The sequence below is a fragment of the Micromonospora sp. M61 genome (genome assembly GCF_018070245.1).
Classification (GTDB): domain Bacteria; phylum Actinomycetota; class Actinomycetes; order Mycobacteriales; family Micromonosporaceae; genus Micromonospora; species Micromonospora zamorensis.
This window is the reverse complement of sequence record NZ_JAGPYA010000017.1, coordinates 1-56973: the sequence shown is the minus strand read 5'-3', so window position 1 is coordinate 56973 and position 56973 is coordinate 1. Positions and strand designations below refer to the sequence as shown.

General features: G+C 72.3%; 52 protein-coding genes (1 of these 52 only partly in view). 33 read left to right on the top strand and 19 right to left on the bottom strand.

Going from position 1 to position 56973, the window contains the following annotated elements; all coding sequences use genetic code 11:
• Positions 1-597: the 3' portion of an MDR family MFS transporter gene (locus tag KBX34_RS12415; protein ID WP_088950018.1), read on the top strand. It extends 993 nt beyond the left edge of the window; 597 of the gene's 1590 nt are visible here — the last part of the coding sequence; its start codon lies beyond the left edge, outside the window; the stop codon is at positions 595-597.
• 76 nt (positions 598-673) lie between these two features.
• On the opposite strand, the gene KBX34_RS12410 is transcribed toward KBX34_RS12415, so the two are convergent.
• Positions 674-2512: a tetratricopeptide repeat protein gene (locus KBX34_RS12410; RefSeq protein WP_210925060.1), complete on the bottom strand. Its 1839-nt coding sequence runs from the start codon at positions 2510-2512 to the stop codon at positions 674-676.
• Positions 2513-2701: 189 nt separating this feature from the next.
• Here KBX34_RS12410 and KBX34_RS12405 point away from each other — a divergent pair, with 189 nt between their 5' ends.
• On the top strand, positions 2702-3733 hold the full coding sequence (locus tag KBX34_RS12405) for an SIS domain-containing protein (RefSeq protein WP_088950016.1): 1032 nt from the start codon (positions 2702-2704) through the stop codon (positions 3731-3733).
• Between the two features lie 25 nt (positions 3734-3758).
• The gene (locus tag KBX34_RS12400) at positions 3759-5351 is read left to right on the top strand and encodes a PAS domain-containing sensor histidine kinase (RefSeq protein WP_210794455.1); all 1593 of its coding nucleotides are present in this window, start codon (positions 3759-3761) and stop codon (positions 5349-5351) included.
• Positions 5352-5496: 145 nt separating this feature from the next.
• Here KBX34_RS12400 and KBX34_RS12395 read toward each other — a convergent pair whose 3' ends face one another.
• Positions 5497-7002 carry a glycosyltransferase family 39 protein gene (locus KBX34_RS12395; protein WP_210925058.1) on the bottom strand — a complete coding sequence of 502 codons (1506 nt, stop codon included), beginning with the start codon at positions 7000-7002 and terminating at the stop codon, positions 5497-5499.
• A 384-nt stretch (positions 7003-7386) separates the two neighbouring features.
• On the opposite strand from KBX34_RS12395, the gene KBX34_RS12390 reads away from it, so the two are divergent.
• The 4 genes from KBX34_RS12390 to KBX34_RS12375 are packed head-to-tail and all read left to right on the top strand — an operon-like array spanning position 7387 to position 10809.
• A complete protein-coding gene (locus KBX34_RS12390) occupies positions 7387-9099 on the top strand; it encodes a nitrite/sulfite reductase (RefSeq protein WP_210925056.1) in 1713 nt (570 codons plus the stop codon).
• Positions 9096-9257 carry a hypothetical protein gene (locus tag KBX34_RS12385; protein ID WP_172862104.1) on the top strand — a complete coding sequence of 54 codons (162 nt, stop codon included), beginning with the start codon at positions 9096-9098 and terminating at the stop codon, positions 9255-9257. Before KBX34_RS12390 ends, KBX34_RS12385 begins: the two co-directional genes overlap by 4 nt.
• Positions 9254-10015, top strand: coding sequence for a phosphoadenylyl-sulfate reductase (locus tag KBX34_RS12380; RefSeq protein ID WP_088950013.1), 762 nt, complete (start codon positions 9254-9256; stop codon positions 10013-10015). Before KBX34_RS12385 ends, KBX34_RS12380 begins: the two co-directional genes overlap by 4 nt.
• Entirely contained in the window at positions 9997-10809 is an 813-nt protein-coding gene (locus KBX34_RS12375; RefSeq protein WP_374223677.1) for a sirohydrochlorin chelatase, read from the top strand. Before KBX34_RS12380 ends, KBX34_RS12375 begins: the two co-directional genes overlap by 19 nt.
• An 85-nt stretch (positions 10810-10894) precedes the next feature.
• On the opposite strand, the gene KBX34_RS12370 is transcribed toward KBX34_RS12375, so the two are convergent.
• Both KBX34_RS12370 and KBX34_RS12365 read right to left on the bottom strand, forming a co-directional pair.
• A complete protein-coding gene (locus KBX34_RS12370) occupies positions 10895-11152 on the bottom strand; it encodes a WhiB family transcriptional regulator (protein WP_088950012.1) in 258 nt (85 codons plus the stop codon).
• A 448-nt stretch (positions 11153-11600) separates the two neighbouring features.
• Positions 11601-12551, bottom strand: coding sequence for a diacylglycerol kinase family protein (locus KBX34_RS12365; RefSeq protein WP_088950011.1), 951 nt, complete (start codon positions 12549-12551; stop codon positions 11601-11603).
• 43 nt (positions 12552-12594) lie between these two features.
• On the opposite strand from KBX34_RS12365, the gene KBX34_RS12360 reads away from it, so the two are divergent.
• Positions 12595-12984 carry a hypothetical protein gene (locus KBX34_RS12360; protein WP_088950010.1) on the top strand — a complete coding sequence of 130 codons (390 nt, stop codon included), beginning with the start codon at positions 12595-12597 and terminating at the stop codon, positions 12982-12984.
• Positions 12985-13032: 48 nt separating this feature from the next.
• Here the strand turns inward: KBX34_RS12360 and KBX34_RS12355 are convergent, their stop codons facing one another.
• From KBX34_RS12355 to sodN, 3 genes are read right to left on the bottom strand one after another with little or no spacing between them, the layout of a single operon-like run.
• Positions 13033-13440, bottom strand: a complete 408-nt coding sequence (locus KBX34_RS12355) for an ATP-binding protein (RefSeq protein WP_099848352.1) — start codon at positions 13438-13440, stop codon at positions 13033-13035.
• A gap of 32 nt (positions 13441-13472) precedes the next feature.
• Positions 13473-13994 (bottom strand): GNAT family N-acetyltransferase, encoded by a 522-nt coding sequence (locus KBX34_RS12350; RefSeq protein WP_088950008.1) that lies wholly within the window; start codon positions 13992-13994, stop codon positions 13473-13475.
• Positions 13991-14395, bottom strand: coding sequence for a superoxide dismutase, Ni (gene sodN, locus KBX34_RS12345; RefSeq protein WP_099848348.1), 405 nt, complete (start codon positions 14393-14395; stop codon positions 13991-13993). The genes KBX34_RS12350 and sodN overlap by 4 nt, the downstream gene beginning before the upstream one ends.
• A gap of 69 nt (positions 14396-14464) precedes the next feature.
• Between sodN and KBX34_RS12340 the strand changes: the two genes are divergently transcribed.
• From KBX34_RS12340 to KBX34_RS12330, 3 genes are all read left to right on the top strand, one after another.
• On the top strand, positions 14465-14830 hold the full coding sequence (locus KBX34_RS12340; protein WP_172862103.1) for a S24/S26 family peptidase: 366 nt from the start codon (positions 14465-14467) through the stop codon (positions 14828-14830).
• Between the two features lie 143 nt (positions 14831-14973).
• Entirely contained in the window at positions 14974-16152 is a 1179-nt protein-coding gene (locus tag KBX34_RS12335; protein ID WP_141911006.1) for an NADP-dependent malic enzyme, read from the top strand.
• Between the two features lie 285 nt (positions 16153-16437).
• Entirely contained in the window at positions 16438-17400 is a 963-nt protein-coding gene (locus tag KBX34_RS12330; protein WP_088950004.1) for a zinc-binding dehydrogenase, read from the top strand.
• A gap of 110 nt (positions 17401-17510) precedes the next feature.
• On the opposite strand, the gene KBX34_RS12325 is transcribed toward KBX34_RS12330, so the two are convergent.
• On the bottom strand, positions 17511-18479 hold the full coding sequence (locus KBX34_RS12325; protein ID WP_210794440.1) for a dienelactone hydrolase family protein: 969 nt from the start codon (positions 18477-18479) through the stop codon (positions 17511-17513).
• Positions 18480-18576: 97 nt separating this feature from the next.
• Positions 18577-19626: an aldo/keto reductase gene (locus KBX34_RS12320; protein WP_210925054.1), complete on the bottom strand. Its 1050-nt coding sequence runs from the start codon at positions 19624-19626 to the stop codon at positions 18577-18579.
• A 90-nt stretch (positions 19627-19716) separates the two neighbouring features.
• Here KBX34_RS12320 and KBX34_RS12315 point away from each other — a divergent pair, with 90 nt between their 5' ends.
• Positions 19717-20109, top strand: a complete 393-nt coding sequence (locus KBX34_RS12315; RefSeq protein ID WP_088950001.1) for a MerR family transcriptional regulator — start codon at positions 19717-19719, stop codon at positions 20107-20109.
• A 12-nt stretch (positions 20110-20121) separates the two neighbouring features.
• Here KBX34_RS12315 and KBX34_RS12310 read toward each other — a convergent pair whose 3' ends face one another.
• Complete coding sequence (locus KBX34_RS12310; RefSeq protein WP_210925052.1) at positions 20122-21015, bottom strand: alpha/beta hydrolase; 894 nt, start codon at positions 21013-21015, stop codon at positions 20122-20124.
• Positions 21016-21172: 157 nt separating this feature from the next.
• On the opposite strand from KBX34_RS12310, the gene KBX34_RS12305 reads away from it, so the two are divergent.
• Complete coding sequence (locus tag KBX34_RS12305; RefSeq protein ID WP_179780819.1) at positions 21173-21346, top strand: hypothetical protein; 174 nt, start codon at positions 21173-21175, stop codon at positions 21344-21346.
• A 2-nt stretch (positions 21347-21348) separates the two neighbouring features.
• Positions 21349-21966, top strand: coding sequence for a hypothetical protein (locus KBX34_RS12300; protein ID WP_210925050.1), 618 nt, complete (start codon positions 21349-21351; stop codon positions 21964-21966).
• Between the two features lie 7 nt (positions 21967-21973).
• On the opposite strand, the gene KBX34_RS12295 is transcribed toward KBX34_RS12300, so the two are convergent.
• The 3 genes from KBX34_RS12295 to KBX34_RS12285 all read right to left on the bottom strand — a co-directional run bounded on the left by KBX34_RS12295 (position 21974) and on the right by KBX34_RS12285 (position 25924).
• Entirely contained in the window at positions 21974-23089 is a 1116-nt protein-coding gene (locus tag KBX34_RS12295; RefSeq protein WP_099848331.1) for an acetate/propionate family kinase, read from the bottom strand.
• Positions 23086-25155, bottom strand: coding sequence for a phosphate acetyltransferase (gene pta, locus KBX34_RS12290; RefSeq protein ID WP_088949997.1), 2070 nt, complete (start codon positions 25153-25155; stop codon positions 23086-23088). Before pta ends, KBX34_RS12295 begins: the two co-directional genes overlap by 4 nt.
• Before the next feature lie 76 nt (positions 25156-25231).
• Positions 25232-25924, bottom strand: a complete 693-nt coding sequence (locus KBX34_RS12285) for a TetR/AcrR family transcriptional regulator (protein WP_099848328.1) — start codon at positions 25922-25924, stop codon at positions 25232-25234.
• 102 nt (positions 25925-26026) lie between these two features.
• Between KBX34_RS12285 and KBX34_RS12280 the strand changes: the two genes are divergently transcribed.
• The 3 genes from KBX34_RS12280 to KBX34_RS12270 all read left to right on the top strand — a co-directional run bounded on the left by KBX34_RS12280 (position 26027) and on the right by KBX34_RS12270 (position 30092).
• Positions 26027-27145 (top strand): NAD(P)/FAD-dependent oxidoreductase, encoded by a 1119-nt coding sequence (locus KBX34_RS12280; RefSeq protein WP_210794428.1) that lies wholly within the window; start codon positions 26027-26029, stop codon positions 27143-27145.
• A gap of 126 nt (positions 27146-27271) precedes the next feature.
• Positions 27272-27937, top strand: coding sequence for a hypothetical protein (locus KBX34_RS12275; protein WP_210794426.1), 666 nt, complete (start codon positions 27272-27274; stop codon positions 27935-27937).
• Positions 27930-30092, top strand: coding sequence for a bifunctional polysaccharide deacetylase/glycosyltransferase family 2 protein (locus KBX34_RS12270; protein WP_210794424.1), 2163 nt, complete (start codon positions 27930-27932; stop codon positions 30090-30092). Before KBX34_RS12275 ends, KBX34_RS12270 begins: the two co-directional genes overlap by 8 nt.
• A gap of 94 nt (positions 30093-30186) precedes the next feature.
• Here KBX34_RS12270 and KBX34_RS12265 read toward each other — a convergent pair whose 3' ends face one another.
• From KBX34_RS12265 to KBX34_RS12245, 5 genes are all read right to left on the bottom strand, one after another.
• Positions 30187-30366 carry a DUF6104 family protein gene (locus KBX34_RS12265; RefSeq protein WP_088949992.1) on the bottom strand — a complete coding sequence of 60 codons (180 nt, stop codon included), beginning with the start codon at positions 30364-30366 and terminating at the stop codon, positions 30187-30189.
• A gap of 114 nt (positions 30367-30480) precedes the next feature.
• The gene (locus KBX34_RS12260; protein WP_210794422.1) at positions 30481-34239 is read right to left on the bottom strand and encodes a multifunctional oxoglutarate decarboxylase/oxoglutarate dehydrogenase thiamine pyrophosphate-binding subunit/dihydrolipoyllysine-residue succinyltransferase subunit; all 3759 of its coding nucleotides are present in this window, start codon (positions 34237-34239) and stop codon (positions 30481-30483) included.
• A 287-nt stretch (positions 34240-34526) separates the two neighbouring features.
• The gene (locus tag KBX34_RS12255; protein ID WP_099848316.1) at positions 34527-35339 is read right to left on the bottom strand and encodes an ABC transporter permease; all 813 of its coding nucleotides are present in this window, start codon (positions 35337-35339) and stop codon (positions 34527-34529) included.
• Entirely contained in the window at positions 35336-36271 is a 936-nt protein-coding gene (locus KBX34_RS12250; protein WP_210794420.1) for an ABC transporter ATP-binding protein, read from the bottom strand. The genes KBX34_RS12255 and KBX34_RS12250 overlap by 4 nt, the downstream gene beginning before the upstream one ends.
• Before the next feature lie 142 nt (positions 36272-36413).
• Complete coding sequence (locus KBX34_RS12245; RefSeq protein ID WP_210794411.1) at positions 36414-37061, bottom strand: hypothetical protein; 648 nt, start codon at positions 37059-37061, stop codon at positions 36414-36416.
• A gap of 158 nt (positions 37062-37219) precedes the next feature.
• Between KBX34_RS12245 and KBX34_RS12240 the strand changes: the two genes are divergently transcribed.
• From KBX34_RS12240 to KBX34_RS12200, 9 genes are all read left to right on the top strand, one after another.
• Positions 37220-38014, top strand: a complete 795-nt coding sequence (locus KBX34_RS12240) for a GNAT family N-acetyltransferase (protein WP_210794410.1) — start codon at positions 37220-37222, stop codon at positions 38012-38014.
• Positions 38011-38949: a 1-acyl-sn-glycerol-3-phosphate acyltransferase gene (locus KBX34_RS12235; protein ID WP_210925048.1), complete on the top strand. Its 939-nt coding sequence runs from the start codon at positions 38011-38013 to the stop codon at positions 38947-38949. The genes KBX34_RS12240 and KBX34_RS12235 overlap by 4 nt, the downstream gene beginning before the upstream one ends.
• Before the next feature lie 140 nt (positions 38950-39089).
• On the top strand, positions 39090-39914 hold the full coding sequence (locus KBX34_RS12230; protein ID WP_210925046.1) for a DUF4097 family beta strand repeat-containing protein: 825 nt from the start codon (positions 39090-39092) through the stop codon (positions 39912-39914).
• The gene (locus KBX34_RS12225; protein WP_088949982.1) at positions 39911-40522 is read left to right on the top strand and encodes a PadR family transcriptional regulator; all 612 of its coding nucleotides are present in this window, start codon (positions 39911-39913) and stop codon (positions 40520-40522) included. Before KBX34_RS12230 ends, KBX34_RS12225 begins: the two co-directional genes overlap by 4 nt.
• 86 nt (positions 40523-40608) lie before the next feature.
• Positions 40609-41310, top strand: a complete 702-nt coding sequence (locus KBX34_RS12220; RefSeq protein ID WP_030336721.1) for a response regulator transcription factor — start codon at positions 40609-40611, stop codon at positions 41308-41310.
• A complete protein-coding gene (locus tag KBX34_RS12215) occupies positions 41307-42869 on the top strand; it encodes a HAMP domain-containing sensor histidine kinase (protein ID WP_210794407.1) in 1563 nt (520 codons plus the stop codon). Before KBX34_RS12220 ends, KBX34_RS12215 begins: the two co-directional genes overlap by 4 nt.
• A 62-nt stretch (positions 42870-42931) precedes the next feature.
• Positions 42932-44494: a trypsin-like peptidase domain-containing protein gene (locus KBX34_RS12210; protein WP_210925045.1), complete on the top strand. Its 1563-nt coding sequence runs from the start codon at positions 42932-42934 to the stop codon at positions 44492-44494.
• 182 nt (positions 44495-44676) lie between these two features.
• The gene (locus KBX34_RS12205) at positions 44677-45348 is read left to right on the top strand and encodes a BON domain-containing protein (protein ID WP_210925043.1); all 672 of its coding nucleotides are present in this window, start codon (positions 44677-44679) and stop codon (positions 45346-45348) included.
• Positions 45349-45505: 157 nt separating this feature from the next.
• On the top strand, positions 45506-46561 hold the full coding sequence (locus KBX34_RS12200; RefSeq protein ID WP_247671742.1) for a glycosyltransferase family 4 protein: 1056 nt from the start codon (positions 45506-45508) through the stop codon (positions 46559-46561).
• Positions 46562-46588: 27 nt separating this feature from the next.
• On the opposite strand, the gene KBX34_RS12195 is transcribed toward KBX34_RS12200, so the two are convergent.
• Positions 46589-48013 carry a serine/threonine-protein kinase gene (locus KBX34_RS12195; protein ID WP_307871381.1) on the bottom strand — a complete coding sequence of 475 codons (1425 nt, stop codon included), beginning with the start codon at positions 48011-48013 and terminating at the stop codon, positions 46589-46591.
• Positions 48014-48179: 166 nt separating this feature from the next.
• Between KBX34_RS12195 and KBX34_RS12190 the strand changes: the two genes are divergently transcribed.
• The 7 genes from KBX34_RS12190 to KBX34_RS12160 all read left to right on the top strand — a co-directional run bounded on the left by KBX34_RS12190 (position 48180) and on the right by KBX34_RS12160 (position 56727).
• Positions 48180-49013, top strand: coding sequence for a patatin-like phospholipase family protein (locus tag KBX34_RS12190; protein WP_088949977.1), 834 nt, complete (start codon positions 48180-48182; stop codon positions 49011-49013).
• Positions 49013-50029 carry a 1-acyl-sn-glycerol-3-phosphate acyltransferase gene (locus KBX34_RS12185; protein ID WP_210794402.1) on the top strand — a complete coding sequence of 339 codons (1017 nt, stop codon included), beginning with the start codon at positions 49013-49015 and terminating at the stop codon, positions 50027-50029. The genes KBX34_RS12190 and KBX34_RS12185 overlap by 1 nt, the downstream gene beginning before the upstream one ends.
• 9 nt (positions 50030-50038) lie before the next feature.
• Entirely contained in the window at positions 50039-50359 is a 321-nt protein-coding gene (gene cutA / locus KBX34_RS12180) for a divalent-cation tolerance protein CutA (protein ID WP_179780796.1), read from the top strand.
• Positions 50360-50407: 48 nt separating this feature from the next.
• The gene (locus KBX34_RS12175) at positions 50408-53902 is read left to right on the top strand and encodes an SCO7613 C-terminal domain-containing membrane protein (RefSeq protein ID WP_210925037.1); all 3495 of its coding nucleotides are present in this window, start codon (positions 50408-50410) and stop codon (positions 53900-53902) included.
• Between the two features lie 136 nt (positions 53903-54038).
• Entirely contained in the window at positions 54039-55091 is a 1053-nt protein-coding gene (locus tag KBX34_RS12170) for an acyl-CoA desaturase (RefSeq protein WP_210794400.1), read from the top strand.
• 191 nt (positions 55092-55282) lie between these two features.
• The gene (locus KBX34_RS12165; RefSeq protein ID WP_099848292.1) at positions 55283-55576 is read left to right on the top strand and encodes a 4a-hydroxytetrahydrobiopterin dehydratase; all 294 of its coding nucleotides are present in this window, start codon (positions 55283-55285) and stop codon (positions 55574-55576) included.
• Positions 55573-56727 (top strand): FHA domain-containing protein, encoded by a 1155-nt coding sequence (locus KBX34_RS12160; RefSeq protein WP_088949971.1) that lies wholly within the window; start codon positions 55573-55575, stop codon positions 56725-56727. Before KBX34_RS12165 ends, KBX34_RS12160 begins: the two co-directional genes overlap by 4 nt.
• Positions 56728-56973: the final 246 nt, after the last annotated feature.

Below are 56973 nucleotides of genomic sequence, written 5' to 3'. Positions count from 1 at the left end.
GTCATCGGGCGGGCGATCACCCGCAACGGCAGGTACCGGGCGTACCCGATCATCGGTGGTGTCGTTATGACAGCGGGCATGGCGCTGCTGTCCATGCTCGACACCGACACCAGCAAGCTGATGTCCTCGCTGTACATGGTCGTGCTCGGCGTCGGCATGGGCTTCCTCATGCAGACGTCCATGCTGATCGCGCAGAACAGCGTGGAGCAGAAGGACCTTGGCGCGGCCAGTGGCGCGGCGACCTTCTTCCGGTCGATCGGCGGCTCGTTCGGCATCTCGTTGTTTGGCGCGATCTTCGCCAACCGGCTGGCCAGCTCCGAGGGCGGCCGGGCCTTCGGCGGCGAGTCCGGCGGCTCGGGAATGGATCTGGAGAAGCTCAAGGACCTGCCCGCCCAGGCCCGTGACATGGTGCTCGGCGGCCTCTCCGACGCGATCTCGCACGTCTTTCTCTGGGCGGTGCTGTTCACCATCGTGATCCCGGTGCTCGCCTGGTTCATCAAGGAGATCCCGCTGCGGACCGCCAACGAGGCGCCGCCGCAGGCCACTCCGGAGGAGGAGGCCGAGGTCGCTCTCGGCAAGGCGGCCCCGGTCGCCTGATCCCGACATCCTCACCGCGCGCCGCGTCGTCCCGTCCGGGCCGGCGCGGCGCGCGCCTTTTCCCGCGACCGTGCGCCTAGCGGGTGCGTGCGCCGCGCAGTAGTTGCCAGAGGCGGCGTAGCGGGTTGCGGGGGCGGGGGACCTGGGGGGAGAGCGGGCCGAGCAGTTCGCCGGCCAGTGCCGCGGTGGCGGGGTCCAGATCCGGGGCGGCAAGTGCCAGGTGGGCCAGCGAGGCGGCGATCGGGACCGGTCGGGTCCGTGCCACGGCGGCCGCGTCGGCGAGGCGCTCCGCCACCACCCGCGCCACGTCCGACCGCACCGAGGGATCCACCCAGGCCGCGGTGACCAGGGCGAACAGCGCCGCCTCGGTGACCCAGTCCTCGACACCCCAGATCAGGTCGAGCAGCACGCGGCGGCGGGTCGAGCCCTCCCACGGCTCGTCGGTGCGGTGGTGCAGCAGCCCCAGGCAGGCCCACACCTGCACACCACGGACCCAGACCGACGGGTCGTGGGCGGCCAGCAGCCGACCCACCGCGTTGGCCGGTGCGGCCGGCGGGTGCACCAGCAGGCCGAGCAGGTCGGTCACGTCGAGGCCGGCCAGGCCCACCGCGGCGTCGTACGCCGCCGGTGGGTGCGGCCACGCCGGGTGTGCGACCTGCCCGATCCGTTCGACCGCCGTCGCCGAGGGCACCGGCAGCGCGGGCGTGGGCAGGTCGTTCGCATAGCGCCACAACCGTTGGGCGGACGCCCGCCGGGGCTCGCGCGGGTCCGGCTCCAGCGCGCCCCCGACGACCTCGATCCGCAGGCCGGGCGCTGTGGACGTCGCCGTCCGGACGGCGCTCGGCGGGGCGGCGGCGGGCAGGCGTACGGCGCTGCCGAGACCGTTGTCGTCGTCGGCCACCGCCTGGCGCATCGCGTCGACCAGTGGACCGCCGGCCGGAGTCAGTTGGCCGAGCCAGGGCCGCGCGCGGCAGCACTGGGCCAGGTCGCCGTGCTCGTGGCTGTCGTCGGGGTGGTCGCGGACGAAGTCCGCGAGCGCGACCAGGTGGGCCAGGTCGCCGTCGCGCAGGTGCCGCAGGCGGTGTGCGGTGTGCACCGCGCAGTCGAACGACGGGTCGCGCGCGAGCGCCCGCTCGGTCCACTCCAGTGCCTCGTCGAGGCGGCCGATGTCGGCCAGGGTGCCGGCGATGTCCGCGTAGATCGCCAGGTCGTCGGGGTCCAGCTCGACGGCCCGACCGAGGGCCGCGAGGCCTTCGCGGGTCCGGCCCGCGCTGCGGTACGCGTACCCGAGCCAGACCTCGCCCATCTTCGAGGGTTGTGCGCGTACGCCTCGGGTGGCCCAGCGGACGGCGAGGGCGACTTCGCCGAGACGCCGGGCCAGCGCGGACGCCGCGCCCAGCAGCAGACCGTGCTCGGGGTGCACGGTGACCGCGTTGCGGGCCAGCGTGAGGTACGGCGTCAGGGCGCCCCGGCCGACCCGGGGCACCGGGTCGGACAGCGCCGCGCAGACCTGCATGAGGACGCGGGCGATGTGGTCCGGGTCCAGCCGTTCGACCAGCTCGGGCGCGGTGACCCAGGGGACGCCGGCCCACTGGGTGCCGGGTGAGTACGCGGTCGCCGCGGCCAGCAGCTCCAGCCCTTCGGCGGGGCGGCCGGCGGTAGCGAGCAGGTGGGCGCGGGCGACGACCGCCCCCACGAAGGTGTGGTGGTTGATCGGGAAGAGGTCGAGGCCGCCACCGCTCGCCGCGGCGAGTCGGGTCAGCGTCTCGTGCACCTCCGGCAGGGTGGGTGCTCGCGCCAGCGCGCCGGCGAGGTGCCCCGCGGCGTGGTGCAGGTCGCCCTCGTCGAGTGCCAGCCGGGCGAGCGCCAGCTCCTCCGTCGCGGAGAGTGCGGGATCGTCCGTTCCCTCGGGCACGTCGTCCTCTCGTCGCTGGGCCAGGCGGATGCAGCGCTCCCAGCGTAGTTGATATTGAGATCAACTGGTGATCACCTGCGCAGTCCTGCTCGTTCGATTGCTGAGATACGGTTAAAAGTGCAAGACTGAGCAAGAATCGCGCGGCAACCGCGCAGGGGAGGGGTTTTCGTGACTCGTGCAGGGGCCGGCATGGCCGCCGACATCGATGAGCAGCCAGCTGGCTACGCCCGCCTGCTCTCGACCGCCAACGCCGCCGAGATCGCCCGGGTGGCGGCGATCATCGCCGAACGCCGCCCGCGGCACGTCGTCTTCACCGCCCGGGGCACCTCGGACCACGCGGCCCTCTACGGGGCGTACCTCACCGAGATCCGTCTCGGCCTGCCCGCCGGGCTCGCCTCGCCCAGCGCGGTCACCCTGTTCGGGGCCCGCCCCGACCTGTCCGACGCGCTGGTCGTCGGGGTCAGCCAGAGCGGCGGTTCGCCCGACCTCGCCGAGGTGCTGCGCGCCGCCCGCGCCTCCGGGGCACTGACCCTCGCGGTGACCAACGCCCCCGACTCGCCGCTGGTCGAGGTCGCCGAGCTGAGCGTCGACATCGCCGCCGGGCACGAGCGGGCGGTCGCCGCCACCAAGACGTACACCGCCGAACTGCTCGCTCTGCTGATGCTCGTGGAGGGGATCCGGGCCGGTGACGGCGTGCTCCCGACGGCCGAGCGGGAGGCGCTCGACGCGCTGCCCGAGCTGGCCGCCCGCACCCTGGCCGACGACACCCCGGCCCGGCTCGCGCCCCGCTACCGCTTCGCCCGGCAACTGGTCACCACCGGGCGGGGGTACGCCTACCCGACCGCCCGGGAGGCGGCGCTGAAGCTGATGGAGACGTCGTACCTGCCGGCGCTCGCCTTCTCCGGCGCCGACCTGCTGCACGGCCCACTCGCGATGACCGACCCGGAGGTCCCGGTGCTCGCGGTCGTCGGTTCCGGTCCGGGTGGACGGTCGATGGGCGAGGTGCTGCCCCGTCTCGGCGAACGCCGCGCCGACGTCGTGGTGGTCGGCTCCGCCGAGGTGCCGGGCGCCACCCGGCTGGCCGTTCCCGAGGTCGACGAGCGGTACGCCCCACTGCTGGACATCCTGCCGTTGCAGCGGTTGGCGCTGGCCCTGGCACTGACCCGAGGTGAGGACCCGGACGCGCCGCGCGGGTTGAAGAAGGTCACCGCGACGATGTGAGGCGCGGCGTGGCACCCTGGTCACCGTGTCCACGCTGCGCGACCTCGCCGAGGAGCACACCCACCTCCGTCCGGCCGACATCGACCACCTCCACCGGATCGCCGGCGACTGGCAGCTGCTCTCCGATCTGTCCTTCGCTGACCTGCTGCTCTGGGTGCCGGTCGACGCCGACGGCACGTTCCTCTGCGTCGCCCAGGTCCGGCCGACCACCGCCCCCACGGCCTACCAGGACGACCAGGTGGGGCGCATCGTCGGCGGGCCGGAGGTGGCCCACCTGGGCGTCGCGTACTCCCAGGGCCGGATCTGGCGGGAGGGCGACCCGGTCTGGTACGGCGACGTGCCGGCCCGGCACGAGGCGATCCCGGTCCGGCTGCGGACCGCCGAGGGGGAGGCCGGTGAGGTGATCGCCGTGGTGGGGCGGGACACCAACCTCTCCACCGCGCGCACCCCCAGCCAGTTGGAACTCAACTACCTGACCACCGCCGACGACCTGGCGCAGATGATCGCGGACGGCACCTTCCCGCCGCCCCGGCATCCGGGCGAGACCACCTCCGCGCCCCGGGTCGGCGACGGCCTGGTCCGGCTCGACGCCGGCGGCAAGGTCACCTACGCCAGCCCGAACGCCCAGTCCGCGTACCGCCGACTGGGCTACGCCTCCCACCTGGTGGGAGAGGACCTGGCCGCGCTGCACCGCCGGCTGGCCGGTGACCCGCTGGACGGCACCGAGGCCTCGAACGGCATCCTGGCCGCGCTGCGCGGTGAGGCGCCACCCCGACGGGAGATCGACGCCCGCGGTGCCACGATGCTCACCCGAGCACTGCCGCTGATGCCCGCCGGCGTGCCGATCGGCGCGCTGGTGCTCGTGCGGGACATCACCGAGGTCCGTCGCCGGGACCGAGCCCTGATCACCAAGGACGCCACCATCCGGGAGATCCACCACCGGGTGAAGAACAACCTCCAGACCGTCGCCGCGCTGCTGCGGCTGCAGGCCCGCCGGGTGTCCATGCCGGAGGCCCGGGTCGCGCTGGAGGAGTCGGTCCGGCGGGTCGCGTCCATCGCCCTGGTGCACGAGACGCTCTCCATGTCCAGCGACGAGGCGGTCGAGTTCGACGGCATCGTCGACCGGGTGGCCAGCGCGGCGACGGAGGTCGCGGCGACCGAGGTGAGCGTCGGCATGCGACGGCGGGGCAGCTTCGGCGTGCTGCCGGCGGAGATCGCCACCTCGCTGGTGATGGTCCTCAACGAGTTGCTGCTCAACGCCGTCGAGCACGGCTTTCCGCCGGCCGACGAGGCAGAGGAGCCTCCCGTACCTGCCGCCTCGGGCATGGTGCCGGTCGCCGCTCCCGAGGTCGACCCGTCGCTGCGACCCGAGGTGGTCGTCTCGGCGCACCGGTTCCGCAAGATGCTGCACGTCTCGGTGGCCGACAACGGGCGCGGGCTGCCGCCGGGCTTCGACGCGGAGCGCGCCAGCCGGCTCGGCCTCCAGATCGTCCGGGCCCTGGTCACCGGCGAGCTGCGCGGCACCATCGAGCTGCGGGCCGGCGCCAACGGCGGCACCGAGGCCGTGCTGGTCGTCCCGCTGGCCCGCAACACCCACGACGGCCGCTCACAGGCCTGACCGCCGGCCTCCCGTCGGGCGGTCCCGCGCCGGGGACCGGATATCAGGGTGAGCGTGATGCCTCTGAGTCATCAAGATGACTCACCGGCATCACGCTCATCGAGGTGGGCGGGCCCGGCCGCCGGCCTGCCCAGGGGTGGTCCGGTCAGCGGTCGGGGCGGCTGGTCAGCAGGGCGACGGTCAGGCCGGGGCGCGGCCAGACCTGGGTGACGGTGAACTGCGCGCGGAGCGCGTCGCCCTTGGCGCCCGGCACGGCTGCCAGCGGCTCGGCGTGCCGACCGGCGACGACCAACCACACCCTGGAGGTGCCGGCCAGACACTGCGCCGGTCGCGGGCACTCGGCTGCCCACAGGTCGCCTCGGCGGACCTCGTCCTCGGTGACCAGCACGTCGCGTGGCGGGTCGCCGAGGTGGTACTCGATGCCGAGATCGAGGAAGAGCCAGCTCTGCCGGGGCGAGTAGACCACCGCGTCGCCCGGCCGTTGACCCTCGCCGATCACCCGCGCCGCGCCCGCGTAGTCCACCGGCGCGCTGCGCGGCCACTCGTGGGTCCGTCGCAGCGCGGCCTGGTCGGGCAGGCCGAGCAGCCCGGCCAGCACCACCACGACGAGCGCGGCCGGAGCGGCCACGGCGGCCAGCGCCGCGCCCGCCAGCAGGCACGCGAAGGGCACCACGAAGACCAGGTACCGGGGCACCCACAGGGGTACGACAGTGCCGGCGGCGAAGAGCAGCAGCACGGGCAGCAGCACCGCGCTCACCGGCAGCAGGGCGCGCCGCCCGAGTCGGGCCGCACCCAGCGCCGCGACCCCGACCAGCAGTCCACCGACCACACTGCTCTGGGTGACGCCGCCGGGCAGCGCGGTGAGGTCGTCCAGTTGGGCCAGGTGGACCCAGTTCAACTGCCGGGACTGCTGGGTCCGGGCCTTGACCAGCAGCGGGCCGGCCAGCAGCGCGACCGGCACCACGGCGACCAGCCACCGCCACACCCGTCGGTCGCGTTCGGCGTCGAGGTGCGCCGGGGTGGCGACCCCGGCCGCGGCCGGGCCGCGCCACCAGGCGATGAGGACGACCAGCGCGTGCGCGGCGAGCAGCGTGAGCGCGATCAGGTGGATGAGCCCGAGAGCGACCACCGCGGCGGCGTAGCCGGCCCACCGCGCCCAGCTCGGCCGGCGCAGGGCGGTCACCAGCAGCACTGTGGCGAGCACCGCGAGCATGGTGGCCAGCGCGTACGGGCGGGCCTCCTGACCGTAGCGGGAGGTGCCGGGGAGCACCGCGAACAGCAGACCGGCGAAGAGACCGGAACGACGGTCGACGAGCCGCGCGCCGAGCACGGCGAGCAACCCCGCGGCCACGGTCATCGCCAGCACGGCCGGCGCGCGCAGGGCGATCGTGGAGTCACCGAAGACTGCGGTCCAACCGTGCATCAGCAGGTAGTACGGCCCGGTGGCGGCGTCGATGGTGCCGGCCAGCCGGGCCAGGTCGGCGGGCGACCGGGTGGCCGCGCTCCAGGTCGCCAGCTCGTCGCGCCAGAGCTGGGCGGAGCCCAGTCCGGTCAGCGTCACCGCCAGGGTCAGCAGCGCCGGGACGAGCCAGACCGGCAGGCGGCGCAGGCGCTCCCACGCCGTCCCGGTCGACTCGGACAATCCGCCCACGGTCCGAGCCTGCCACGGCCATGCCGTTCGTGGGTGTCAGCCGGCCGCAGGCGGTGGACACCAGGTGGGCGTGACGTCGTTCGGTCGGACAGCCCTCGGCCCGTGATGTGGGATCCAGCACGCGGACATTGGCCGGCCCCCATGGGGTGTGGCAGCATGAGCCCCATGACCGCCGCAGTCGTCCGCCGCTTCGTGGCTCGTCGCCACGTCGATTACGGCCGCGTGCGCAGCGCGATCTGTCCGGCCTACTGACGACGCCCGACCAATCCGTCTCGGGCGCGCTCCGCGCCGGCTGTCTCAGACACCGTTGTCCCGCCCGCTTCGCCGGGTCGGCCGCCGCGCCCCGCGTGCCCCGAGGCACAGCAGACAACGGAGGACGCCGCGATGGCGGTCAGCAGCACGCCGGCCCGATCCGAGGACCCGACGACCCGCCCGGCCCGGGCGCCGCGCCGGCCCCGGGGTGAGGGTCAATGGGCGCTCGGCCACCGCGAGCCCCTCAACCCCAACGAGCGGATCAAGAAGGACGACGACCCGCTCAACGTCCGGGCCCGGATCGAAACCATCTACGCGCACCGCGGCTTCGCCTCCATCGACCCGCAGGATCTGCGCGGCCGGTTCCGCTGGTGGGGCCTCTACACCCAGCGCAAGGCGGGCATCGACGGCGGGCGCACCGCCGTGCTGGAGCCGCACGAGCTGGAGGACGAGTTCTTCATGCTCCGGGTCCGCATCGACGGCGGCCAGCTCAGCCTGGCCCAGCTGCGGGTGATCGCGGAAATCTCCCGGGAGTTCGCGCGGGACACCGCCGACATCACCGACCGGCAGAACATCCAGTACCACTGGATCCGCGTCGAGGACATGCCGGAGATCTGGCGCCGGCTGGAGTCGGTCGGCCTGCAGACCACCGAGGCGTGCGGCGACTGCCCGCGGATCGTGCTGGGCAGCCCGGTCGCCGGGGTCGCCCGCGACGAGCTGCTCGACCCGACCCCGGCGGTCGACGAGATCGTCGCCCGGTACGTCGGCGACAAGCAGTTCTCCAACCTGCCCCGCAAGTTCAAGACGTCGATCTCCTGGCTGGTCGACACCCCGTACGAGTCGAACGACATCGCCTTCCTCGGTGTCGACCACCCCGAGCACGGCCCCGGCTTCGACGTCTGGGTCGGCGGTGGTCTCTCCACCAACCCGATGCTCGCCCAGCGGCTCGGCGTCTGGGTGCCGATGGCCGAGATTCCGGACGTGTGGGCCGGTGTGGTGGGGATCTTCCGCGACTACGGCTACCGCCGGCTGCGCAACCGGGCCCGGCTGAAGTTCCTGGTGGCCGACTGGGGCGTGGAGCGGTTCCGCGAGGTCCTGGAGAAGGACTACCTCGGTCGCACGTTGCTCGACGGTCCGGCGCCGACCCTGCCGTCGAAGCCGATCGACCACGTGGGCGTGCACGAGCAGGCCGACGGGCGGCACTACGTGGGCGCCGCACCGGTGGTCGGGCGGGTCTCCGGCACGCAGCTCGCCCAACTGGCCGACGTGGTGGAGGCGCACGGCAGCGACCGGGTGCGGCTCACCCCGTACCAGAAGCTGCTGGTGCTCGACGTGCCGTCGGAGCGGACGGAGTCGCTGGTCGACGCGCTGCGCGGGATCGGTCTGGAGGCCCGGCCGTCGGCCTGGCGGCGCGGCACCATGGCGTGCACCGGCATCGAGTACTGCAAGTTGGCCATCGTCGAGACGAAGGCCCGCGGCGAGGAGCTGGTGGCCCGGCTGGAGCAGCGGCTGCGCGACTTCGACGCGGACATCTCGATCCACATCAACGGCTGCCCGAACGCCTGCGCACGGACCCAGGTGGCCGACATCGGGCTCAAGGGTCAACTGGTGGTCGGCCCGGACGGGCAGCAGGTGGAGGGCTTCCAGGTGCACCTGGGCGGCGGGCTGGGCATGGCCCAGGGTCAGACCGCCGGCTTCGGCCGCAAGCTGCGCGGCCTGAAGACCACCGCGGACGAGCTTCCGGAGTACGTGGAACGCCTGGCCCGTCGCTACCTGGCCGGTCGGAGCGAGGGCGAGACATTCGCCAACTGGGTGATCAGAGTCGACGAGGAGGAACTGCGGTGAGCAGCGAGAACCGAGCGGCACCCCTGTACTGCCCGTACTGCGGCGAGGAGGACCTGCGGCCGAACGAGGCGGGACACGGCGCCTGGGAGTGCCGCGCCTGCACCCGGGTCTTCTCGGTGAAGTTCACCGGGCTGCTCTCCCGGTCGGTGACCCGATGAGCCTCGTCTCCGCAGCGAACCTGCGCCTGGTCGGGCCGGGTGGCCCGACGCCGACCGATCCGGCCCGGCGTGACCCGGACGAGCTGCGCGTCCTGGCCGAGCAGGCTGCCCGGGACCTGGAAGGCGCCCCGGCGCTGGAGATCGCCCGCTGGGCCGCGCAGACCTTCGGCGACCGGTTCTGCGTCACCAGCTCGATGGCCGACGCCGTGCTGGCCCACCTGGTGTCCCGGGTGGCCCCGGGCGTGGACGTGGTCTTCCTCGACACCGGCCTGCACTTCCCCGAGACGCTCCGGGTGCGCGACGAGGTCGCCCGGACGCTGCCGGTGAACGTCCGGTCGATCCGACCCCGGCTCACCGTCGGCCAGCAGGACGGCCAGTACGGCCCCCGGCTGTTCAACAAGTCGCCGGACGACTGCTGCCAGCTCCGCAAGGTGGAGCCTCTGGAGCGGGCCCTGACCGGCTACGACGCCTGGGCGGCGGGTCTGCGCCGGGACGAGTCGCCGACCCGGGCGAACACGCCGGTGGTGACCTTCGACGCGCGGCGCGGCAAGGTCAAGGTCAACCCGATCGCGGCGTGGTCGCAGCGGGACGTGGACGCCTACATCGCCCGCTTCAACGTGCCGGTCAACGAGCTGTTCAAGCAGGGGTACGGGTCGATCGGCTGCTGGCCGTGCACCCGCCGCACGAAGGCCGGCGAGGACGCGCGGGCCGGCCGGTGGGCCATGTTCGAGAAGACCGAGTGCGGGCTGCACGTCTGACCTCGCCAACGACGACCCCGACCGGCCCTGGTGCGGCCGGCGGGGTGACTCCGGTGGTGCTGGTCGCGCACGGCAGTCGTGATCCACGAGCGGCCGATGCCACCCGGGCGCTCGCACGAGCCGTGTCGGCGGCCCGACCGGGCACACCGGTCCGGGCGAGTTGGCTGGACCACACCGAGCCGGGGCCGACAGCGGTCCTGCGCGACCTGGCCCTGGCCGGTCACCGTCAGGCGGTGCTGGTGCCGCTGCTGCTGACCGCCGCGTACCACCATCGGGTGGACATTCCGGCGGCGATCGCCGCGGCGGCGCAGGCCGGGCCACCCCTGACGGTACGGGTGACCGACGTGCTCGGCCCGGCGGACGGCGCTGTCGATGCCAGGCTGCTGGGTGGGCTGCGCCGCAGGCTCGGTGAGGCGGACCCGGGCCGCTTCGACGCGTTGGTGCTGGCCGCCGCGGGCACCCGGGACGCGCGGGCGCGTCGCTCGGTGGGCCAGGTCGCGGACGCGCTCGCCGTGGAGTTCGGGGTGCCCTGCCGGGTGGCGTACGCCTCGGCGGCTCCACCGGCGGCCGGCGTGGCGGTGTCCCGGCTGCGGGCGGCCGGCGCGCGTCGGGTCGCGGTGTGCGCGTACTTCCTGGCGCCGGGCTTGTTCCACGACGCGGTGGCCGAGGCGGCCCGGGCGGCCGGCGCCGTGTCGGTCGCCGCGCCGTTGACCGACGCACCGGAGCTGGTCGAGTTGGTGCTGCGCCGGGTCGACGACCGGCCCTGCCGGCCGATGGTCACGCCGATCGGGTGACCTGTGCCGGCGCGGTGATCCTGTGTCGGACAGCGGAACGCCCCGATGGGTGAACCCACCGGGGCGTACAGCTGTGTGTTGGGGATCAGGCGGAGTGAGCGCGCAGCACCCGGAGACCGCCGCGCCGCTTGACAGCGCGCCGCTCCTCCTCGCTCATTCCGCCCCAGACGCCAGCGTCCTGACCAGACTCGAGTGCCCACTGCAGGCACTGGTCGGTCACGGAGCAGCGCCTGCAGACGGCCTTTGCCTGCTCGACCTGCAGGAGAGCCGGTCCGGACGTCCCGATCGGGAAGAACAGCTCCGGGTCCTCGTCGCGGCAGACACTATGGTGACGCCAGTCCATGGCGGCAACACTCCTCATTCTGGATGGGTGGCAACAATTGCTTGGTCGTGCTTTTCCTATATGCATCCGCGTGCCGATGGTGACAGTTAGCGTCCGACCATTCGGCAGTGCGTGAGCAGGCAGTTAGTGCCGGGGACCTGCTGGAACAGCTCAACCTGACGAGCATATCCAGGCAATGTCCCGGTAACTCAAGTTCGCTTGTGAATACTTTCACGAACGCTCGTGATGTCAAGGGTGACGCTCGGAAAAACTCCGGGCGGTGAGCAAGCCCACAACCCATTTGTCCGGGTTCCAGTGCTTTCCTGGTTACCCGCCGTGCCACAGTCGAGGATCAATATAGTACAGTCCGCGTGACATTGCTGACATTTCCGGCACCTGCCCCTCGGTGTGGCGGTGATCGGCCGGTGTGGCTGCGGTCACCGTGTCGACCTACGGCAGTACCCGAGACCTAGCAGATTACTCTCAGTGCGGCGGGAACGGAGGTGAATCTGACTTTTTCCCGTTCGCCGAGATAGTCGCCGTCCAGCTGGAACGCCTGCGGACGACTGGAGAGCAGGGTGAACTCCGCCGTGTCATGGAGTCGTAACACCTGCCGACCTCGTGGATCAGGCTGCCGACCCAGGAACTGTGTCACTGTCCGTGTTGTGCTAGCCACCCGGAGCTGACGCAGTGCCAGCACATCGAGCCCGAGGTCGAACGACGCGGACGGGTTCGGGTTGACCTCCCGGTCGCCCAGGTACGTCCACGGCGCCGTGTTCTGGATGATGACGGTGGCCAGCTCCGCCTCCGCCTGCTCGCCCGGGCGCTCCAACGTGATCGCCGGATGCCGGCGGTCCGAGGCGAAGAAGTACTGGTTCATGATCGAGCGCAGGTAGAGCGACGGCGTGGACACCCGCCCCTTGCGCCGGGCCTGCTCCACCCGGTGGATCACCGCGGCGTCCAGGCCGAACCCGGCGCAGAAGGTGAAGTAGCGGTCGTCCGCAAGGCCCAGCCCGACCGTCCGGCTCCGACCCAGCCGCAGCCCTTCCAGGATCATGCTGGTCGCCTCCGGCCACTCCCGGGGCAGACCCACGGCGCGGGCGAAAACGTTTGTGGAGCCGCCCGGAACGGTCGCCAGCGCCGGCAGTCGCTCGGCCATCGGGGCGTCGTCGGCACCGGTCGGCGGGTCGGCCGTCATCAGGCCGTTCACCACCTCGTTCACCGTGCCATCGCCACCCAGGGTGACGACCAGGTCGACCCCCTCCGCGGCGGCCTCCCGGGCCAACGCCATGGCGTGCCCGCGTCGGCGGGTGTAGCGCACACTGAGGTCGACTTCGCTGCGCAGCGCCCGGACAAGCACGTCCCGGCTGCGTTCGCTGGTGGTGGTGGCCTTTGGATTGACCACCAGGACGGCCCGCATGGGCGGCACTGTACCTCCCGAAAGCCCGGGTATCGTGGCGCGCGTGACCATCGACTCGGCCCCGTTTCCCGTCACGCTCCGCTGGGCGGTCCGGTTGCTGTGGGCGGAGGCCGCCGTCGTCGGGTTGATCGCCGTGTGGCTGATCTGGGCCGACCTCACGGCCACCACCACCGATCTGCTGTCGGCGCTGCTGGTGACGGTGTTCGCCATTGGGGCTGCGGTGGTGCTCTGGGCGCTGGGCCGGGCCCTGCTGCGCCTCCAGGCGGGCGCACGGGCCCCCGCGATCGTGCTCCAGCTCATGCTGCTGCCCATCGGGTGGTTCATGATTCAGGCCGGGCTGGCCTGGCTGGGTGTGCCGTTGATGGCGCTCGGCCTGGGCGTGGGCTGGCTGCTGGTCAGCCCTCCGACGACTCGGGCGCTCGGCTTCGAGTGACTGATGGCACGCGCCGGTAAGTGACCCGGCCGGCGTGTGCCGGGTCGGTCAGTAACTGCCGGAGCGGCGGGTGAGCAGCGCGATCGTGGCCCGACCGTCGGCGGCCGTGGCCGATGCCGAGGTGGTCAGCGCGGTGAGCACCTTCCAGGCGAAGGACGACTCGCCGGGCAGCGTGGCGCCCCGCACGGTCGGCACTGTCACCTCGACGGTCAGCGCGTCCTCGGTGACCGCGAAGCGGCACTCCAGCTCGGCGTCGCGGGTGGCGATGGCGAGCAGCATTGCGCACGCCTCGTCGACCGCGATCCGGAGATCCTCGATCTCGTCGAGCGCGAACTGCAACCGGGCCGCCAGACCGGCGGTGGCGGTGCGGAGCACGCCGAGGTAACCGCCGTCGGCGGGCACCGTGAGGTGCACCACGTCGTCGTCGGTTGCTGCCTGGCCAGTCAGTTGAGTCACGCCTCATCCCCCCGGTCGGGGACTCTACCCGGTCAGTCGCCCGTACGCGTGCCGACGTTGGTGGCCTGGCCGGCCAACCGGCTCAGGGCGTCCCCGCTGAGTCGGTAGGGGACCCACTCGCTCATCTGCTCCGCCCCGATCGAGGCGTAGAACCCGGCGGCCGGGTTCCAGTTGATCATCCACCACTCCAGTCGCCGGTATCCGCGTCGTACGCAGATGTCGGCCAGGGTGGCGAGCAGCAGCCGACCGGCCCCGGAGCCGCGAGCGGCCGGCCGGACGTAGAGATCTTCCAGGTAGATGCCGTGCACCCCGGCCCAGGTGGAGAAGTTGAGGAACCACAGCGCGAAGCCGATCGGCTCGTCGCGCTCGTCCACCGCGACGTGCCCGAAGAGCGCCGGAACAGTCGCGAACAGGGCCGAGGTCAGTTGGTCGACGCTCAGGTGGCACTGCTCCGGGGCACGTTCGTACTCCGCCAGCTCGTGCACCATGGCGACGACGGCCGGTACGTCCTCGGGACGTACCGGCCGGATCGTCGGGATGACCGGGGTGGTCACGCCTTCTTGGTCTCCCAGAAGATCTTCGAGATCTCGTCGATCTTCCCGAGCAGCTTGTCGGCGGTGGCCGGGTCGAGGCTGCCCTTGACGCCACCGGCGCCGGCGAGCTTGGTGGCCTCGTTGAACAGGGTGTGCAGGTTCGGGTACTTCTCGAAGTGCGGCGCCTTGAAGTAGTCGGTCCAGAGCACCCACAGGTGGTGCTTGACCAGCTCGGCGCGCTGCTCCTTGATGATGATGGCGCGGGTGCGGAACTCCGGGTCGGTGTTCGCCTGGTACTTCTCGCAGATCATTTTGACCGATTCGGCCTCGATCCGAGCCTGAGCCGGATCGTAGACACCGCACGGCAGGTCGCAGTGAGCGCTCGCGGTGACGCGGGGCGCAAGGATGCGCGGAAGTCGCATCGGGATCCTCCATGGGAAGTTTGCGATGATCAAAGGCGACATTACTCCTGGGAATGCTCCCCGAACCGGGTGGAGGTGAAACCAGTGGGCACCGATCACCCGGGTGAGGCGGCCCGCTTGCGGAGACCGCTCACCGCCGTTCTGGTGACCGGACCGTCCATGGCACCGACGCTGCGCCACGGCGACGCGGTGCTGGTACGCCCCGGTGGCCGCCCGATCCGACCCGGGGACGTGGTGGTCGCGGTCTTCCGGACCCGTCCCGAGCTGCTGGTGGTGAAGCGCGCGGTCCGGCCGCAGGACGGCGGCTGGTGGCTGCACGGGGACAACGACCTGATCACCGACGACTCCCGGGCGTACGGGGTGGCCGACGTGCGGGGGCGGGTGGTGGCCCGTTACTGGCCGCGTCCGGGGAGGGTTCCTCGTCGGCGGATATGACCCTGCTCACATCCGACGGGCAGTGCCGACACTATGCTCGGAAAGTGCCCGGGTGACCCCCCGCACAGCGTGCCACCGCTCGCCGCCCACCTCGCGGCAGGGCCGGCCGCCCCGTCTGCTCGACAGATACTGGAGTCACCACCATGTCTTCGTCCACCGTGGACCCCGCTGATCCCGTCTTCCTGCTGCACCGGGGCGGCAAGATGGCCGTCGCCTCGACCGTGCCGCTCACCAGCCGGGAAGACCTCTCCCTGGCGTACACCCCGGGGGTGGCCCGGGTGTGTGAGGCGATCGCCGCCGACCCCGACCTGGCCGACGACTACACCTGGGCGGCGCACGCCGTCGCGGTGGTCACCGACGGCTCGGCGGTGCTCGGGCTCGGCAACATCGGCCCGCGCGCGGCGCTGCCGGTGATGGAGGGCAAGGCGGTGCTGTTCAAGCAGTTCGGCGGGGTGGACGCGGTGCCGATCTGTCTGGACACCCAGGACGTGGACGAGATCGTCGCCGTGGTGCGGGCGCTGGCTCCGTCGTTCGGCGGGATCAACCTGGAGGACATCAGCGCGCCGCGCTGCTTCGAGGTGGAGCGCCGGCTCGACGAGGCGCTGGACATCCCGGTCTTCCACGACGACCAGCACGGCACGGCGATCGTGGTGCTCGCCGCGCTGCGCAACGCGGCCACTCTGCTCAACCGCAAGCTGGGTGACCTGCGGGTCGCGGTGAGCGGTGCGGGCGCGGCCGGGGTGGCCGTGACGAAGATGCTGATCGCCGGGGGTGTGAACCCCGACCAGGTGGTGGTCTGCGACTCCAAGGGGATCATCGGCCGGCACCGCACCGAGCTGACCGGCACCAAGGCCGAGCTGGCGGCGAGCACCAACGCCGACGGTCGCCACGGCGACATCACCGAGGCGCTGCGCGGCGCGGACGTGCTGATCGGGGTCTCCGGTGGGCAGATCCCCGAGAGCGCGGTGGCCGGCATGGCACCCGACGGGATCGTGTTCGCACTGGCCAACCCGACCCCGGAGGTGCACCCCGAGGTGGCCGCCCGGCACGTCGCGGTGGTCGCCACCGGGCGCAGTGACTACCCCAACCAGATCAACAACGTGCTGGCCTTCCCCGGGGTGTTCCGCGGCGCGCTCGACGCCGGCGCCACCCGGATCACCGAGGCGATGAAGGTCGCCGCCGCGGACGCCATCGCCGGCGTGGTGGCCGAGTCGCTGACCGTCGACGCGATCGTCCCGTCTCCGCTCGACCCGCGCGTCGCGCCGGCCGTGGCCGAGGCGGTCGCCGAGGCAGCCCGCCGCGACGGCGTCGCCCGCCGCTGAGGACGCACGGGCCGGGGGAGCGCAGCATGCGCCGCCGGTGTGTGCGCACGCATGGGCCGGGGGCGCTTCGGCGCAGCATGCGCCGCCGGTGTGTGCGCACGCATGGGCCGGGGGCGCTCCGGCGCGGCTTGCGCCGCCGGTGTGTGTGCGCACGCATGGGCCGGGGGCGCTCCGGCGCGGCTTGCGTCGCCGGTGTGTGCGCACGCATGGGCCGGGGGCGCTCCGGCGCAGCATGCGCCGCCGGCCTGTGCGCACGGCTTCTTAACGGGCGCTCAGCTTGTTACCGTGCCGATCATGCGTGCTGCCTTCGCCTCCCGCTTCAACGACGCCGACCCGCTCACCGCGCTCACTGTCGGTGAGCAGCCCGAGCCGACCCACCCGGCCGACGACTGGGTGACCGTGCAGTTGCGCGCCACCTCGCTCAACCACCACGACCTCTGGTCATTGCGCGGGGTGGGCCTTACCGAGGCCCAGCTGCCGATGATCCTCGGCTGCGACGCGGTCGGGCTGGACCCGGAGGGACGCCCGGTGGTCGTGTACCCGGTGGTCGTCACCCCCGGTGACCCGCGCGGGGTCTCCATCCTTTCCGAGCACTTCGCCGGGACGCTCGCCGAGCGGGTCGCCGTACCCCGGTCGAACCTGATCCCGCTGCCCGACGGCATGTCGGCGACCGACGCGGCGTGCCTGCCCACGGCCTGGCTGACCGCGTGGCGGATGCTGACCACCAAGGGCCGTGTCGCGGACGCCGACAGCGTGCTGGTGCAGGGCGCGGGCGGTGGCGTCGCCACCGCGGCCGTCGCGCTCGCCGTCGCGATGGGCAAGCGGGTGTACGCGACCAGCCGCGACGCCGCCAAGCGGGAACGGATCTCCGCCCTCGGCGCCACCGCCGTGGAACCCGGTGCCCGGCTGCCGGAACGGGTCGACGTGGTGATCGAGACCGTCGGTGCGGCCACCTTCGACCACTCGCTGAAGTCGGCCGCACCGATGGCCCGGATCGTGGTCTCCGGGGCGACCGCCGGGCACCAGCCGGCGGTCAACCTGCGCCGGCTCTTCGCGATGCAGTTGGAGATCCTGGGCACGTCGATGGGCACGCCGGGGGAGCTGTACGAGCTGCTGGCGTTCTGTTCCGAGAACGAGGTGCGCCCGGTGGTGGACAGCGTGGTGCCGTTCAGTCGCGTCGAGGATGCCTTCGCCCGGCTGCACTCCGGCGACGCCTTCGGCAAGATCGTCATCGACCACACAGCCTGACGCTGCCGTCATGATCCGCGCAACATCAGGGAAAGTGCTGCCTCGGGGCGCGCTGAGGCAGCAACATCACTGATGTTGCGGGGATCTTCGCCGTTTTCGGCCTGGTCGGGTCAGAGGTGATCGTCGAAGGTGGCTATGTCGCCGCGTGTTGCGTCGGTGGGGATGCGCTTCCTGGCCGCCGGGTCGCCGTAGAGCGACCAGCGCAGGAACTCGACCGACGTGTCCGAGACGACCCGCAGCGTGGCGCCGTCGCTGAGCAGCGCCCGCCCGTGGTCGCCCTTGGGCAGGCTCAGCATCGCCTTCGGCCAGGGCACCTTGTCGTACGCGGCCTTGCCCGCCGCGTACTCGACCACCTCGTCCAACTCGCCGTGCACGAACAGTTGCGGCGCGGCCGCGCCGGCGAACGCGGTGCCCACACCGAGCGCCGTGCCGGCGAACACCACACCCGCGTCCAGCCGCTCGTCCCTGCTCGCGGTGAACAGACCGATGGTGGTCACCCCGCCCGCCGAGTGCCCGGCCGCGGCCACCCGCTCGCCGTCCAACCGGCCGCGCAACGCGTCGCCGGCCTTGCCGTCCAACGCCAGCACCTGATCCAACGCGTACGACACGTCAGCCGGTTGGTTGAGCACGTCGAGGACGTTGTTGTCCGCGCCCCGGGAGGTGTGCGGGAACGTCGGCGCGGCCACCACGAAACCCGCCGCCGCCCAGCGGGTCAGCAGCGTGGCGTAGTCGTCCGGCCGCCCACCCAGACCGTGACTGAACATCACCACGGGGAACCGGCCCTCCGCCGCCGCCGCCGACCGCTTGGCAGCGCCGCCGGACTGCCCGGCCGCCGGGTACCAGAGCGTCGTCGGCAGCGCGCGGCCGTCCCGGTCCAGCTTCAGTTGGCGTACGCCGACCGCGAAGGCGCGCTGCGGGGCCTTTCCGGCGGGGACCTGCGGTGTCGGCGTGGCGGCGGCCTTCGGCTCGACCGGCGGTGCCTGCCCGCTCTGACTCGGGCGGGTGTCCGCTGAGCAGCCGACCAGACCGGCCATCAGCACGGTGCTGGCCATCAGTGCGGGAGTGACGCGACGCGACATGAATCCAATTGTGCCCTGCCCGGCGGACCCGCCTGGCGGGCTTCGGCGCGCTGTGCCCACCCGATCACCGACCGCTGCGTCCCGGCGTCAGGCTCACTCAGGCCGCAGCACGGTCGGCGAGGGGGCGTCGCCGCAGCGCCGTGTCGGTCAGGGCACGCTGCCGGAAGGCGGCGTTCGGGTTGTACAGGTTGGTGCCGGGCGGCACTATCTCGTCGATCCGGTCGAGGGTCGCGTCGTCCAGGGTGAGCGCGGCGCCCTTGAGCAGGTCCTCCAGTTGCGGCATGGTCCGCGGTCCGATGATCGCCGAGGTGACGGCCGGATGGGCCACGGTGAAGGCGATGGCGAGCTGTGGAAGCGTGCAGCCGATGCTGGCCGCGAGGTCGACGAGCTGCTCGACGGCGTCGAGCTTGGCGGCGTTCTCGGCGATCGTGGGATCGAACTGCGCCGGCCGCAGGGCGGCACGCCCGGCCGACAGGTCGACGGGCTGGTCCCTGCGGTACTTCCCGCTGAGAAACCCGAAGGCGAGCGGGCTCCAGACCAGCACCCCCATGCCGTAGCGCCGGCAGACCGGCAGGGTCGAGGCTTCGACGCCGCGAGCCAGGATCGAGTATGGCGGCTGCTCGGTGCGCAGGCGTCCGAGGCCGCGGCGCTCGGAGACCTGGTGTGCCTCGACGATCTCCTCGGCGGGAAACGTCGAGCAGCCGAAGGCGCGGATCTTGCCCTCGCGGACGAGGTCGGTGAGCACCGAGAGTGTCTCCTCGATGTCGGTCGAGGGGTCGGGACGGTGCACCTGGTAGAGGTCGATCCAGTCGGTGTCCAAGCGCCGGAGGCTCCCCTCGACCGCCTTGAGGATCCAGCGCCGCGAGTTGCCACCCTGGTTGGGGCCCTCGCCCATCGGGAAGTGCACCTTGGTGGCGAGCACGACGTCGTCGCGGCGCCCGCGCAGCGCCTTGCCCACGATCTGTTCGGACTCGCCGCGGCCGTACATGTCGGCGGTGTCGACGACGTTGATGCCCTGGTCGAGGGCGGAGTGGACGATGCGGACGCAGTCGTCGTGGTCGGGGTTTCCGACGGCACCGAACATCATGGTCCCGAGGCAGTGGGTGCTCACCTCGATGCCGGTGCCGCCGAGGGTGCGATAGCGCATGCCGATGCTCCTAGGTGTCTCTCAGTGGTGATCACCTGGACCGTAGGAGCTAGAGTCGGCTCTAGGTCAACCCTCGCTACCCTGCTCGGCATGGCTGAGGTCACCGCGAGTCTGAGCATCGGGCAGGTCGCCGAACGCACCGGCTTGAGCGTGCACGCGCTCCGCTTCTACGAGCAGCAGGGTGTCTTCGTCAGCCCCGTACGCCGTGGGCCCGCCGGGCGTCGCGTCTACAGCCAGGACGACGTCGACTGGCTGAGCATCTGCATCATCCTCCGCGCCTCCGGCATGCCGCTGCCCGCGCTCCGCCGCTACGCCGACCTTGTTCGCGAGGGCGAGGGCAACGAGGAGGAACGACTCGCGCTCCTGCGCGAGCACCACGGGCGCGTCACCGACCAGCTCGGCCGGCTCGCCCAGTGCCTGGATCTGATCACCTTCAAGGTCGGGGTGTACGAGGATCTGCTCGACCAGAACCGTCAGGAGTGACGCGCCCGGGCATCAGTGGGCGGGACGGAACTCGTAGCGGGTCAGGGGAGTGCGGGCGTCGGCCGGGAGACGGGCTCCCGCCGCCTTGTCGCCGTACAGCGTCCAGCGCAGGAAGTCGGTGGTGGTGGCGAGGACCGGGGCGAAACCCGGATGGCCCGGCGTGAGGTACGCGCCGTGGTCCTGGCCGAGCAGGCTGAGGAACGCGGCCGGGCCGGGGGTACGCCCGTAGGCCGCCCGTCCGACCGTCAGCGGCACCACGGCGTCGGCTGTGCCGTGCACGAAGAGCACCGGCGCGACCGGCCCCGCGAAGCTGCCGGGCAACCCGCCCCCGGCGATCACGATCCCGGCGCGTAACCGGGCCGGGTGCCCCTCGCTGAACATGCCGGAGGTGGTGAAACCGCCCGCCGAGTGCCCTGCGGCGCCGATCGACGTCAGGTCCAGGTGACCGGCGAGCGGATCCTCGCGGTTGCGGTCGAGCCGCCCGAGGTGCCGGATCAGCCGCCACGCGTCGGCCGGCTGGTTGCGGACGTCGGCCCGGGTGAAGTGGGCGGCGCCCTGCCGGGTGTGCGGGTACGCGGGAGCGGCCACCACGAACCCCGCCGCCGCCCAGCGGGTGGTCAGGCCGGCGTGCAGATCGGGGCGGCTGCCCAGCCCGTGGCTGTAGACCACCACCGGGAACCGCCCGGCCGCCACCCTGTCCGCCGATGCCGGGAACCAGATCGTCACCGGCAGTGGGCGCGCCGAGCGCGGATCGAGGGTGAGCGTACGCACGCCGACGGCGTACGACCCCTCGGGCGCCCGACGCGCCGACACCGGCCCGGTGGCCTCGTCGATCGTGGCGGTGGCCGGCGCGCAACCAGCCAGCAGTGCCGTCACCAGTACGGCGACCAGCCGTCGCGCCCCCATGGTTCCACGGTAGGTGCCCGAGTGTGCGCAACGACCCCGCCGACCGGCCCGGCTGTGCCCGCCACCCGGTCGGGTCCGCTCCGCCGGGCGGGTCGACCCGAGCGGGCGGTGCGGGCGGGGGCGGTGCGTCTGGACCGGCTTCGCTAGGGTCACCGGCATGCCTGAGAACTACACCGACCCCAGTGGCAACACCGAGGCGTTCCGCGCGTTCAGCCAGACGCCGGAGGCCGCCGCGCCAGCGGAGTCGCCGTCCCGCCTGCCGCTGATCATCGGCGCGGCGGTCGTCGTGGTCGTGCTGGTCGCCCTCGTCGCCTGGCTCGCGACGAGCTGAGGGTGCCGGACCGGGCCGACGCGCCCAGCCAACGGCCGGCGGACGACCCGTCGGCGTCCCTGCTGACCAGGCTCCGGAGCATCCGCCGCGGTCCGGCCGTCATGGGCGTCCTGCTCCTGCTCACCAGCCTCGCGTACGCGACAAGCGTCGCCGGTTACAAGTGGCACCTGCACACCAAGGCTGAGCGGTTACGGGCCGAGGGCGTGCCGGTTCTGGCTGACGTGAGCGACCGCCGGGACACCACCGGACGTGGCGGCGGCACCGACACCATCCAGGTCGGATACGACTACGAGGGTGTCCGGTACTCCGAGCGGATCCTCTGTGGCTCGGCCGGCGGCTGCATGGAGGAACCGCCGGCGGTGCTGCGGGTGTGGGTCGACCCGGTGCACCCCGAGGAGTTCCTCGCCGAGAACGGCAACACCGATGATTCGGTCTTCGTCCTCAACGCCTGGGGCGGCATCCCCTTCGGTCTGGCCTTCGCCGTGATCGGTGGGAGCATGGTCTGGTCGGCCACCCTGCCGGACCGGGCTTCCGGCCCGACGCGGGCCAGACGTGGGCCTGGCCGGGACCGGGTCCGCCGTACCGTCAGTGCCCGGCGTCGGCGCAACGCCCGCCGCTGACGCGTCGTCAGCCCCGCGCGACCACGTCCCGGGTCTGCCGGGCGATCTCCCGTTCCTCGTCGGTGCGGATGACACAGACACTCACCTCGGCGCCGTCGGGTGAGATCACCCGGTCGCCCTCGCCGCCGTTGCGGACATCGTCGACGGCGATGCCGAGCCGGTCCAGGCCGGCCAGCGCGGCAGCCCGGACCGGCGCCGCGTGTTCGCCGACCCCGGCGGTGAAGGTGATCGCGTCGACGTGGCCGAGCAGCGCGTAGTACGCCCCGACGTAGCCGGTGATGCGCCGGCAGTACACGTCGAAGGCCAGCTCCGCCGCCCGGTCACCGGCCGCCCGGCGCTGGAGTACCTCGCGCATGTCGTTCACGCCGGTCAACCCGAGCAGACCGCTGCGGTGGTTGAGCAGGTCGTCGATCTCGTCGACCGACAGCCCGCCCTCCCGGCGCAGGTGGAAGATCACCGTGGGGTCGAGGTCACCGCTGCGGGTGCCCATCACCAGCCCCTGCAACGGGGACATGCCCATCGAGGTGGCGACGCTGCGACCGTTCGCCACCGCGCAGGCGCTCGCCCCGTTGCCCAGGTGCAGGGTGATCGTGTTGAGCTGCTCGTACGGGCGGCCCAGCAGTTGCGCGGTGCGGCGGGACACGTACGCGTGCGAGGTGCCGTGGAAGCCGTACCGGCGGATGCCGTACCGCTCGGCGACCTCGCGGTCGATCGCGTACGTCGCGGCGGCCTCCGGCAGGGTGTGGTGGAACGCGGTGTCGAAGACGGCGACCTGCGGGATGTCCGGCAGCGCCGCGCGGGCCACCTCGATGCCGGCCAGGTTGGCCGGGTTGTGCAGCGGGGCGAGCGGCACCAGGTCCTTGATGGCGGCCAGGACCGCGTCGTCGACCAGCACCGGTGCGCTGAACTTCCGGCCGCCGTGCACCACCCGGTGCCCGACTGCCGTCAGGCCGGTCAGGTCCAGCCCGTCCAGGATCTGCCGGACGGCACTGGCGTGGTCCGCCGGGCCGCCACCGGGCTCACCGACCCGCTCGACGGTGCCGTGGTCGAGCACCTGCTCACCGTCGTAGCGGCGCCACTTCACCGACGACGACCCACAGTTGAGCACCAGCACCCGACTCACGACGCCTCCTCGGTGGCCGCCTGGATGGCGGTGATCGCCACGGTGTTGACGATGTCCGGCACCATGGCGCCGCGGGACAGGTCGTTGACCGGCCGCCGCAGGCCCTGCATTACCGGGCCGACGGCGACCGCCCCGGCCGAGCGCTGCACCGCCTTGTAGGTGTTGTTGCCCGTGTTCAGGTCCGGGAAGATGAAGACTGTGGCGTGCCCGGCGACCGGGCTTCCCGGCAGCTTCGTGGCCGCCACCGCCGGGTCGATCGCCGCGTCGTACTGGATTGGCCCCTCGACCAGCAGGTCGGGCCGGCGTTCGCGGACCAGCGCGGTGGCCGCGGCGACCTTCTCCACGTCCGCGCCGGCACCGGAGCTGCCGGTGGAGTACGACAGCATGGCCACCCGGGGTTCGATGCCGAACCGGGCGGCGGTGTCGGCCGACGAGATCGCGATGTCGGCGAGCTGGGCGGCGTCCGGGTCGCGGTTGACCGCGCAGTCTCCATAGACCAGCACCCGGTCCGCCAGCAGCATGAAGAAGACGCTGGATGCGACCGAGACCTCCGGCACGGTACGGATGATCTCGAACGCCGGTCGGATGGTCGCGGCGGTGGTGTGCGTGGCGCCGGAGACCATGCCGTCGGCTCGTCCGGTCGCCACCATCAGGGTTCCGAAGTAGTTGGGCTGGGCCACGATGTCGTGCGCCAGCTCGGCGGTCATGCCCCGATGGGCGCGCAGCCGCGCGTACTCGGCAGCGAAGTCGTCCCGCCAGTCGCTGGTGACCGGGTCGACCACGTTCGCGTCGCCGAGGTCGATGCCCAGCTCGCGGGTGCGCCGGGTGATGTCGTCCGGTCGGCCCAGCAGCGTCAGCTCGGCCACCCCACGGCGGAGCAGGATCTCCGCCGCGCGCAGGATCCGGTCGTCGGCGCCCTCCGGCAGCACCAGGTGCCGGCGTTGCGAGCGGGCCCGGTCGATCAGCTCGTTCTCGAACATCAGCGGGGTGACCCGGGTCGACCGGCTGACCCGCAACCGGCGGGCCAGGTCGTCGGTGTCCACGCAGCGCTCGAAAGCGCCCAGCGCGGCCTCCACCTTGCGCGGGTTGGCCGCGCTGGGCCGGCCCTCGATCCGGCTGGACGCGGCCACCGTGTCGTAGCTGTCGCTGCGCACGGACAGCACCGCGAGCCCGGTGTTCAGCCCCTCCACCAGCCGCATGGCCCGGGGGTCGGGCTGCTCGCCGAGCGTGAGCACCAGCCCGGCCACCGACACCTGCCCGGCCACGTGCGCGGCGCTCGCGGCGACGAGCAGGTCGGCCCGGTCCCCGGGGGTGATCACCAGGGCGCCCTCGGTGAGGTGGTCCAGCAGGGTCGGCACGTGTGCCGCGCCGACCACGAAGTCGAGCACGTCCCGGCTGAGCGCGGCGTCGTCCCCGGCCAGCAGGGTGGCGTCGAGCGCCGCCGCCACCTCGGCCACCGTCGGCGCCGACACCGTCGGCACCTCCGGGATGGCGTACGCGGGGACCGGCAGGTCGGGCAGCGTCATCGGCCCGGCCACCCGGTTGGCCATCACCGCGAGCACTGTCGCTCCCAGGTCGGCCAGATCGTGGTACGCGCCCCGCATGGCCGCCGCGACGGCCGCCGGCTCCTGCTCGAAACCGTCCACCACCGGCACCACCACACTGCCGAACTCGGTGGCCAGCCGGGCGTTGAAGGCCAGCTCCCGGGGATGGGCCGGGTCACCCGGGTCGTCGAAGTCGCTGCCCACCACGACCACCGCCGGGCACTGCCGCTCGACCGCCCGGTACCGCTCGACGACCCGGGAGATCAGCTCCTCCCGGCGCCCGTCGGCGACGAGCGCCGCCGCCTCGGCGTATGTCATGCCGGTCAGGTCGGCCTCGGGCAGGTCGACCCGGTAGCGGTCGTGCAACAGGGCAAGGATCGGGTCGGGGCCGGTGCCGGAGACCAGCGGCCGGAACACGCCGATCCGCCCGACCTGTCGGGACAACAGCTCCGCCAGCCCGAGGGCGATGGTCGACTTGCCCCCGCCCGAACCGACGCTGGTCAGATACACGCTGCGAGCCACGTACCCACCCTAGAAGATCGCGAGATCCGCCACCCAGGCCCAATGGCCCCCGTCCACCGCCTGATCCGACAGGTGGTCATTTCTGGCGCAGGGCTGCGATGCCGGCCAGGAAGATGTCGATGCCGGCCAGGAACTGCTCACGGTCGTCATGTTCGCGTAGCTGCGTCACCGTCGCGTGCACGAACGGGTACCTGGCGGGGTCCAGTTGCGCCCACTGCGCGGCGGTGGTGTTGAGGAACGCCTGCCGGTCCGCGTCGCTACCAGTGAGGTGCCGGGCGTTCGCGGCGTTCTGCACGGCGACGCCGAGGACGTAGTTCACGAGCGTCCCGGCCGCGTCGAAGCGCGCCTCCTCGGGGACGGCGAGCGCGTCCAGCAGCCTGCCGATGCTCTCGTAGAAGTCCAGTAGCGCGGGCCGCCACGGTTGCCGGGAGAGTTCCGCACCGACCCAGGGGTGGGTGTGGATCGCGTCGAACAGGCCCTGGGCGAGGAGGCGCAGGGTGTCGCGCGGGCCTGCGGCGGTGGCCGTGCCGGACAGGACGCGGGTGATGACGTCATCGGTGGCCGCCGCGAGCAGGTCGCCCTTGTCCGCGACGTGGTGGTAGATCGCGCCGTAGCCGGTCTTCAGGCGAACGGTGAGCGCACGCAGCGTCAGCGCGCTCTCGCCGTCGCTGTCCAGGATCTCGATCGCGGTCTGGATGATCAGCTCCCTGGACAGGCTGTCCGTGCGCCGCCGGGACTGCGCGGATCCGTTCGCCGTTCTCTTTGCCATGCCCCTAGTGTCGCACCCGTTGGATCGCCGCTCCAATCGCGTGTTAACGTCGTTTTGGAGCGGCGATCCAAAAGGGCCGCCCATCAGATCTGGAGGACCACCATGACGACACCGGTCACGATCATCGGAGCAGGTCTGGGCGGCCTGGTGCTGGCCCGCGTGCTGCACGTGCGCGGCGTCCCGTGCACGGTCTACGAGGCGGAGACGTCCCCGGCGACGCGCGCCCAGGGCGGCCTGCTGGACATCCGCGACTACAACGGCCAGCCGGCGCTGGAGATGGCGGGCCTGACCGGGGAGTTCCGCAAACTCATCCTGGAGGGACGTCAGGCGATGCGGATCCTGGACCGGCGCAGGACCCTCCTGCTCGACGTGCCCGACGACGGCACGGGTGGCAGCCCCGAGGTGCAGCGCGGTGAACTGCGGCAGATGCTGCTCGACTCACTTCCCGCCGGCACCGTCCGCTGGGGCCACAAGGTCAGTGGCGTCCGCACCCTCGGCGAGGGCCGCCACGAGGTGTCCTTCGCCGACGGCACTGCCGTCGTCACGAACGTGCTGGTCGGCGCGGACGGCGCCTGGTCCCGGGTCCGACCGTTGCTCTCCGACGCGACACCCGAATACACCGGCTTCTCGTTCATCGAGACCCACCTGTTCGACGGGGATGCCCGGCACCCGACCAGCGCGGAAACCGTCGGCGGCGGAGCGATGATGGTGCTGGAGCCGGGCAGGGGAATCCTGGCCCACCGGGAGCGCGACGGGAACCTGCATACCTGGGTGATGCTCGCCAGGCCGCAGGACTGGTTCGCCACCATCGACTTCACCGACCCCGACGTCGCCACCGCTCGGATCGTGCAGGAGTTCGACGGCTGGGCGCCTGAGCTCACCGCTCTGGTCACCGACGGCGAGACCCCACCGGTCCTGCGCCACATCTTCACCCTGCCCGCCGAGCACCGGTGGGACCGGACGCCCGGGGTGACCCTGCTCGGCGACGCCGCACACCTGGCGGCCCCCAACGGCGAAGGTGCCAACCTGGCCCTGTTGGACGGCGCAGAACTGGGCGAGGCCATCGCCGCGCACCCCGACGACGTGGAGACGGCGCTCGCCGAATACGAGCAGGCAATGTTCGTGCGTAGCGTCGGGGCGAACGCCGAGGGCCCTGACCTTGAGGACATGCTGGGCGACGGCACACCCCACAAGCTGATCAACGCCTTCATTGGCGGCTGACGCTGACCCGTCCGGCTGCCGGCAGGGTGGTGGCGGTGACCCGGCGCGGCCCGACGGTGCGGTCGGCGTCTCATTCAGTGAGCCATCGTCAGAGCTGAGAAAAATTCACGCTTAGACTCCCACCCCATGACCACCCGGGGCTTGAGCAGCGACGATACGCCGACCGGGAAGCTGACGCCGGCAGGCATGGACGGAGTTTCCCGGGCCCGCCCGGCGGCACCGCTCGACGAGCCCACCATGGTGGTCAACCGCTCCGACGGCCCCACCGCGCTGATCGCCGCCGTGCCCCAACCGCCTCCGGTCTTCGTCGACCCCAGCGGCCGACGCCGCTCCCGCCTGCGCTGGCTCGCGTACGTCGTCGGTCTGCTGGGCCTGACCTATACCGGGCTGGTGGCCGTCAGCTTCGCCGGCGGCATGGTGGAGCCGCACACGGTGCTCCCCTTCCTGGACGAGGTCGAGCAGTCCGAACGGCCCCAGTCGCCGCAGGCCGAGGCGATCACCGCCATCCCCGAGCCCTCGACAGCCGTCCCCCGTACGTCGGCGGCCACGGTGGCACCCACCGTCGCCCCGGCTCCCCGTTCGCCTGCCCCCACACGGTCACCGAGCGCCACCCGCCCGGCGAGCGGTGACCCCGCCGGCGTGCCGACCTCGCCCAGCCCAGGGCGGACCACCTCGGCGGCTCCGACACCCGCAGACTCACCCTCGACCGAGGACCCGCCGCCCCCGCCCGAGGAAACCATCGACATCGAGCCCGGCGGTTCCCCCACCGACGGACTCCCCGCGGATGGCTGAGCCGGCGATCACGGCCCGCCGCCGCCGGGCCGTACCGCCACCGCGCTGGGTCCTGCTCGGCATGCTTCTGGCGGTCCTGACCGGCGTGCTCCTGGTCAACGCGTACACCAACGCCTCCTTCACCCCGGACCACCAGCACAGCAACCAGGGGCAACGCGAGGTCCCCACCTCGGTGGTGAACGGGGGGCCGATCATCAGCGCCAACAGCGAGCAGGTCCGCTCCTACCGCCTGCCCGAACGGACCATCGCGCTCACCTTCGACGACGGCCCCGACCCGGTCTGGACCCCCGAGGTTCTGCGCGTCCTGGACGCCCACCAGGTCAAGGGCACGTTCTTCGTGCTGGGTTCGCAGGTCGCCCGGCACCCCGACATGGCCCGCAACCTGGTCGAGGGCAGCCACGAGCTCGGCGTGCACACGTTCACCCACCCCGACCTCAGCGAGCTGTCCGGATGGCGGCGAGACCTGGAGTACGCCCAGACCCAGCTCGCCCTCGCCGCCGTCACCGGCGTGCGCACCTCACTGGTCCGGTTTCCGTACTCCTCGCATGCCGACGCGATCGACAACCAGGACTGGCCGGTGCTGATCGCCGCCGGTGACCTCGGGTATCTGACCGTGCTCAACGACACCGACAGCCAGGACTGGGCGCTGCCCGGCGTCGACAGGATCGTCGAGAACGCCACCCCGGACGGTGCCTCGGGCGCGATCACCCTCTGGCACGACGCCGGCGGTGACCGCGCACAGACCGTCGCCGCCCTCGACCGCTTCATCCCCATGATGAAGGAAAGGGGATACCGCTTCGTCACCGCGACCGAGGGACTGAACCTCGCCTTCGCCGCCGCCGGTGTCGACCACCGGGCGGAATCCGGTGCCGCAGCCACCGCGGGGGACCGCTGGCGCGGCCGGATGCTGGTCTGGGCGGTACGGGGCGCCGACCACGTGCTGAGCGTGTTCGGGATCCTCTTCGTGCTCGTCGGGGTGCTCACGCTGGCGCGTACCGCCGTGCTGTTCCTGCTCGCCGGGCGACACGCCCGGCGCCGTCGGGCCGGGGACTGGACGTGGGGGCCGCCGGTCACCGCGCCGGTGTCGGTGATCGTCCCGGCGTACAACGAGAAGGAGGGGATCGCCGCGGCGGTCCGTTCACTCGCCGGCGGCGACCATCCCGGCGGAATCGAGGTGGTCGTCGTCGACGACGGCTCCACCGACGGGACCGCGGACATCGTCGACGCCCTCCGCCTGCCCAATGTCCGGGTGGTGCGCAAGCCCAACGGTGGCAAACCCAGCGCGTTGAACACCGGCGTGGCGCTGGCCCGGCACGACCTGATCGTCATGGTCGACGGGGACACCGTCTTCGAACCCGACGCCGTCCGTCGGCTCGTGCAGCCCTTCGCCGACCCGCAGGTGGGCGCGGTGGCAGGCAACGTGAAGGTCGGCAACCGGCGCAGTCTGATCGCCAAGTGGCAGCACATCGAGTACGTGATCGGATTCAACCTGGACCGGCGCCTCTACGAGACGCTGCGCTGCATGCCGACGGTGCCCGGGGCGATCGGCGGCTTCCGGCGGCAGGCGCTGCGGTACGCCGGGGGAATGACCGATGACACCCTGGCCGAGGACACCGACGTCACCATGGCGCTCGGCCGGGCCGGCTGGAAGGTCGTCTACGAGGAGACGGCCCGTGCCTGGACCGAGGCGCCGACGAGCATCGGCCAGCTCTGGAAACAGCGCTACCGGTGGAGCTACGGCACCATGCAGGCGATGTGGAAGCATCGCCGCTCCGTGTTCGACAGGGGTGCGTCGGGCCGGTTCACCCGGCGTTGCCTGTTCTTCCTCAGCCTCTTCGGCGTGCTGTTGCCGCTGCTCGCGCCGGTGATCGACCTGCTGGCCCTGTACGGCCTCTTCTTCCTCGACCGGACCGCCACGGCGGTGGCCTGGCTGGTCATGCTCGGCGTGCAGCTGGTCACCGCGGTGGTGGCGTTCCGGCTGGACCGGGAGAAGCTGGGCGTGCTGTGGGTGTTGCCGCTCCAGCAGTTCGTCTACCGGCAGTTGATGTACCTGGTGATGATCCAGGCCGTGGTCACCGCGCTGACCGGCGGCCGGCTGGGCTGGCAGAAACTGCGACGCACCGGCCTGGAACCCGTCGCCTCCCGTACCGGCTGACCGGCAGGCGCCGGCCAGCGGCCAGTTGCCAGCGGCCAGCCGTCAGCCGCCCGTCAGATGCCCAGCCGGGCGGCGCTTCCCGGCACCGGGTGGCTCAGTCCTCGTCGATGTCGTCGAGCCGTGCCAGCCAGGTGGCGAACCGCTCGATCGGCGTCTCGAAGTCGGGGTTGAGGTCGACGAAGTCGCGCAGGCGTTCACCCAGCCACTCCAGGGTCACCTGCTCATCGCCCCGGCGCTCGACCAGCTCCTCGATGCCACGGTCGGTGAAGTACATGGGTACGTCCTCTTACTCGGCCCGGCAGGGCCGGGCGGGTGGTCAAGTGGACCGACGGAGCCGGGGCAGGACCGTGGTGAACGGCCCTGCCCCGGCTCTCGCGGTGCGGTCAGGTCACGGGCGGGGGAGAGCCGCCTCGATCAGCGCGTTCTGCTCGACCTCGTGGGTCTTGGCCGAGCCGACCGCCGGGGCGGCCGCGGCCGGGCGGGAGATCCGCCGCAGCCGGACGTCCGTGAGGTGCTCCAGCAGGTTGAGCGCGACGAACGACCAGGCACCCTGGTTGGCCGGCTCCTCCTGCACCCAGGCGAAGTCCTCCGCGTTCGGGAACTGCGCGAGGGCGGCCCGGATCTCCTCCACCGGCAGCGGGTAGAGCTGCTCGATCCGGAGGATCGCGGTGTCGGTGACGCCGCGCTCCTGCCGGGCCTGGAACAGGTCGTAGTAGACCTTGCCCGAGCAGAGCAGCACCCGCTTCACCGCCTCCGGTGCCGGGGCGGCCGTGTCGCGCAGCACCGGCTGGAAGGTGCCGGTGGTGAAGTCCTCCACCGACGAGACGCAGAGCTTGTGCCGCAGCAGCGACTTCGGCGTGAACACCACCAGCGGCTTGCGCTTGGGCGACAGTGCCTGGCGGCGCAGCAGGTGGAAGTAGTTCGCCGGGGTCGTCGGGATGGACACCCGCATGTTGTCCTCGGCGCACATCTGCAGGAACCGCTCCGGCCGGCCGGAGGTGTGGTCCGGGCCCTGGCCCTCGTGGCCGTGCGGCAGCAGCAGGGTGACGGCGGAGCGCTGGCCCCACTTCACCTCGCCGGACGAGATGAACTCGTCGATCACCGACTGGGCACCGTTGACGAAGTCACCGAACTGGGCCTCCCAGGCGACCAGCGCGTTGATGTTCTCCACCGAGTAGCCGTACTCGAAGCCCATCGCCGCGTACTCGCTGAGCAGCGAGTCGTGCACGAAGAACCGGGAGCGCTCGCCGTCGCCGGTGAGCGACTTGAGTGGCAGATAGTCCTCGCCGGTGCGGGAGTCGACCACCGAAGCGTGCCGCTGGACGAACGTGCCGCGACGCGAGTCCTGGCCGGCCAGCCGGACCGTTACCCCGTCGTGCAGCAGCGCACCGAGCGCGATGATCTCGCCGAAGCCCCAGTCGATGTTGCCCTCGACGGACATCTTCGCCCGCCGGTCCAGCAGTTGCTGGATCCGCTTGTGCGGGGTGAAGCCCTCCGGCAGGTTGATGTGCGCCTCGCCGACCGCCTTGACCACTGACGCGTCGGTGGCGGTGTCGACCTGCGGCTCCGGCTCCTCCTCGCGGCGCGGCCGGTTGAGCTGGCGCGGTGCCGCCGCGGCGTCCCGGGTGGCCTTGAAGACCTTCTCCAGCTGTGCCTGGTAGTCGCGCAGCAGCTCTTCCGCGTCCTCCACGGTGATGTCACCGCGGCCGATCAGCTCCTCGGTGTAGAGCTTGCGGACCGAGCGCTTCGAGTCAATGATCTTGTACATCTGGGGGTTGGACATCGACGGGTCGTCGCCCTCGTTGTGCCCGCGCCGCCGGTAGCAGACCATGTCGATCACGACGTCCTTGTTGAACGTCTGCCGGTATTCGAAGGCCAGCCGGGCCACCCGGACCACGGCCTCCGGGTCGTCGCCGTTGACGTGGAAGATCGGCGCCTGGATCATCCGGGCCACGTCGGTGCTGTAGAGGCTGGACCGGCTGTATTCCGGGGCGGTGGTGAAGCCGACCTGGTTGTTGACCACCACGTGCACCGTGCCGCCGGTGCGGTAGCCGCGCAGCTGCGACAGGTTGAGCGTCTCGGCGACCACGCCCTGCCCGGCGAACGCGGCGTCACCGTGCACCGCCAGCGGCAGCACTGTGTAACCCTCGAGCTTGAGGTCGATCCGGTCCTGCTTGGCCCGGACGATGCCCTCCAGCACCGGGTCCACGGCCTCCAGGTGCGACGGGTTGGCCACCACCGACACCTTGACCGAGTGCTCGCCGTCGGGGGTGGTGAACTTGCCGTTCTGACCCAGGTGGTATTTCACGTCGCCGGAGCCCTGCGTCGAGCGCGGGTCCAGGTGGCCCTCGAACTCCGAGAAGATCTTCTCGTACGGCTTGCCGACGATGTTCGCCAGCACGTTGAGCCGACCCCGGTGGGCCATGCCGATGACGACCTCGTCCAGGCCGTTCTCGGCCGAGGACTCCAGCACCTCACCGAGCAGCGGGATGAGCGACTCGCCGCCCTCCAGGGAGAAGCGCTTCTGGCCGACGTACTTGGTCTGCAGGAAGGTCTCGAACGCCTCGGCGGCGTTCAGCCGGTTGAGCACGTGCTTCTGCTCGTCGGCGGCCGGCTTCTCGTACTTGCGCTCGATCCGCTCCTGGACCCAGCGACGCTCCTCCGGGTCCTGGATGTGCATGTACTCGATGCCGACCCGGCGGCAGTATGAGTCGCGCAGCACGCCGAGGATCTCGCGCAGCTTCATCCGCTGCCGGCCGGCGAAGCCGTTGACCGGGAACTCGCGGTCAAGGTCCCACAGGGTGAGCCCGTGCTGGAGGACGTCCAGGTCGGGGTGCTTGCGGATCTTGAATTCCAGCGGGTCGGTGTCGGCCATCAGGTGACCGCGCACCCGGTACGCGTGGATCAGCTCGTGCACCCGGGCGGTCTTGTTGATCTGACCCTCGGAGTTGACGGCGACGTCGCGCACCCAGCGCACCGGCTCGTACGGGATGCGCAGCGAGGTGAAGACCTGGTCGTAGAAACCGTGCTCACCCAGGATCAGCTCGTGCATCACCTTGAGGAACTCGCCGGACTGCGCGCCCTGGATGATCCGGTGGTCGTACGTGCTGGTCAGCGTGATGATCTTGCTGACGGCCAGCTCGGCCAGGGTGGTCTCGGACATGCCCTGGTAGGGGGCCGGGTATTCCATCGCGCCGACGCCGATGATCGCGCTCTGGCCCTGCATCAGCCGCGGCATCGAGTGCACGGTGCCGATGCCGCCCGGGTTGGTCAGCGAGATCGTGGTGCCGGAGTAGTCCTCCATGGTCAGCTCGTTGCGCCGCGCCCGTCGGACCACGTCCTCGTACGCCTGCCAGAACTGCCGGAAGTCCATCGTCTCGCAGCCCTTGATGGAGGGGACCACCAGGTTGCGGCTGCCGTCCGGCTTGGCCAGGTCGATCGCGATGCCGAGGTTGACGTGCGCCGGCCGGAGCACGGCGGGCTTGCCGTTGGCCTCGGCGAAGGAGTTGTTCATCTCCGGGTGCTGGACGAGCGCCCGGACCAGCGCGTAACCGACCAGGTGGGTGAAGCTGACCTTGCCACCGCGCCCCCGGGCGAGGTGGTTGTTGATCACGATGCGGTTGTCGACCAGCAGCTTGGCCGGGACCGCGCGGACGCTGGTCGCGGTGGGCACGCTCAGCGAGGCGTCCATGTTCTGGACGATCTTCGCAGCGACGCCACGCAGCGGCGTGGTCTGCGGACCGTCAGCGGCCGGCGCAGCGGCCTTGGCGGCCGGCTTGGCCGGCGCGGCCTTCTCCGATGCGGCCTTGGCCGTGGCCGGAGCGGCGGCGGGCTTGGCCGGTGCCGACTGCGCGGCGGCCGGCTTCGTGGCAGTCGCCGGCTTCGCCTTGGCGCTCGGCTGGTTGACCTCGGCGGCAGCCTCCGGCTGGCCGTCGGGCTCGGGAGCGGCGGCTGGCTTGTTCGACGACTCGGCGCCGCGCGGGGTGGCCGCTCCGGGCGCCGGACGGTAGTCGGCGAAGAAGTCGTGCCAGGCCGAATCGACGCTCGTTGGGTCGGCGAGGTAACGCTGGTACATCTCCTCGACGATCCACTCATTCGGGCCGAAACCCGCTAGTGGGTTCTCCTGCGAAGTCTGCTGGGTCGACACGGCCGGTAATCGCCTCTTTCACGCGGGTTTGTGTGGCACGCGGTGTGTTCCTCCCGCCCGGTCAGGGGCACGGAGGGTACGGCTCCCAGGCTACGCCGTACCGATCCCGCAGGCATTTCCGCCTCGGTCCCGTGGCCGGTTTCACAGAAGATGCCAGAAGTTCAGCAACGCCTGCGCGCACCGTGTCGAACTGGTAACACCCGGCCCTCGCGCGGCCGGTCGCCGAGGGTGACGCCCGACCCCGGAGCGGCCAGCCTGTCGTTGCCGCCCCGGGGTCGCAGACGCCATCAGGCGATGTCGCGCCGCCGGGTGAGCAGAACTCCGGCAATTCCGCTGACCAGCGCGTAGCCGATCAGCACGAGGGCACCGACCCACCAGGACGGTGTGAACTCCGAGGTGCCTTCAGTGATCATGACCTGGGACGCCACAGCGGGCCAGACGACCTGCCACTTGAGAACCGCCTCGCTGTCGAGGAGGTTCGACAGGAGCAGGAAGAGCAGACCCACCACCTGGGTGCCGATCAGATAGAGCACCGCCGCCGTGATCACCGCACCGAGCTGGTTGGTGATCAGCGTGCCGATGCCCACACCGAGGATCGTCCAGATGGCGTAGGCCAGCAGGTTGAATAGCAGTGCCCGCTGCACCGGCCACTCACCGAGCTGAGTGCCGTAGTCGTTGGCGGACAGGAAGATCGCGCCGGCGGCCAGGTCGATCAGCGTGGTGGCCAGCCAGAACATGAATCCGAGCAGGCTGGCGGCGACGAGCTTGCTGACGATGACCGACGTTCGCCGGGGAGTCGTCAGGAACGTCGTGGTCGCGGTCTGGTGGAAGAACTCGTTGGTGACCATCAGGATGCCGATGAGCATCACGAACATCAGCCCGAGGTACTGGCCCGAGGTGTAGAGGTTCGCCGCCTGCGCCGGCGCTGTCGCCTGCTCGGCGCTGACGCCGATCTCCTCGGCGTCGCCGCCGAGCGCCGTGACCGCCAACCACGCGTTGACAGCGAAGGCCAGTGCGATCGAGAGGAACGCGCCGAGAGCCAGCCACCACCAGGTGCTGGTGGTACGGATCTTGAGTAGCTCGGATCGGACCAGGTTCATCGGATGCCCGCCTTTCCGGCCGTCAGCTCCAGGAAGACCCGTTCCAGGTCGGGCCGTTCGGTGGACAGTTCGTGCAGTTCCACCCCGGCGGCCAGCGCGGCCCGGCCGACAGTGGGTGCGTCGACCCCGGCGACCAGCAGGGTGCCGTGCTCGTCGGTGTCGACGGTCGCCGACTGCGCCTTCAGCGCGGCGGTCAGCGCCTCGGCCTGCGGGGTGCGGACCCGGACCAGGGCGCCCTGCGCCATCGACCCGAGCACCTGGTCGACCGGCCCCTGCCGGACGAGCTGACCGGCCGCGATGATCACCACGTCGTCGGCGAGGAGCTGCATCTCCGACAGCAGGTGGCTGGAGACCAGCACGGTGCGGCCCTCGTGGGCGAGGTTCTTGAGGAACCCGCGCATCCATCGGATGCCCTCCGGGTCGAGCCCGTTGGCCGGCTCGTCCAGGATCAGCACCCGGGGGTCACCGAGCATCGCCGCGGCGATGCCGAGCCGCTGCTTCATGCCCAGCGAGTAACCCTTGAACTTGCGCTTCGCCGCCGGGCTCAGCCCGACCAGGGCCAACACCTCGTCGGCCCGCTGCTTCGGCAGCCCGGCCGCCGCGCAGATCACCCGCAGGTGGTTGATGCCGGTACGGCCCTTGTGCGCGCTGGAGGCCTCCAGCACCGCGCCGACGTGCCGCAGCGGGTCGGCGAGGTCGGCGTACCGGTGGCCGCTGATGGTGGCCGTGCCGGCGGTGGGGGTGACCAGGTTCAGCAGCATGCGCAGCGTGGTGGTCTTGCCGGCGCCGTTCGGGCCGAGGAAGCCGGTCACCCGCCCCGGCGCCACGGTGAAGGACAGGTTGTTCACCGCCCGGACGCTCTTGTACTGCTTCGTCAGACCGGACACCACGATCTGACCGTCGCTGGTGGGGCTTCTCTGCCCGTCAGTCATCGTTCTCCTCCCGTGTGTGGCGTCGAGGTACGCCGTGGCACAGCGTGACGGCCCGTGGCAACAAGGTCAATCAGGCGCGGTCGGTACGTTCGCCTCCGTCGCGGGGTGGAGGCGACTCATCCCTGCGGACTACGGCCCGGCTTCAGCGGGCGATCCAGGTTGCCTGTGCCGCGCCGAGCAACGACCCGTCCGGGCCGTACAGACTGGTGTGCACGAGCGCCTTGCGCCCATCGACGCGCAGCAACGCCCCGGTCACCACGCACTCGTCGCCCGGTCCGGGTAGCGCCGTGACCACGGCGGCGATCCGGCCCAACAGGTACGGGCGACCGGGCGCGAGCACCGCCCAACCGCCGGGGCAGTCCAGCGCCGCCCAGACCGTGGCCTCGCTGACCTGCTCGGGTGCCCGGAACGGCGCCGCGGTCCGCCCATCGGGCAGCCGGCCAGGAAAGATCCGCAACCCGTCCGCCCGCTGCGGCCCACAGACGTAACAGCCGGGGAAGGGATGCTCGACCAGGCCGGGGAAGTGGGCCGCCGCAGCCACCGCCGTGGCCAGGTCCACCGGGGGTACGACGGCATCGACGACCCCGGCCGGGCGCACCTCGGCCACCAGCTCGCCGGACGGGTCACGGACCGCACCGTCGACCAGCGTCAACTCGGTCTCCAGCGGTGGTGGCCGGCGCAGCGTCACCTCGACCGGATCGCTGCCGCCGGCCTCGGTGGCGAACACTCCCGCGCTCCAGCCGCCGTTGCCGGAACCGGGGGGCCCGTTGTAGCGGGACTCGATGCGCATCGTCGACCTCCGGTGGGCGTACCGGCGCCTTCGCCGGCCTGCCCGGGCAGCCTCGCACGGTCTTCGCGGGGTGCCGCCAGCGGTCTCGCCTGCCGGCGTTCACCCGATCGACACCGGTGGTCCCCGTGGATGGCAACCCGGGCACCTACACAGATCCCATGGCCGTTCTGCATGCCGCTGGCACATCCCTGAAGACCAGCGGATACACCCTGCTGATCGCCGACGACCCCACCCAGGTCGCGGCCGCGCAACGCCTGCGCCACGAGGTGTTCGCCACCGAACTCGGCGCCACCCTCCTTCCCGGCGAGGCCGGATTGGACGTGGACCCCTTCGACGCGTACTGCGACCACCTGATCGTCCGCGAGGACAGCACCGGCGAGGTGGTCGGCACCTACCGGCTGCTACCGCCCGGACGCACCGACCAGCGGTACGCCGAGGAGGAGTTCGACCTCTCCGCGCTCGACCCGCTCCGCGACGACCTCGTCGAGGCGGGTCGGTCGTGCGTGCACCCGGACCACCGCTCGGGCGCGGTGATCAATCTGATGTGGGCCGGCATCACCCGGTACCTGCACCTGCGTGGCTCCCGCTGGCTCGGTGGCTGTGCCTCGGTGCCGGTGGGCGACGGTGGGCGCACGGTCGCCGAGGTGTGGAGCCAGGCCCAGGCCCGGCACCTGTCGCCGCCGCCGTTGCGGGTCCGCCCACGGCGACCCTGGTTCGCCGAGTCGGCCACGGCTCCCGGCCCGGCCGCCGCCGCGCCGGTGGCCGCTGTCGGACCGGCGGGGCGCGTCGTGGTGCCACCGCTGCTGCGGGGCTACCTCCGGCTCGGCGCGTGGATCTGCGGCGAGCCAGCGTACGACCCCGACTTCGGGTGCGCGGACTTCTACGTGCTCTTTTCCCTGGACCGGATGAACCCGCGCTACCTGCGCCACTTTCTGGGCGGGGAGCAGCGGTGACCACCGGGGCGCACGATCTGTGGCGGCCCTCCTCGGGCTGTGACGACGACTGCCTGCCGGCGGCCGGCGAGGTGCCCACGGTGCCGGTGGCCCGCCGGGTGCTGCGGTTGGTCGCCGCGACCGGAATGCTGGTCGCCGGGGTCGGCCTGGTGCTGCTGCTGCCCGTGCTTCCGACCCGGGAGCGGCAGGCGGCGGCACGCGGCTGGGCCCGGGCGACCACGCGGGCGTTCGGCGTCCGGCTGGTGATCCGGGGTCGGTTGCCCCGGCGGCGGGCGCTGCTGGTCGCCAACCACGTCTCCTGGCTGGACATCCTCGCGGTGCTGGCGGTCGCGCCCACCCGGATGGTCGCGAAGCGGGAGATCCGCTCCTGGCCGGTGGTCGGGCTGCTGGCCGCGGCGGCGGGCACGGTCTTCGTGGACCGGTCCCGGCCGCGGGCACTGCCGACGAGCGTCGGCCGGGTCGCCGAGACGCTGCGCGCCGGCCGGTCGGTGGCGGTGTTTCCGGAGGGTACGACCTGGTGCGCTGGTGACGGCGCTGCCGACTGCCGCCCGGGCGGCGGCTTTCGGCCGGCGATGTTCCAGGCGGCCATCGACGCGGGCAGCCCGGTGGTGCCGCTGCGGCTCGCCTACCGCTGCGAGGCCATCGGCTCCACCACCACGGCAACGGCCTTCCTCGGTGCGGACACCCTGCTGCGCTCGGTGGCCAGGGTGGTCGCGGCGCGGGACATCGTGGTGTCGGTGACGATCGCCGCCGCGCTGCACCCGGCCCGTGCTGCCGACCGGCGGTTGCTGGCCCGGGCGGCCGAGTCGGCCGTACACCTGCTGCCGGCAGGCGGCGTGGCGCGGACCCGCCTGCGTCCGGTGCTGCCCACGGTGACCCCGGCGGTCTCCGTGCCGGTGCCGACGTCCGGCCGGGAGCTGGACCTGGCGGCCTGAGGGGAAGCGGGGTCGCGGTCGTCGACCCCGCCCGGCGCAAGAGCGACCAACACGCGACCTGTCTTGTGCTATCGCGATGTATCGCGTTACTGTCCTCCCTGTCAGGCGCGTGTCCGCGCGTCGTCGAGGGGAGGAAACCCATGGCCGGATGGACGGTCGAGAGCCCGCAGCGGCTCACCGTGGACGGCCCGGTCACCCGGCTGGACGTCCGCCTGGTGAGCGGCCGGCTCAACGTGGTCGCCACCGACGGCCCGACCCGGATCGACGTCACCCAGGTCGGTCGCCGGCCGGTCCTGATCGTCCACTCCGACGGCCGGCTCACCGTCCGTCAGGAGCGCGGCCACGGCTGGACGGACGTCCTGCGCTGGTTCCGGATGATCCACCGCTACCCCCGGGTGGACGTCTCGCTCGCTGTGCCCGCCGACGTCCTGGCCGACCTGGGGCTGGTCGCGGGCTCGGTGGTCGTCTCCGGTCTACGCCGGCAGACCGCGGTGCACGTCACCGCCGGTCAGATCACCCTGATGGGCCTGCGCGGCAACACCTCCGCGACGATCACCTCCGGGCCGGTGGAGGCGCTCGGCGTCCGGGGCGACCTCACTCTGGAGACGGTCTCCGGGGAGGTGATCCTCGCCGACAGCGCCGCCGAGCGGGTGCGTGCGCAGACCGTCTCCGGGGCGATCACCTGCGACCTGGACAACCCCCGACGCAGCGAGATCCGGTTGACCACCATCTCGGGCAGCATCACCGTCCGGGTCCGCGAGGACAGCGACCTCGCCGTCCAGATGCACACCGCCTCCGGCCGGATCACCAGCGGCTTTCCGCAGGTCCGCACCTCGACGTTCCCACTGCGCAGCAGCGAGGGAGTGCTCGGCGCCGGCGAAGGTAAGCTCTGGGCTTCCGCGACCTCGGGCAGCATCGCCCTGCTCGCCCGAGCGGTCGACAACGATTCCGAGGAGCTGCCGTGACCGCCGTGTTCAGCCACGGACGGCTCCGGCTCTATCTCCTCAAGCTCCTCGACGACGGCCCGAAGCACGGGTACGAACTGATCCGCCTTCTGGAGGACCGGTTCCTCGGGCTCTACGCGCCCAGCGCCGGCACCATCTATCCCCGCCTGCAACGGCTGGAGGCCGAGGGGCTGGTCAGCCACACCGCTGCCGGCGGCCGCAAGACGTACGACATCACCGACGCCGGCCGTGCCGAGCTGCACCAGCGCGCCGGTGAGCTGACCGAGCTGGAATCGGACATCGCGGCCTCGGTGGCCGACCTCTCCAGCCTGGCCGGCGAGATCCGCAGCGAGGTGCGCGGGTCGGTACGCGACCTCAAACGGGAGCTGAGCGAGGCCACCCGGCAGACCCGGCGTAACCGGTGGGAGGCCCCCGCGGCGCCGCCCCGGCCGACGCCGACCGCCGGGCCGCAGGCCGCGCTGCTCGACGAACTCGACCAGCGGCTGGCCGCGTTCACCGCCGAGGTGGGCCGGCTCGTGCGTGCCCGACAGTTCAGCGAAACCCAGCTGAGCACCGCGATCCGGCTGCTCGACGGCGCCCTGGACGGGCTGCGCCGCCTGCTGCGCTGAGCAGGGTCAAGGGTCCGGCCACGACTCACAGGCATTTTCCAGGAACCATCCAGCGGCGGCGCAGTGACGTCACCGATGATGGGCCCATGCCCGCTACCCAGACCGAGGCGCGACTCCTCGTCGTCGAGGACGACCCCAACATCCTCGAACTGCTCTCCGCGAGCCTGCGGTTCGCGGGCTTCGACGTGGCCACCGCGACCAGTGGGAGCGCGGCGCTCAACGCCGCCAAGGACCACCGGCCCGACCTGGTGGTGCTCGACGTGATGCTTCCGGATCTCGACGGTTTCGAGGTCATCCGGATGCTCCGCGAGGGCGGCACGCGTACGCCTGTGGTCTTCCTGACCGCCCGGGACGCCACCGACGACAAGATCCGTGGGTTGACCCTGGGCGGCGACGACTACGTCACGAAGCCGTTCAGCCTGGAGGAGCTGACCGCCCGGATCCGCGCCGTGCTGCGCCGCACCACTACCGGCGAGCAGGCCCCGTCCCGGCTCACCTTCGCCGACCTGGAGTTGGACGAGGAGACCCACGAGGTGCACCGGGCCGGCCAGCGCGTCCAGCTCTCGCCGACGGAGTTCAAGCTGCTGCGCTACCTGATGCTCAACGCCAACCGGGTGCTGTCCAAGGCGCAGATCCTCGACCACGTCTGGAACTACGACTTCCGTGGTGACGACAACATCGTCGAGTCCTACATCTCCTACCTGCGACGCAAGGTCGACACCACCCAGCCCCGGCTGATCCACACCCTTCGCGGCGTCGGGTACGTGTTGCGCAAGCCGGCGGCGTGAACCGGGTCCAGCAGGCGAAAGGGCGGGTCCGCAGCGTCCCGCTGCGGGTCAAGCTGGTCGCCTCGGTGCTCGCCCTGGTCTCCGGCGCCCTGGTGGTGATCAGCGTCTCGACCGCGTACTTCCTGCACAACTACCTGGTCGACCAGATCGACCTGGAGCTACGCGACTCGGCGGGCCGCATCCAGTCCCTCACGCTCACGTCGAACGTCGTCTCGCTGCCCAGCGACTACGTGATCGTGCTGACCAGCCCGTCGACAGGCAAGGTGCAGGCCTTCCGGTACGACACGTCCCGCTTCCAGACGGTCGATCTGCCGCCGTGGCCGGACGACGCGGCCGGGTTCGCGGCGCAAGAGCGGGAGCAGGACGGCAAGCCGCGCACCGTCCACGCGCGGGACAGTTCGGTGCGCTGGCGGATGCTCTACACCGAGCTGCCCAACGGCCAGATGGCGGCCATCGGCGAGCACCTGACCGACGTCGACTCCGCCGTCAAGCGGCTGGCCTGGATCGACCTGCTGGTCGGCGGCGCGGTGCTGATCATGTTGGCGTCGGTCGGCGCGGCGATCGTCCGGACCAGCCTCAAGCCGCTGGTGGAGATCGAGCGCACCGCCGCCGCGATCGCCGGGGGTGATCTGACCCGCCGGGTGCCCGACCCGGAGCAGGGCCAGGAGCATCCCACCTCCGAACTGGGTCGGCTGTCGCGCGCGTTGAACGCGATGCTCACCCAGATCGAGGCGGCGTTCACCGCCCGAGCCGCCTCGGAGACGTCGGCCCGCTGGGCCGAGAGCGCCGCCCGGGACGCCGCCGCCTCCGCCCAGGCGTCGGAGGCGCGGGCCCGGCGCTCCGAGGAGCGGATGCGGCAGTTCGTCGCGGACGCCTCGCACGAGCTGCGGACCCCGTTGACCACCATTCGCGGCTTCGCCGAGCTGTACCGGCAGGGTGCGGCGCGGGCACCGGAGCAGACCGCCGGCCTGCTGCGCCGGATCGAGGACGAGGCGGCCCGGATGGGGCTGCTGGTGGAGGACCTGCTGCTGCTGGCCCGCTTGGATCGGGAGCGGCCGCTGTCGCTGACCCCGGTGGAGCTGCCGGTGCTCGCCTCCGACGCCGTGCACGCCGCCCGGGCCATGGCCCCTGATCGGCGGATCGATCTGGAGATCGAGCCGGACTCGGGCCCGCTCGTCGTGTCCGCCGACGACGCGCGGCTGCGCCAGGTGATCGGCAACCTGGTCACCAACGCGCTGACCCACACCCCGCCGGACGCCGAGATCCGCGTGCGGTTGCACAGCGAACCGGGCGGTTTCGCCGTGGTGGAGGTCGCCGACACCGGCCCGGGCCTCTCCCCGGAGCAGGCCGAACGGGTCTTCGAACGGTTCTACCGGGCCGACGCGGCACGGACGCGGCGAGCCGACGGCAACACCGGCACCGGGCTCGGCCTGGCCATCGTGGCGGCGCTCGTCGCCGCCCACCACGGCTCGGTCTCGGTGGCCGAGACGCCCGGTGGTGGCGCCACCTTCCGGGTCCGGATCCCGCTGCTGGCACAGATCGACGCGGCGGACGAGTGACTTTCAGCCAACTTCCAGGACGGTTCCAGGTTGATCGCAGTGCGGAGGGAGAAGGTAGTTCCATGACCGAGTTCGAGTCCGACCCGCAGCGCCGGCCGGCCCCCACCGACGCCGAGCCGTCGCACCCCACCGCCGAGCTGCCGCGTGACGAGCGCGCGCAGTCCGACTCCCCGACCACCCCCGTCCAGGTCGTCCCGACCGCCGGTGACGCCACGGACGCCACGGCCGTCACTTCCGCCGCGCCCGCCGCTCAGCCGGCCACCCCCCAGCTGACCGGGTACGAGCCGCCGGCCGCCACCCCGTCCGCGCCGCCGTACCCGGTCTCCGGCTACCCGGCGCCCGGCCAGCACGGCTACCCGCAGCCGAACGCCGGCCACCACGCCGGCGCGCCCTGGTACGCGGGCCAGCAGTCCGGCTGGGCGGGCGGGGGCCAGCCGGGCGCCTACGCGCAGCACCAGCAGCACACCCAGCACCTCGGCCAGCACGGCCAGCACCTCGGGCAGCAGCCGGGCCAGCCGGTTCCGCCGTGGGGCCCGCAGGTCGCGCCGCCCGGCAGTGGCCCCCGGCCGAGTCGGATCGCCAAGTTCGCCGGAGCGGGCGTCGCGGTGTTCGCCCTGATGCTCGGCTCGGGCGTCGCCGGCGGTGCCCTCGCCCTCGCCCTCGACGGGGACGGCGGCGGCATCACCCGCACCTACTCGGCGGCGCCGGTCATCAACAGCGCCGACCTCCCGAAGATCGCCGCCTCCGTGCAGGACAGCGTCGTCTCGATCACCACCGACAGCGGCGAGGGCTCCGGGGTGGTGCTCAGCGCCGACGGGTACGTGCTGACCAACAACCACGTGGTCGCCAACGCCGCCGGTGGCGCCGTACAGGTGATCTTCGCCGACGGCAAGAAGGCCGACGCGAAGGTCATCGGCACCGACCCGAAGACCGACCTGGCCGTGGTGAAGGCCAACGGGGTCAGCGACCTCAAGCCGGCCAAGTTCGGCGACAGCGACGCCATGCAGGTCGGCGACCAGGTGCTCGCCCTGGGCAGCCCGCTCGGCCTCCAGGGTTCGGTGACCTCCGGCATCCTCAGCGCCCGGGACCGCACCATCCGGGCCGGCGAGGGTCAGCCGCAGGACCCGAGCCAGCAGCAGAGCCAGGCCGTCAGCTCGATCTCCGGTCTGCTCCAGACCGACGCGCCGATCAACCCGGGCAACTCCGGCGGCGCGCTGGTCAACACCCGGGGCGAGGTGATCGGCGTCAACACCGCCATCGCCACCTCCGGGCAGAGCACCGGCAACATCGGCGTCGGCTTCGCCATCCCCAGCAACAAGGCCAAGGACGTCGCAGGCAAGCTCCAGCGTGGCGAGAAGGTCAGCCACCCGTCGCTCGGGGTGGGCGTCAACCAGGCCGAGGGCGGCGGCGCGCTCGTCGCGTCGGTCACCCCGGGCAGCCCAGCCGAGAAGGCCGGCCTCCAGCGTGGCGACGTCGTCACCCGCTTCGGCGACAAGCCGGTCAACGACTCGGACGACCTGGTCGGCGCGGTGCAGGCCGGCAAGGTCGGCGACCGGGTCGAGGTGCAGTTCAAGCGGAACGGCACCGAGAAGTCGGTAACCGTGACGCTCGCCGAGACGTCCTGACGGACAACTGAACCTGCTTCCTCCCTCCAGCGGCGGGTGGCGGGGCCGAGGGGGTCGGCTCCGTCACCCGCCGCTTTTTCCGCCCGGCGGCGGTTCACCCGGATCGGGTGAACCGCCGTCACCCCGGTTTCCGGCACGTTCGGCGGGCGAGTCTCGGCGAGGGGGAACCGGGGGTGGGTGCCATGACCGGGGTGGTGGATGTCCGCGAGGACCAGCGGATCCAACGCGACGTCCTGGCGCAGCTGGCCTGGGACGCCCAACTGCAACCGAACGAGATCGGCGTACGCGTCGACCAGGGAGTGGTCACCCTGACCGGCTTCGTGGACGGTGCCGCTCGCAGTTGGGCCGCTACCCGGTCCGCTCAGCGGGTCCGGGGCGTCCGGGCGGTGGCCGACGAGATCGAGGTGCGGCTGCCCGGTACGCCGGGGCGCACCGACGCCGAGGTTGCCCTCGCCGCGTCCCGGGCGTTGGAGTGGGACAGCTTCGTGCCCGCCGAGCGGCTGGACGTGACAGTGGCCAACGGCTGGCTGATGCTGCGCGGTGAGGTCGAGTTCGGCTGGCAGCGGCGCGCCGCCGAGGGGGAGTTGCGCCGGCTCGACGGCGTACGGGGTCTCACCAACCTGATCGAGGTACGACCTCCGGCAGCAGCTGTCGCTGACAGGTTGCGACGGGACGTGCAGCGGGCGTTGATGCGCACTCTCGGTGCGGAGCGGGTGACCGTCGAGGTGGACGGCGACACGCTCGTCCTCGCCGGGGTGGTCCGATCCTGGTGGGAACGCGAGCAGGTCGAGCGGGTGGCCTGGTCCGCCCCCGGAGTGCGGGCAGTCCACGACCAGCTCCTGGTGGGCGGGTGAGCGTCCGCCTTGTCCGGTTTACCGGGGACGTCACTGGGAAATCGCCGCCGACCGTCCGGACCGGCGGTGACGCCGCACCGGGGATCAACGGGGAGGACTCGTGGCCGTGAACCACTCGCCAGCGGGCCGCCCGGAAGAGCGGTCGTTGCGCATCGCGATGGTGGTTCCACCCTGGTTGTCCGTGCCGCCACCCGGCTACGGCGGCCTCGAACAGGTCGTCGCCGCCCTTGTGGACGCGCTCTGCCGGCAGGGGCACGAGGTCACGTTGTTCGGTGCCGGTGACGACCACGGCACGGCCGCCCACGGCTTCGTCTCCACCGTCCCCGAGGTCCAGTACGAGCGGCTCGGCGAGTCACTGCCGGAGCTGGCTCACCTGGCGCGGGTGAATCGGCTGATCACCGCGGCCGACTTCGACGTCATCCACGACCACACCACGATCGGCCCGCTGGTCGCCGGCCGCCGGGCGGTGCCGACGGTCGCGACCGTGCACGGCAACCCCGTGGGGGAGTACGGGGACGTGCTCAGCGACATCGACTCGGGCGTCGCCCTGGTGGCGATCTCGCACACCCAACGTCGGCTGAACACCGAGCTGCCCTGGGCCAGCACTGTGCACAACGCGCTGGACATCCGCGGCTTTCCGCGTAAGACCAGACCCGGGACGGGACCGGTGCTGTGGCTGGCCCGCTTCAGCCCGGACAAGGGCCCCGAGGTCGCCATCCGGGCGTGCCGGGAGGCAGGGGTGCCCCTGCTGCTGGCCGGCAAGTGCAACGAGCCGGCCGAGCGCCGCTACTACGAGCAGGTCGTCGCGCCGCTGGTCGACGAGAACGTGACAGTCGTGCTCAACGCCGGCCGCGCGGAGACGCTGCGGATGCTCGTCGACGCCCGTTGCCTGATCATGCCGATCCAGTGGGACGAGCCGTTCGGCATGGTGATGCTGGAGGCGATGGCGACCGGCACACCGGTGGTCGCCCTCAACCGGGGGGCCGTGCCGGAGCTGGTCCGGCCGGGGCTGACCGGGCTGGTCTGTGAACGGCCGGAGGAGTTGGCCGCGGCGGTGCTCGCGGCGGAGCGGCTAGACCCGGAGGACTGCGTGGCGCACGTCGCGGAGAACTTCTCGGTCGAGCGGATGGCGGACGGCTACGCGGCGATCTTCCGACGCTTCGCCACCGGCCGGTACGACATCCGCGAATCGGCCCGGGTCCCGGCCCGCTGACCCGCCCACCCCGGCGTGTCCGCGCGGTCAGACCTCGGCACCGCCCAGCTCCACGATGGCGGCGTCGAGCCGAGACGCGTACGCCGGACTGATGCCGCCCTCGCCGAGGCGGACCGCGACCTTCTCGCGCAGCCGGGCCACCGGTGGCGCCAGGTCGTCGCGGCCGGAGCTGACCGCGGCGGTCAGGTTGCGCAGCTCGTTGCGCAGGTCGAGACCCACGTCGTCGCGGATCTCCCCGGCGCCCAGCCCGGCGCTGATCAGCCCGTCGACCCGGTTGGCGGCCTCGACGAGGGTGCCCGGATTCGAGGTGGGCGAGCCGGTGCTCGGCTTCGTCGGCGGCGGGGACGCGCTCGGCTGGGACGACGCCGGGACCGGCCTGTCGCTCGGCGGGGTGGTCGCCGGGGCGATCGAGGGCTGCGTCCGGGGTGTCGGCTCCTCCTCGGGCAGAAGGGCCACTCCGGCCAGCGTCACACCGACGGCCAGGACGAGCAGCAGCACCAGCCGTCGACGGGACCAGATCGAACCGGCGGCTGTCCCTCCCGCCGCGGCTGGCACGGCGGCCGGCTGCGGCGGCAGGGGCTGGGTGGGCACCCGGATGGTCGCGACCGGGGGATCGGGAGGCAGCAACTGGTCGCGCAGCACGGCGGCGACCTGCCGGGCGGTCGGCCGGTCGGCGGGGTTGCGGGCGAGGCTGCGCAGGCAGATCCGGGCCACCGGCGGGGGCAGGTCCGGCAGGTCGGCGAGCGTGGGCGGCGGGCCGTCGGCCAGCGCGGCGCTGAGTTGCTCCCAGGTGTCCGCCGGGTACGGGACCCGGCCGGTGAGGGCCTCGTGCAGCAGCACGCCGAGCGAGTACACGTCGGTGGACGGCTGGGCCGGCGCGCCGTCGAGGCGTTCCGGGGCGACGTACGCCGGCGTGCCGAACGTCTCGCCGTCCTCGTCCTCGTCGGGCGCGCCGATCCGGGTGGCGATGCCGAAGTCGAGCACCTTGACGCCCGTCGCGGTCATCATCACGTTGGCCGGGGTGACGTCCCGGTGCACGATGCCGAGCCGGTGCGCCGCGGCCAGCGCCTCCGCGACCTGGGCACCCACCTCGATCGCCTCCGCCCACGGCAGCGGCCCCTCGGTGAGCCGCAGCTCCAACTCCTCGCCGCTGAGCAGCTCCATCACCACGAACGAGGTGATCGAGCCGTCCGGGTCGACCGTCTCGCCGTAGTCGTGCACCGAGGTCAGATGCGGGTGCACCAACTGGGCGGCGGCCCGGGCCTCCTCACGCACCATGCCCCGGAACCGCGCGTCGGCGGCCAGCGAGGGGGCGAGCACCTTGAGCGCGACGAGCCGGTCCAGCACCTCGTCCCGGGCACGCCAGATGACCGACATGCCGCCGGCGCCGATCTGGTCGAGAAGTCGGTATCTGCGAGCCAGTAACCGGCCCGGATGCAGTGCTGCCTTCACCGATCGCACCTGCCTCAGGGGTGGGAGCGGTATCAGGTTGCGCGAATGTCTCCGGCCTGTCAACGCCGTCATCGGTCAGCTGTCGACGGGCGGTGCCTGCCGTGCGCCGACCGCCCGGTGCCGGTGGCCGGCAGGTCGGCTGCGCGCCCGTGCCAGGATGAGAGGCATGGCGGCGGGACCGGTGGCATTCGTGCTCGGCGGCGGGGGCGTGCTCGGCGCGGTCGAGGTGGGCATGTTGCGGGCGCTGTTCCGCGCCGGCATCACACCCGACATGGTGCTCGGCACCTCGATCGGCGCGGTGAACGGCGCGCTGGTCGCCGCCGACCCGACGGAGGCGGTGACCGACCGGCTGGTCCGGCTCTGGGCCTCGCCGGAGGCCAGCGAGGTGTACGGCGACTCGGTCGCCCGGCAGTTGCGCCGCTTCGCCGCCCGTACCCACCTGCACTCTCGCCGGCCGTTGCGCCGGCTGCTGGAGACCGAGCTGGGCGTGGACACCACCTTCGCCGACCTGCGGGTGCCGTTCCGCTGCTGCGCCGCGCACATCGAGCGGGCGGCCGAGCACTGGTTCGACAGCGGCCCGGTGGTGCCGGCGGTGCTGGCGTCAGCGTCGGTGCCGGGTCTGCTCCCACCCATGGAGATCGACGGCGCGCACTACGTGGACGGGGGCATCGTCAACTCCATCCCCATCGGCGAGGCGGTGGCCGTGGGCGCCCGCCGGATCTACGTCCTCCAGGTGGGTCGGATCGAACGGGAGCTGACACCGCCCCGCCGGCCGTGGGAGATCGCGCAGGTCGCGTTCGAGATCTCCCGCCGGCACCGCTTCTTCCGGGAGATGGCGGCACTGCCCGAGGGGGTGGAGGTGCACGTCCTGCCGACCGGAGGGCTGAACCCCCGCGACGACACACCGTGGGCGTACCGGGACATGGCGGCGGTGGGGCGGCGGATCAGCCGGGCGTACACCGCCTCGCGGCGTTACCTCGCCACCCATCTGGAGCGATGATGCCGCTGCCCCCCAGGTGGCTGCGTCGGTTGCTGTTGGCCCCCGCCGTGGTGGCGCTCGCGTTCGTCGTGGTCACCACGTTGCCGATCTGGGCGCTGCTCGCCGCCGCCGTGTCCCCGCTGTTCCCGGGTCGGTTGCGTCCGCTGCGGCTGCTCTGGATCGGCTGCGTCTACCTGGTCTGGGATGCCGCCGCGCTGCTCGCGCTGTTCCTGCTCTGGGTCGTCTCCGGCTTCGGCTGGCGGACCCGGTCTCCGGCCTTCCAGCGCGCACACTACGTGCTGGCCGGCTGGTTCCTGCGGGTGCTGTTCTGGCAGGCCCGCTGGGCCCTGCGGTTGCGCATCGACGTGGTGGGCACCGACCCGGACACGGCGCTGCCCGGCCGGCCCGAGTTGGTGCTCTGCCGGCACGCCGGGCCGGGCGACTCGTTCATCCTGATTCACGGGCTGGTCAACTGGTTCAACCGGGAGCCACGGATCGTCCTCAAGGACACCCTCCAGTGGGACCCGGCGATCGACGTGCTGCTCAACCGACTGCCCAACCGGTTCATCGCGCCGACGCCGGAGCGCGGCGAGGAGACCGTACGCCAGGTCGGGCACCTGGCCGCCGGCCTGGACGACAACGACGCGTTCGTGATCTTCCCTGAGGGCGGCAACTTCACCCCCAAGCGACGACTGCGTGCCATCGCCCGGCTGCGTTCCCTCGGGTTCGAACGGATGGCGCTGCGCGCCGAGCGGATGCGTCACGTGCTCGCCCCGCAGCCCGGCGGAATGCTCGCCGCGCTGGACGCCGCCCCGGACGCCGGGGTCATCTTCGTCGCCCACACCGGGTTGGACCGGATGCTCACCGTCGCCGACGTCTGGCGGGAACTGCCCATGGACAAGCGGATCGTGATGCGGTTCTGGTCGGTGCCACCGGAGGAGGTGCCGGCCGGGCGGCAGGAACGCATCGACTGGCTCTTCGACTGGTGGGCGCGGATCGATGCCTGGATCGCGTCTAATCGGGACAATGCCGCGTAGGGTGCGGTCGTGGATCAGATCTGCGTGGTGACGACGGTGGTGGATGCGCGTTCGGTCGCCGACGTGCTGGCGGCTGCGGCCGTCGCCGGCAGGCTCGCCGCCTGCGCCCAGGTGGGTGGTCAGGTGGACAGCACCTACTGGTGGAGGTCCGGTGTGGAGACCAGCACCGAGTGGTCGGTGCAGTTCAAGACCGCGCCCGACCGGCTCTCCGCGTTGGTGGACCAGATCCGGGTCAGTCATCCGTACGAGGTGCCGGAGATCCTGGTGTCCAGGGTGGAGAGCGGCGACCCGGCGTACGCCACCTGGGTGCACGAGCACACCCGGCCCTGAGTACGCGCACTCTGTGCCACACCCCCGTCGGCTCCCGATGATGACCGGGTGGACGACACCCGCTATCCCTGCCCCGCCTGCGGTGCTCCGGCCGACCTGACCGTCGGTTGCACCGGCTGTTCCCGTGCGCCCGACCCGACCGCCGCTGAGGTGGTTCGGCTGAGCCGCGAGATCGCCCAGCTTGAGCCGCAGGTGCAACGGGCTCGTCACGCGTACACCGAGCTGGCCGGTCGCCTGTCGGCCCTGTCGCGGCGGCGGGCCGAGCTGGCGGCGGTCGTCCGTGCCGGGTTGGCCGCCTCCGCCGGGGCACGCCCGGTGCCTCTCGTCGGGCCGGTGCCAGCTCTCGTCCCGGTCGCGGCGCCGGGCGCGGCCGAAACCTCGACCCGGACCGTCCAGGGTCTGCTCTTCGTCCTCGGTGGACTCCTGCTGGGCACCGCGGCGGTCGTGTTCACCGCGGTGGCCTGGGCGGCGGTGGGAGTCGGCGGACGGGCGTCGATCCTGGCCGCGCTCACCGCGCTCGCGCTCGCCGTGCCGCTGCTGGCGGTCCGTCGAGGGTTGCGGGGCACGGCGGAGACCTTCGCCGCTGTGGGTCTGCTGCTGGTGGTGCTGGATGGTTACGCGGCCTGGTCGGTGGACCTGGCCGGGGTGGCCAGTTGGCCGGGCAGCCGGTACGCCGCGCTGGTCGGGGGGGCCAGCGCGGCGGCCGCCGCCGCGTACGGCAGGTGGAGCGGGTTGACCGGGCCCTGGTTCGCCGCGCTGCTGGCCGCCCAGCCGGTGCTGCCGCTGCTCGCCGTCGGGGCCGAACCGGGTGCCGCCGGTTGGTCACTGGTCCTGCTCGGGGTGGCACTGGTGAACCTGGCCGTGCTGGCCGCGTTGCGCGGCCGGGACGGGGTGGCGCTGCTCGTCGGCAGGGTGTCGGCCGGGATCGGTCACGTCGCCGCTCTCGTCGGTGCCGCTGGCTGCGCCCTGACGCCGCTGATCCTCGGACGGGCGGCAGGTTCGCCACTGCTGGCCGGGCTGCCGCTGCTGCTGGTCGCGTTGACCGGGTTCGGTGCGGCCTGGCTGGTCGGCGGGCGGGCGCTGCGGGCGGTGGCCGCCGGGCTGCTGGTGCCGGTGCTCGCCGCCGCCCTGCTGCGCCCGGTGGCCGAGCTGCGGCCGTCCCTGCTGCTGCTCGCGTCGGCGACGGTGGCGCTCGGGATGGCCGCCGCGGTGCGGATCCTGCCGGTCAGGTCCGGAGCGGAGGTGGCGGGCGCCGGTGGTTGGCGGACCGGCCCGCGCGCCGGGGCGCTGCTGGTCGCGGCGGGCACGGCCCAGGTGGCCGCGCTGGTCACCGTCGTGCTGGCGGTCGCCGCCGCAGGCCGGTCGCTGCCGCCGTGGCGGGGGGCCGGCAGGGGACCGGATCTGGACTGGGGCTGGCAGCTCGCACCCGCCGTGGCGTTGGGGGTCGGCGCGACGGTGCTGCTGCTGCCCCGGCGGGCCCGAGCGGCGCTCGCCACGGCCGGCGCGGTGGCGGTGCTGCTGGCCCTGCCGGCCGGGTGGTCGGCCACCTGGCCGCAGGTCCTCGCCGTCGACCTGGTCGGCGGGGTCGCGCTGCTGCTCGCCGTCCTGATCCGCCCGGCGACCCACCTGGCCTCCCTGCTCACCCGCGCGCTCGGCGGTGCCGTCCTGCTCGGGCACGGGCTGTTGGTCGCCCTGGCTGCCCCGGCCGGTGTGCTGGTGACGCTCGGCGTCATCGCCGTGGTCGGGCTGGCACTGGCCGTCCGGCGGGGCGCCGGGCCGTACCGGCAGGTGGCCGGCGGCGGTCTGCTGGTCGCGCAGCTCGCGCTGCCCGGGATCGCGGTGGTGGCGTCGTTCGCCGCGGGCGCGCCGCCCTGGTGGCAGGCGCGGTTCGCGCTGATCGCCGCCGGGCTGCCGCTGGTCGCGGTGCTCGCGGCGCGTCGCCAGCGGGTGGAGCTGATCGGGTACGCGGTGACCGGCGCGCTGGTCGCCATGACCGTGCCCGGCCTCGCCCCGCTGGTCGTGGCGGGGAACGAGCCGATCGCGTTGTACGCCGCGCTGGCGGCGCTGGGGGTCGCCATCGTCGTCCGCTGGGATCGGCAGGAGGCCGTCACCCGCCGGTCGGGCGGGTCGAGCCAGCCGCCGGTCGGGGGGCCGGCGGTCGGGGGATCGTCGGCGGTCGGGAGGCCGCCGACGATTCCCCTGTCGGTCCCGGTGGTGGTGGCGGGCGGCGCTCTGGCGGTGGTCGCCGTGCTGGCGGCTCTGCCGAGGGTGCTGACCGCGCTCGTGTCGCCGTACGACGACCCGGGACGGGCCTGGTCGGGGGTGCCCACTGTCGTCGCCGAGCCGGCAGCGCTGCCCGTCGCGTTGGCGCTGGTCGTGCTGGCGGTGGCCGCCGTGGTCGCCGGCCGGCGGGTCCGCCCACCGGTGCTGCCCGCGCTGCCGTTCGCCGCGGCGGCGCTGCCGGTGCTGCTCGTCGCGGTCGGCGCGCCGTGGCCGGTGCTGCCTGCCGCCGTGCTGCTCGCCGGATCGGCCGCGCTGCTGCTCGCCGCTCTGGCCGCGCCTCGCCCGGGGCTCGCACCGATCGCCGTACCGCTGGGTGTGGTGCTGGTCGCCTCCGGTGTGGCGGGGCTGCTCGCCACCAGAGCCGGTTCGCTCGCTGCCGAGGGGGTGCTGTTGGTGGTGGCGGTGGTCGTCGCCGTCGGGGGGCGCACCGTCGAGGTGCGGGTCGCCGGTTGTCTCGCGGCGGTGGGTGCCGCGTCCGCGTTGGCGGTGACCGCCTCGCTGGTCGGAGGGCTGCCGCTGCGGGCCGCCGCGTACCCCCTGTTGGCGGTGGCCGCGCTGGTGCTGGCTGTCGCCGCCGCGACCACTCCGGCGCGGGGTCTGGTCGGGCGGGTGCTGGACGCTGCCGCGCAGGCGGTGGCACTGGTGGCGGCGGTGCTCACCGTCGAGGCGGCGCGACACCTCGCCACGGTCTGCGTGCTCTGGGGTGCCGCCGTGGCGCTGCGGCTGCTGCGCCGGGGGGAGCCGGCCGGCCGGCGGTGGGCGTTCGCCGGCATCGCCGCCGCCAGCGAGCTGCTCGGGGCATGGGTGTTGCTGGCCGCCGGCGGGGTGACGGTGCTGGAGGCGTACACCCTGCCGGCTGCGGCGCTCGCCCTCAGCGCGGGCCTGCTGGCGTTGCGGACCAGGCCGGGGCTGACCAGCTGGCCGGCCCTCGGCCCGGGGCTGGTCGCGGCGCTGCTGCCGAGCCTCGTGTCGGTGCTGACCGGGCCGGACCCGCAGCCGGTGCGGCGACTGCTCCTCGGCGCTGCGGCGCTGGGTGCGGTGCTGGCCGGGGCGACCCGCCGATGGCAGGCACCGGTGCTGCTCGGCGGCGGTGTGCTGACGTTGCTGGCGCTGCACGAGTTGGCCCGGGGGTGGGATCTGCTGCCCCGGTGGATCTACCTCGGTGTCGGCGGGTTGGCGCTGGTCGGCCTCGCTGCCACCTACGAGCGGCGGCGGCGTGACGTGGCTCGACTGCGCGCCGCGGTGGGCCGGCTGGGCTGAGTCGAACCAGTGGGGGTAGGGCCTGCCCTACCCCCCATTCGGGGGTTGTCGGGGTTACTCACCGCTACCGTGACCGGGAGACTTGACAATAAGCCCGAACCACCCCGGTACGGGCGTAAGCGGAACGGGAGCAGCAATGGCGCTCGGAGCGGTGGCGGAACCGCCGGTACAACGGCGAGGCAGTGACTACGCACAGTTGTCCCGACGGATCAGCCAGGCGGGCCTGCTGGAGCGGCGCCCCGGCTGGTACGTCGCCCGCATCGTGCTCACCCTCGGAGCCTTCGTGGCCGGCTGGGTGGCCGTGTTCCTGCTCGGCGACTCCTGGTGGCAGCTGCCCCTCGCGGCCCTGATGGCGGTGGCCACCACCCAGGTCGCGTTCCTCGGTCACGACGCCGGGCACCGCCAGATGTTCCGTCGGCGCGGTCCCAGCGACCTGGTGGGTCTGCTCGCCGGCAACGTGGCGGTGGGAATCAGCTACGGCTGGTGGGTCGACAAGCACAACCGGCACCACGCCAACCCGAACCACGAGGACGAGGACCCGGACGTCGGCGCGGGCGCGCTGGTGTGGACGCCCGAGCAGGCCCTGGAGACCCGTGGGATCAACCGCTGGATGGCCAAGCGGCAGGCGTACCTCTTCTTCCCGATGCTCCTGCTGGAGGGTCTGAGCCTGCACGTGGCGAGCATCCGGGCGATCGTCGGACGTGACTCGGACGGCCGGTACACCACCCCGATGCGACGCCGGGCGGTCGAGGCCGTGCTGCTCGTCGCACACACCGCCGCCTACGTGGCACTGCTGTTGGCGGTCATGTCGCCGGTCAAGGCGCTGCTCTTCGCCGTCGTGCACCAGGCACTGTGGGGTTTCTACATGGGCTGCTCGTTCGCGCCCAACCACAAGGGCATGCCGATGCCGACCGCCGAGGACGAGCTGGACTTCCTGCGTAAGCAGGTGCTGACCTCCCGCAACGTGCGGGGTAGCTGGCTGGTGGACGCCACGTTGGGCGGGCTCAACTACCAGATCGAGCACCACCTGTTCCCGAACATGCCCCGCGCCAACCTGCGGCGGGCGCAACCGATCGTCCGCGCCTACTGCGCGGAGCAGGGCATCCCGTACGCGGAGACCGGGCTGGTCGAGTCGTACCGGCAGGCGCTCGGTCACCTGCACGAGGTGGGACAGCCGCTGCGCGGCTAAGAAGGAAACGGCCGCTGCGCGGCTGCGAGGACTGAGCGGTGGGGCGGGCATCTGATGATGCCCGCCCCATCGTGGCACCCGATGTCGGGGCTCTGGCAGAGCGTCTGCGGCTGTAAGAGATTGATCGCCAGCTGAGCTGGCCACCGGTGGCGCGTACGGCCCGTCGTACGCGCCACCGGTAGGGTCTGGTCATGGCAGACCTGCTCACCGCGGACGCGGTGCGAGAAGAGCTGGGCCGGTTGCCCGACTGGTCGGGTGACCCGACCGGCATCGGTCGTACCGCCCAGCTCGGCAGTTTCCCGGCGGCCATCGCGGTGGTGGACCGGGTGGCGACGGTGGCCGAGGAGCTCGACCACCATCCCGACATCGACATCCGATGGCGGACCCTGACCTTCCGCTGTGTCACGCACTCGGCCGGTGGGGTCACCCACCGGGACATCGAGCTGGCTCGGCGGATCGACGACATCGTCCGGAGCGCGGCATGAGATTCGAGATCAGCAAGGTTCTGGACGCCATCGAGGGGCGGGTCTGCACCGACCCGTCGCTGGCCCGGGCGGTCATCGACCTGGCCGAGGTGATCCGCTATCAGGACATCGACGGCGGACGGCCGGCCAGCCTGCTGCGCCTCGGCATGGTCATCGACGCGCTCTCCCGCGAGTTGGAGGAGGACAGCGTCCAAGTCTACGCGGTGGTGCACCGGGCGTTGCTCTCCGACGCCGACCTCACCTCCAACGAGCGGATGGTCGTCCGCCGCTGGGCCGACGACGGGCTCGTCGAGGTGCTCGACAACCCGGGTGACCGGATGTTGGAGGTCGCCGACCTGCTCGGGTTGCCGGTGCTCAGCCGGGTGCGCTTCGACGGGCTGCGCGGCCGGTTCCCGTGGCTGGTCGAGCAGCCCGGTCGGGTGGTTGCGCCGGTGCCGGGCGCCGGCGGGCCGGTGTTCATCGCGCACGTCGGTGGTGGGCACTCGCCGGTTGCCGGCAAGCGTTCGCCGACCGGGGTGAAGCTGCTGGCCCGCCAGTGGCGTTGCCCGGAGTCGGGCTGCGCGCTGTTCGGCGGTGGTGGTGGGGGCGGCGCGTTCGCCGACCTGGCCGGGGGCGCCGACCGCAGCCCCGCCGCGCAGCCGCCGCCCGCGCTGCGTAACGGCGTACCAACCTGCCCCCGACACGGCGTACGGCTCGGTGACGGCGGGCCTCGCCCACGTTCGGAAGTGCTCGCGGTGCGGGTCGGCGGCCTGGTCCGGCGGCGGTTCGTGCTCAGCGAGGACCAGCCGGTGGTGGCCGGCCGGGCACCCGAGCAGGAAGGCGGGATCATGCTCGGGCAGTGGCTCAACGACGAGGCACGGCGATGGATCAGCCGTGGTCACGTTCACTTCGAGCTGCGGGTCGGTGAGGTCATCGTGACCGACGTCAGCACCAACGGCTCGGGCATCCGGCCGGCCGGTTCGATGGCCGAGTCGGACCGGATCCCCCTGGCACCTCAGCAGTCCCGGGTGTTGGGCGAGAACGACATGGTGGAGTTGTACCCCGGGGTGCAGATCGGTCGGGCCGAGGAACTGCCCACCGGTGCCCCGTTCACCCCCACGTCGGTGATGGCCGAGGCTCCGACGATGGCCATGCGCCTACCCCGTCCCTGACACGCGCCGCGCCGCGCCCGCGCCGCCCCCGGCCGCCGGGGGCGGCGGCGGGGCCCGGCGGCGGGCCAAGATCCGCACAAGAACAGGGAAAGTGCTGCCTCGGACGGTGTCGAGGCAGCCCCGTGCTCAGGTGGTCGTAGCAATCGATCTTGTCGTTCGTTGGTCTCTTCGGCGGGGTGATCGCTGAGAGGCTGGTGGGGCGTGGCGGGTCGTAGGCCGTTGACGGTGGTGGACCGGGAAGAGATC

Excerpts from the sequence above, each read along its gene's own strand:
- KBX34_RS12405 (WP_088950016.1), top strand. The coding sequence starts at position 2,702 with ATGGCCGCCGACATCGATGAGCAGCCAGCTGGCTACGCCCGCCTGCTC.
- KBX34_RS12390 (WP_210925056.1), top strand. The coding sequence starts at position 7,387 with ATGGCGGTCAGCAGCACGCCGGCCCGATCCGAGGACCCGACGACCCGC.
- KBX34_RS12380 (WP_088950013.1), top strand. The coding sequence starts at position 9,254 with ATGAGCCTCGTCTCCGCAGCGAACCTGCGCCTGGTCGGGCCGGGTGGC.
- KBX34_RS12370 (WP_088950012.1), bottom strand. The coding sequence starts at position 11,152 with ATGGACTGGCGTCACCATAGTGTCTGCCGCGACGAGGACCCGGAGCTG.
- KBX34_RS12365 (WP_088950011.1), bottom strand. The coding sequence starts at position 12,551 with ATGCGGGCCGTCCTGGTGGTCAATCCAAAGGCCACCACCACCAGCGAA.
- sodN (WP_099848348.1), bottom strand. The coding sequence starts at position 14,395 with ATGCGACTTCCGCGCATCCTTGCGCCCCGCGTCACCGCGAGCGCTCAC.
- KBX34_RS12335 (WP_141911006.1), top strand. The coding sequence starts at position 14,974 with ATGTCTTCGTCCACCGTGGACCCCGCTGATCCCGTCTTCCTGCTGCAC.
- KBX34_RS12325 (WP_210794440.1), bottom strand. The coding sequence starts at position 18,479 with ATGTCGCGTCGCGTCACTCCCGCACTGATGGCCAGCACCGTGCTGATG.
- KBX34_RS12320 (WP_210925054.1), bottom strand. The coding sequence starts at position 19,626 with ATGCGCTATCGCACCCTCGGCGGCACCGGCATCGAGGTGAGCACCCAC.
- KBX34_RS12315 (WP_088950001.1), top strand. The coding sequence starts at position 19,717 with ATGGCTGAGGTCACCGCGAGTCTGAGCATCGGGCAGGTCGCCGAACGC.
- KBX34_RS12310 (WP_210925052.1), bottom strand. The coding sequence starts at position 21,015 with ATGGGGGCGCGACGGCTGGTCGCCGTACTGGTGACGGCACTGCTGGCT.
- KBX34_RS12305 (WP_179780819.1), top strand. The coding sequence starts at position 21,173 with ATGCCTGAGAACTACACCGACCCCAGTGGCAACACCGAGGCGTTCCGC.
- KBX34_RS12285 (WP_099848328.1), bottom strand. The coding sequence starts at position 25,924 with ATGGCAAAGAGAACGGCGAACGGATCCGCGCAGTCCCGGCGGCGCACG.
- KBX34_RS12280 (WP_210794428.1), top strand. The coding sequence starts at position 26,027 with ATGACGACACCGGTCACGATCATCGGAGCAGGTCTGGGCGGCCTGGTG.
- KBX34_RS12275 (WP_210794426.1), top strand. The coding sequence starts at position 27,272 with ATGACCACCCGGGGCTTGAGCAGCGACGATACGCCGACCGGGAAGCTG.
- KBX34_RS12270 (WP_210794424.1), top strand. The coding sequence starts at position 27,930 with ATGGCTGAGCCGGCGATCACGGCCCGCCGCCGCCGGGCCGTACCGCCA.
- KBX34_RS12265 (WP_088949992.1), bottom strand. The coding sequence starts at position 30,366 with ATGTACTTCACCGACCGTGGCATCGAGGAGCTGGTCGAGCGCCGGGGC.
- KBX34_RS12255 (WP_099848316.1), bottom strand. The coding sequence starts at position 35,339 with ATGAACCTGGTCCGATCCGAGCTACTCAAGATCCGTACCACCAGCACC.
- KBX34_RS12250 (WP_210794420.1), bottom strand. The coding sequence starts at position 36,271 with ATGACTGACGGGCAGAGAAGCCCCACCAGCGACGGTCAGATCGTGGTG.
- KBX34_RS12245 (WP_210794411.1), bottom strand. The coding sequence starts at position 37,061 with ATGCGCATCGAGTCCCGCTACAACGGGCCCCCCGGTTCCGGCAACGGC.
- KBX34_RS12240 (WP_210794410.1), top strand. The coding sequence starts at position 37,220 with ATGGCCGTTCTGCATGCCGCTGGCACATCCCTGAAGACCAGCGGATAC.
- KBX34_RS12230 (WP_210925046.1), top strand. The coding sequence starts at position 39,090 with ATGGCCGGATGGACGGTCGAGAGCCCGCAGCGGCTCACCGTGGACGGC.
- KBX34_RS12220 (WP_030336721.1), top strand. The coding sequence starts at position 40,609 with ATGCCCGCTACCCAGACCGAGGCGCGACTCCTCGTCGTCGAGGACGAC.
- KBX34_RS12210 (WP_210925045.1), top strand. The coding sequence starts at position 42,932 with ATGACCGAGTTCGAGTCCGACCCGCAGCGCCGGCCGGCCCCCACCGAC.
- KBX34_RS12205 (WP_210925043.1), top strand. The coding sequence starts at position 44,677 with ATGACCGGGGTGGTGGATGTCCGCGAGGACCAGCGGATCCAACGCGAC.
- KBX34_RS12200 (WP_247671742.1), top strand. The coding sequence starts at position 45,506 with ATGGTGGTTCCACCCTGGTTGTCCGTGCCGCCACCCGGCTACGGCGGC.
- KBX34_RS12190 (WP_088949977.1), top strand. The coding sequence starts at position 48,180 with ATGGCGGCGGGACCGGTGGCATTCGTGCTCGGCGGCGGGGGCGTGCTC.
- KBX34_RS12185 (WP_210794402.1), top strand. The coding sequence starts at position 49,013 with ATGCCGCTGCCCCCCAGGTGGCTGCGTCGGTTGCTGTTGGCCCCCGCC.
- KBX34_RS12170 (WP_210794400.1), top strand. The coding sequence starts at position 54,039 with ATGGCGCTCGGAGCGGTGGCGGAACCGCCGGTACAACGGCGAGGCAGT.
- KBX34_RS12165 (WP_099848292.1), top strand. The coding sequence starts at position 55,283 with ATGGCAGACCTGCTCACCGCGGACGCGGTGCGAGAAGAGCTGGGCCGG.
- KBX34_RS12160 (WP_088949971.1), top strand. The coding sequence starts at position 55,573 with ATGAGATTCGAGATCAGCAAGGTTCTGGACGCCATCGAGGGGCGGGTC.